This window comes from Streptomyces pacificus (genome assembly GCF_011766325.1).
Lineage (GTDB): Bacteria > Actinomycetota > Actinomycetes > Streptomycetales > Streptomycetaceae > Streptomyces > Streptomyces pacificus.
The window spans coordinates 1-57,256 of record NZ_BLLG01000022.1 but is presented as its reverse complement, the minus strand read 5'-3'; the positions used below and the strand labels follow the sequence as shown (position 1 = coordinate 57,256).

Sequence of the window (57,256 nt, the reverse complement as noted above, 5' to 3'; positions counted from 1 at the left end):
GTGGTCTTGCCGAGGAACTTCGGGCGGAAATCCTCGACGGCGATCGCGTCGTGGTCGCGGACCACGGACGTGGCCCATTTGCGGGCGGTGTCCTGGCGTTGCCGGGCGGCCTTCTTGTGCAGCTTCGCGGTCTGCCGCTGCGCCTGCCGGTAGCCCTTGGAGGCTGCCTGCCCGCGCGCGGGGCGGCGGCGGGCCATCATCCGCTGGTAGTGGGCGAGGCGCTGCGCGGCTTTCTTGCCGTGTTCGGCGTGGGGGAGGTCGTGGGTGTCGGATGTGGTGGTGGCGGTTTCCTTGACGCCCCAGTCCACGCCGAGCACCCGGCCGGTGGCGGGGAGCGGATGGGCCTCGGTCGCGACGACGAACGAGGCGTACCAGTGGCCGACGCTGTCCTGGTAGATCCGCACCGAGGTGGGCGCGGCCGGGAGTTCGCGGGACCACACAGGCGTCAGCACGATCCCGCCCGCGAGGTGCAGGCGGCCGTCCCTCAGCCGGAAGCCCCGGGTGGTGTAGTTCAGCGTCGGCAGCGCCTCGCGCTTGCGCTTGATCCGGGGCATCCCGGCGCGCTGCCGCATCGGCAGCCCGGCCTTGATGTCCTTCATGGCCTTGGCGCGGGACGTGGCGAAGTCGCGGATGGTCTGCTGCTGCGGCACCGAGGCACCCTCACGCAGCCAGGCCATCGCGGTGCGGGCCTCGGTCAGCATCTTGTCGAGCTGGGCCGGGCCGCACGTCGTCTTCTCAGCCGTGTCCCGGTTCGCGGCGTGGACCTTGCGAGACATGGCCACGCACTCGTTCCACACCCACCGGCAGCGCGCCCACTCGGCCATCAGACCAGCGCGGGAGGTCGACGGCACGCGAAGCCGGAAGGTGTGCCGAGCATGCCCGGCATCCCTCTGATGCTTCCCTGGCGTCGTCATGGCATCATCGTAGCATGGAACCTGAGAAGCGGATCTCTCTCCGTCTGCCCGCTGACCTGCATGAACGCCTCGTCGAGAAGGCCCGGACCGACCGGCGGTCCCTCAACTCCGAGATCATCCACCTGCTTGAGGCCGTCCTCGGTCCGGTGGGTGGAGACGACCAATCGCCCTGACGGCGATTGCTCTATTCCGTGCCCCGCTACGCGGGAGCTTCGATTCCTCCCCGGCCTGAAGGCCGGGGCATCCTCGAAGGAGAACCGGTGAACGGCATGCACCGGCACTCCGGCACCGCGGCCCCGGCCGCATTGACCCGCCCCCCGCGCCTCGCCCCCGGCGCCAGGGTGGCCGTCGTGGCGACGAGCGGCCCCGTCCCGGCCGAGGCGCTCGAATCGGGGCTGGACATTCTGCGCGGATGGGACCTGGACCCGGTCGTCATGCCTCATGTGCTCGACGAGCATCCGGCTTTCGGGCATCTGGCGGGTACGGATGAGGACCGCGCCGGGGACCTGCAGCGGGCGTGGTGCGACCCCGCCGTCTCAGCGGTGATCTGCGCCCGCGGCGGCTACGGCGCCCAGCGCATGGTGGACCTCGTCGACTGGGCCGCGATACGCGCGGCCGGACCGAAGGTGTTCGTCGGCTACAGCGATGTGACCGCGCTCCACGAAGCCTTCGCGGTCCGGACCGGGCAGTCCACCCTGCACGGCCCCATGCCCGCCACGGCGGCGTTTCTGAAGGACACCGCCGCTCAGGAGTCCCTGCGCGCCACACTGTTCGCACCCGAGTCGGTGATGACCCTCGGACCAGGTGCGGGGGGCGGCGCGCTGGTCCCGGGGCGGGCGAGCGGCATCACCCTCGGCGGCTGTGTCAGCCTGCTCGCGGCCGACCTCGGCACCCCGCACACACGGCCCTCGGCGCGCGGCGGGCTGCTGCTCATCGAAGACGTGGGGGAGGAGGCGTACCGCCTGGACCGGGTTCTCACCCAGCTGCTGCGCTCCGGATGGCTGGACGGCGTGACGGGCATCGCCCTCGGCTCCTGGGCGGACTGCGGGCCCTACGAGGAGGTCAGGGCGCTGCTCCTGGACCGGCTCTCGGGTCTCGGAGTACCGATCACCGAGGAGCTGGGTTTCGGGCACGGTCCCGGCTGCCTCACGGTGCCGCTCGGGCTTCCAGCGGTACTGGACGCCGAGGCGGGGACCTTGGCGCTGAACGTCCCGGCCCTGAGCTGACGCCGTCCGGCGCCGGCGCAGGGCCGGCGGCGGCCCGTGCGGTGCGTGGCGCCGTCCGGCCCCGTGCCGCACGCACGGACGGCTGCCGGTCCGGGTGCACCGCCGGTGCACCCGGACCGGCAGCCGGGCCGTACGTCCCGCGTCGCGGAGGTCACCGCTGTCAGCCCAGCGCCGCGTACCCCGGTCGGATCACCTCGTCGATGAGGCGGCGGCGCTCCGGGAGCGGCAGAAACGCGGACTCGACTGCCGCGACCGTGAACCGCTCGAAGACCTCGGGCCCGTAGCCGAAGGCGTCGGCCATGTGCTGGAACTCGCGGCTCATGGTCGTGCCGGAGACCAGACGGTTGTCGGTGTTGAGTGTCACCCGGAAGCCCAGGCGGTGCAGCAGGTCGATCGGGTGCGTCGGGTAGTCCTTCGCCGCCCCGGTCTGCAGATTGGACGTCGGGCACACCTCCAGCGCGATGCGGTTGTCGCGAACGTAGGCGGCGAGACGGCCGAGGGTGGCGGTGCCGTCGTCGTGGACCTGGATGTCGTCGGTGATCCGCACACCGTGCCCGATCCGCTCCGCACCGCAGAGCTGGACCGCCTCGTGGACGGACTCCGCTCCGACGGCCTCGCCTGCGTGGATGGTGAAGTGGCAGTTGTGCCGCTTCAGATACTGGAAGGCGGGCAGGTGGTTCGCCGGCGGGTTGCCGATCTCACCGCCCGCGATGTCGAAGCCGGCGACACCGCGGTCCCGGTGCGCGACGGTCAACTCGGCTATCTCCAGCGAACGCCGGGTGTGCCGCATACCGGTGAGCAGGGCCCGCACGGTGATACGGCCTCCGGCCCGTCGCTCGCCCTCGCGGAAACCGTCGTTGACGGCGTCCACGACCTCGTCGAGGCCCAGCCCGTGCTCCTGGTGCTGCTCGGGTGCGTAGCGAACCTCGGCGTATACCACGCCGTCCGCTGCCAGATCCTCGGCGCACTCGGCCGCGACCCGGAAGAGGGCGTCACGGGTCTGCATCACCGCGCAGGTGTGCGCGAAGGTCTCCAGATAGCGTTCCAGCGACCCGGAGTCCGCAGCGTTGCGGAACCACAGGGCGAGGGCGCCGGGGTCCTCTGTGGGCAGTTCACCGTAGCCGCACTCACGGGCAAGTTCGATGATTGTCGCGGGACGCAGACCGCCGTCCAGATGGTCGTGGAGGACGGCCTTCGGCGCCCGGCGGATCCAGTCGTTGACGGGGCCGGCGGCGGCCGTCGACTCTGCGGCAGAGATGTCAGACAAGTGCATGCAGCGTGAGTGTACGCCACACGGCGGCCGGATGCCCCGGCGGCCGCCTCGCGCCGCGGTGGGGCTTCCGCCGGGCCCGGTCCGCTGCCCGAGGCCGACCTGGGCCGGGTCCGGTGTCCGGTCCCGGCCCTGCCGCGCCCCGGTCCGTCCGGGGCCGGCTCCTCTCCTGGCCCCGGCCCCCGGCCCTGGGCGGTCTGTGCCGCGGCCCGCAGCGCGGCCACCGGACCCCGCTGCCGGCCGCCGTCAGTTCGACTGGAGGACGGGCAGCGCGGGGGCGCCCGTCGGAAGCATGTGCTTCGCGGCCAGCACCGGGACGCCACCGGACCGCACGACCTGGGTGAGCAGGACCGCGGGTGTGTCGGCGGGGCGGTGCAACTGGGCTCCGCGTCGGCTCCCGAGCAGCGTCGCGGTGATGCCCGAGTGCGCCGTCAGCGGCACGCCGCGGGACGCCCCGGTCAGCACGGCCAGCATCGATGTCCCGGTGTCGCCCCGCGTCTCCCGCAGAGCCTGCGCGAACGGCGGATGCGCCCGCTCCAGGACGTCGTCGGCCGCAGCCCACTCCTGGCTGAGCGCCGCCGCGGTGCCCTCTCCGGACAGCAGCGACTCCCAGAACCGCAGCTCTGCTCGGGCGGGGGCGAGCAGATGCTGGGTGGTGAAGTCCGTCGGCTCCTCGACCGTCCGCAGCAGCGCCTTCACCCGCAGCGGCGGTGTGCCGGCCGAGAGCTGCTCCTCCAGGGGGCCGACGTGCTCGAAGCCGCGGCGAGGGGGGCTGTCGTTGACGGTTCTGCCCACCCCGCGCCGCACCGTCAGCAGCCCGTCCTCCTGCAGCAGCAGCAGCGCCTCGCGCAGTGCGGGCCGGCTCACCCCCAGATCGGCCGCCAGCCGGGGCTCCGACGGCAGGGTGGATCCCGGCGGATAGGTGCCGTCGTGGATGGCGTCCGCGATGCGCCCGTACAGGATGACGACCGGTCTCCGCTGCTGTCCGCTGACTGCCACGAACCCTCCTCGGCTCACTTGTCAGGCCTCGCGTCCGGGTACTCGTCCGTCCGTCACCCCGGCACACGGCCTCTGCCGACGGCGGTGCCGGAGAGGGGCGCGCCGGACCGGGGCACCGCCCGGCCGGTTCCCGAACCAGCTCTTCGTCCGGCACACGGTGACCGTGGCGCCCTCGCGTCCTGCCGCACACCGTAGTTCACACCCGGCGGATTGCGAGGCTCCACTCAGCCCGACTCCCTGCGGGCACGCACGACCTGTCTGACAAGAATGCCCGAGAACCCCGCGCAACCGCCATCGCGACGACACACGCTTCGGCGGATCTCCACGACCGGCACGACGGCCCGGCCCCGGCCCGGCCCTGGCTCTTCCCGCCCCGGACCGGCGCCGCGTACACCGCCTGCGCCCGCGGACTCCTCGAGGACCCGACCAGGACCGGCTTTCTCCTCTGCGACCGTACGGACGGGCGGATCACCAACATCACCAACATCACCAACATCACCAACATGGTCCAGGGTGCCTTCCTCAACGGCGCACCCGGTTACGGTGCGTTCGCGCCCACGCCGCGGGTCGTGGATTGACGACCGAGGGGCTCGGACTCGTCGTCCGCCATGCCCTCGGGCCGCTCGGTCTGCACCGGCTCGAAGCCGGCATCCAGCCCGGCAACATGCCGTCCGTCGCTCTGGTGCGACGGACGGGCTTCCGGCTGGAGGGCTTCTCCCCGGCCTTCCTCTTCATCGACGGTGCCTGGCGCGACCATGGGCGCTGGGCCATCACCGCGGAGAGGGAACCCCGCGCACCGCAGCCGGATCCCGGCGCCGCAGGGCCGGGCCGACCAGCGGAATCCGGTGTACGGTCCGCCCCGGCGACAAGCTCCACTCTCCGTCGGTCGAGCGCGGCCCGGCCCGCGGCGGGCTTCGGCCGCGCCCCTCGACGAACCCTCCCCAGCCCGCGCGGAGGCGAGCCCGCGCGGAGGAGAGCCTGCCGTTCGTGTGCGCCGTGGTCAGGTCGTGCCGGGGGCGCGCGAGACACGACAGCAGCCCGAACACCGCACGGCTCATCGTCGGACGAACCCGATCCCTCACCTCCGGCCGCGCGGCCGACTCGTGCCGGGACTGACCGCGGCAGGGTGGCCGCCCGGGTACGGCGCCCGGTTGCGATACCCGAGCGCTGGACGACGTCCTGCCGCCCGAAGGGTGCGGGCGCGGCTCGGATCCTTGCCGCGTGCGGGCCCGGTTCAGGCCACCGGAGGCCCGTTGCGGCACGCGGGGGCGGTCCGGGCGTCCGGTCCGCCGGACTTCGGCCGGTGCCGTCAGCTGCCGGGTGTGCTCACGGAGTCGGTGGCGGTGGCTTTCCGGTCGACGTACTCGAACACCGAACCGTCCGGATGGACCGCGATGAGGTTGCGGCCGACCGGCGTCGGCACCGGCCCGGCCACCACCTTGGCGCCGACCTCGGTGAGTGTCGCGAACGCCGTGTCCACGTCCTCGACCGCGATGGTCGCGGAGACCTTGCGGAGTATTTCCAGCTCCGCCTCGGGGCCGCTCATCAGCAGGAAGCAGCCCACCGCCGCCACCGATACACCGCCGCGCTCGAAGCGGAGCGCACGCGTGCCGGTGAGGCGTTCGTAGAAGCCGGACGCGGCTTCGAGGTCGTCGACGCAGATACGCAGCGTGGTTCCGAGGATCTTCATACCGGCGAGGGTAGTTGGCACCGGGGAACCGTGAGATCGGTTCCCGCTGCGAGGCACCGGTCACGGCCGTCGGCGGTCAGTGAAGTGCGGCGAGGTACGGCGAGGTACGGCGAAGTGCCGCGGCGGTACTGGGGCGGCGGCGGGGAGGTGGACGGCGAAGTGCGGAGCGCGGCTGCGGGGGCCGGAACGGGCCGGTTCCCGCCCGTCTTGTCCGGAGGCGAAGCCGTACATGGTGACTCCCGTCGCAAGCGGCCGGCTCTGCCGGCGGCAGGTGGCGTCCGCGGGGGCCGGATGCCGTCTGCGGGGACGGCCGGACCGGACGGGCGGTTCCGGCGCCCTCGGCATCCGCGACCCGTGCCCGCGACCCGCGACCCGCGACCCGCGACCTGTGCCCGTGCCCGCGACCCGTGCCCGGCGACGGGTGGCAGGGGATCGGTATTCGGCAACCGGAACCGGGCATGCCTCAGGGCACCCGGCAGAGCAGTTCCCCGTGCGGGACCATGAACCAGCCGTCGTCCTCCTGCCCCCAGAGGCGCCAGGCCGCGGCGATGCCGTCGAGGTCGTCCGGGCGGGCGTGCCCGCCCTCCAGAGCGAGGGCGGCGTATGTCGAGGCCTTTGTACGGTCCGCCCACAGCTCGCTCCACCAGGCGCGTTCGTCCGGAGTCGTGAAGCACCAGGCGGAGGCGGTCGCCGTGATGTCGGTGAAGCCGGCGGCGCGCGCCCAGGAGCGCAGTCTGCGGCCGGCGTCCGGTTCACCGCCGTTCGCCCGCGCCACACGGCGGTAGAGGTCCCGCCATGTGTCCAGCGCCGGGACCTCCGGGAACCAGGTGAAGGCGCCGTAGTCGCTGTCGCGGACCGCGACGACGCCGCCCGGCCTGCACACCCGCCGCATCTCCCGCAGTGCTCCCACGGGGTCGCCGACGTGCTGGAGCACCTGGTGCGCGTGGACGACGTCGAACGAGCCGTCCGGGAAGTCCAGGGCCTGGACGTCGGCGACCGCGAAACGGACGTTGTGCACTCCGCGGGCTGCGGCGGCCTCCCGCGCCTCCGCCAGGATGCCCGCGACGGCGTCGACCGCCGTGACCGTGCCTTCGGGGACCAGGGACGCCAGGTCGGCGGTGATCGTGCCGGGTCCGCATCCAATGTCCAGTACGTCCGCCCCAGGCCGCAGTTCGGGCAGCAGGTGGGCGGCGGAGTTGCCGGCTGTGCGCCAGCGGTGCGAGCGCAGCACCGCCTCGTGGTGGCCGTGGGTGTAAACGGCGGGCTTCCTCGTCATGCGGCTGGACCCCTCTCGAGACGTGATGGGGCCACCGTACTCCCATCCCTCCACATCATGAGATAGCCGTCTTGCTATCTGGACACCGCAGGCCTCCGTCCGGCGGGCACCGCCCCGTGCGCCGGACTCGTCAGAGCGGCGGTGCGGTCATTGACGGGCGGTAGACGACCAGTGCCTCCGAGAGCTTGTCCACCGTCAGGTCCGACGGCGCTTGGGCGATCTCCCCGTCGTACGCGAGCAGTGTCCCCGGCGCCAGGCCGGAGAGGCGCAGGCTCCGCAGCCGTCCGGCCGCATGGAACGGGGATCGGCTCACTGGACCGGAGAGAGCCGCGGCGAGCAGCCGCACACCCGGAAGGCGGCCGCCGTGCACCACGCGTACGTCGAGCAGTCCGTCGGCGAGGTCGTGGCGCCGCCCGGGAGTGGGGCCCAGGCGCTGGTAGCTGCCGTTCCCGGCGAACAGCAGCCACAGCGGCCTCCTCCGCCCCGCGATCTCCGCCTCCAGCGGGTGCCGGCCGCGCAGCGTCCGCAGTGCGGCCAGCACGCCGGCGGGCCAGCCGCCGACCCGGGGTGACCACCGCTCCCGGATGCGCACCATCTCCGGGTACACGCCGAGAGAGAAGGTGTTGACGAAGTGGCCCTCGCGTGCGCCGTCCGGACCCGGGGCGAACCGGCCCAGGTCGACCCGTACGGCTTCGCCGGACGCCACTGCCCGGCAGGTGTCCCGGACCGTCTCAAGCCCGAGGTCGTAGGCAAAGTGGTTCAGGGTCCCCCCGGGAAACACGGCGAGCGGCAGCCCGTGCCGGACCGCGGTGGAAGCGGCGAGGTTCACCGTGCCGTCGCCGCCGAGCACTCCGAGGGCGCGGCAGCCGCCGGCGGCCGCCTCCTCGAGGGCGCTCGCGACGTCCCCCGGCGCGCACTCGACGATCCGCGCCTGTGGCAGCGCGTCGCGTAGCGGCGCCGTCGCGTCGTCCGCTGCTGCGGACGCGAGCCCACCGAGCCCACCGAGCGGGCCGTTGCCCGGACCGGAGGACCGGTTGACGACCACGACGAGGCCCTTGCCTGCCGGCAGGCGGGGCGCCCTGGTGTGCGGCCGGCCGGCCGGCGGCAGCTGGCCGCGTGTGGGCACCAGCCCGCGCACCGCGAACGCCGCACCGACCCCGAGAGCCGCGCCCACGAGCACATCGCTCGGATAGTGGACCCCCGTGTACACCCGCGACAGCGCGACCGCGCCGGCGACGGGCGCGACCACCGCGCCCCAGCTCTTCGACTCCATCGCCACACCTGTGGCGAAGGCCGCCGCGGACGCCGCGTGGCCCGAGGGGAAGGACGTGGTGAACGGCTGCCGCTTGAGCCGCCGGACGAGTGGTACGGCGTCGAGTACCGGGCGCGCCCGGCGCACCGACCGCTTGGCCACGGTGTTGATCGTCGCCGAGGCGAGCGCCAGCGAGGCCGCACCGCGGACGGCGGCCCTCCGCGACCGTGCGCCATGTCCGAAGACGGCCATCCCGGCCGCCGTGCCCAACCACAGGAGGCCGTGGTCGGCGGCCCTGCTGAGCCTCGGCAGCACGGGGTCGGCGCCCGGCCAGTGACGACTCGCGACCGCGTGGAGGACTACCCGGTCCCACCTCGCGAGGGCCGAGGCGATACGCCTGGCGCGCGGCGAACGCGGCGACCGCCCCTCGGGAACCGTCACACGGCGGGCCGCGGCACGGGAGAAGGACTGCGGAAGCGGGTGCGCGGCGGAACGTGTCGCGCTGTCTCGGTGGAAGGCCGGCATGGAACGCCGGTACCCCACCTCTTTGCGATCCAAGCGGCCCCGCGTGCTCGCCACCCCGCTGCGCGGATCCACCCCCGGCCTCCCGGCTCCCGGGTGGGGGCGGGGCCGGGGACGCGGAAAGCAGGCACGGCCAACAGGCACGGCCAACAGGCACGGCCAAGGGCCGCGGGCAGCGGCAGTCCGCAGGTGCAGGTGCAGGTGCAGGGACGCGGGCGGCGTACGCACCGGTCGCGGCGGACCCGGGTGCCCTCTGTCAGTCCACGCGGAAGTGCACCCTCCGGCCGCGGCGTTCCAGGACGCCGCCCCCCGCCCGGCCGTCGGCGCGGGTGCTTGCGAGTTGGCAACACGGGACGGCCGGAGCACAGTGGACCCCATGGATAGTCGCTTGCTGGACCGGCATGCCGAGGCGTTGGCGCTTTTCACGGACCGGGTGCACGCCGTCCGCCCGGAGCAGTGGGAGTCACCGACGCCATGCACCGACTGGTCCGTCCGGGACCTGGTCAACCATGTGACCGCCGAGCAGCTCTGGGTGCCGTCCCTGGTGGGCGAGGGCCGTTCGCTCGCCGACGTCGGAGATTCCTTCGACGGCGACGTGCTGGGCGGGCACCCCGCCGTCAGCTGGGACCGGGCCGCGTCCGCCGCCAAGGCGGCGTTCCACGAGCCGGGCGCCCTGGACCGTACTGTAGGGCTGTCGTACGGCGAGAGCACCGCCGCCGCCTACTGCTCGCAGATGACGACCGACATGATCGTGCATGCATGGGACCTCTCGCGGGGCATCGGCGCCTCCGACGACCTTCCCGACGTGCTGGTCGAGTTCGCCGAGAGGGAGGTGGCGCCGTACGCCGGAGAGTTGCCGGAGACCGGCCTGTTCGGGTCCCCGGTGGAGCCGCCGGAGGGGGCTGACCCGCAGACGCGGCTGCTCTGCTTGCTGGGGCGCCGTTCCTGAGCCGCTTCCGGCGGCTGGCGGCTGGCGGCGGCTGGTACGGAAGCGGCACCGCCGCATCCGGCCGCTTGTGCCGCGCCGGGCGGTCGGCCGGGTCGGTGGATGCCCACGCCCCGGCGACCGGTGCGGCGCGGCGATCCGCGGGCTCCCCAAGGCCCGTCGTCCCGCCGGTCGGGCCCGGGCATGACGGCGGCACGGTGCCACGGCCCGGAGGCGACGACCCGTACAGTGCACCGGGCCGCGGCACCCGGCTGCCGCACCGGCCCCGCCCGAGGCGCCCCGCCCGAGGCGCCGCACCCGTGGGCCGGGCCGGCGCCTGCGCCGGGCGCCCTTCGGTGACCGCCGGCCGGGCCGTCGCCGGTGGCCGCGAACCGGCCCGGTCGTGGTGGTGCGCGCTGGCCCCGGCTGTGCTGCGCGGTGGCCCGGGGGACTGCCGAACGGCCCGCCCGGAGCGGCGGGCGGGCCCGAACCTCCGTATAAAGGCCTCGTGGGCCGGACCGGGTTCGCCGGCCCGGGACTACCGGAGGTGGACGCATGCGGCAGTCGGAGCCGGAAGGCCATGGCCCGGTCCGCTACGGCCCGCCCGCCCCCGACCCCGGTCTGCCCGTGCTGCCCGAACTCGCCGACGTGCTCGCGTCCGCCGCCGGGCGCACTTCCGCCGAACCGCCGGGCGGGGGGCCGGTGCTGCGCGAGGCCGCTGCGGGCTACTGGTGGCGGCGCGGGCTGCGCAGCCGTCCGGAGGACGTCGCCACCGCCCCCGGTGCCCAGCCGCTGCTGCTGGCGCTGCTCGCCGCGCACGGCGGTGACGTCCTCATGCCGCGGCCCTGCCCCGCGTGGTGGACACCGCAGGCCAGGCTCCTCGGTCGGCCTGCGTTCCATGTGCCCACATCCGCCGAGAGCGGCGGTGTCCCCGACCCGTACGCCCTGCTGGAGACGGTGCGCAGGATCCGGGCGGAGGGCGGCAGCCCGCATGTCGTACTGCTGTCGGTCGCGGACGATCCCACAGCCACGGTCGCCCCGCCCGAACTCGTGCGGGAGGCCTGCGAGGCGGCGGTCGGCGAAGGGCTGCACATCGTCAGCGACGAGACCTGGCGCGACACGGTGCACGAGCCGCTCGACCGCCCCCTGCTCAGCCCCGCCGAGATGTGCCCGGACGACGCGACCGTCATCAGCGATCTGTCGGGCGCCCTGCTGCCGGCAGCGTGGCCGGTCGCCGTGGCCCGGTTCCCGACGACGGGGCCCGGTGCCGGTCGCAGGGCGCGGGTACTCGACATCCTCACCGCCCTCGGGGGTTTCGTCGCCGGTCCGGTGGCCGCGGCCGCTGCGCACGCCCTCGACGAGCCGGGCCCGGTCGCTGCCCGGCGGGACCGGGCCAACACCCTGCATGCCGCGGTCGCGCACGCGGTCCGCGCCCTGGTCCTCGACTCCGGAGCCCTCGCCGGGCCGACCCAGGCGGGCCGCCATCTCTACGCGGACCTGGGCCCGTTGCGCGCCCGCCTCGCCGGTCTCGGCGTCACCGACTCGATGGAGCTGGAGGACTACCTCGGCAGGCGCCTGGGCACGCCGGTGCCCGGCGGACACCGCTTCGGCGACGAACTGGGTGCTCTGCGCGTCCGCATCGACACCGGCCCCTTCCTCGGCGCGAGCCCGGAGGAGCGCCTTGAGGCCCTCGAGTCCGCAGCGCCCCTGGCACTGCCGCATGTCACCGAGGCGCTGAAGTCCTTCGGCTCGGCCTTCAGGGAGCTGCGATGACCAGGCCCCCGAGATCCCGGCCCGCGAGATCCCGGCCCGCGAGACCCCACCGCGATGAACGGAGCCGCAGATGACGGAACAGACGGAGCAGCCGCCTCCCGCCTCCCCGGCGGCTCCCACCCGCCGCACCACGGGAGACGCCCCGGCCCTGGCACCCGCGCCGGCTGTGACGCCCGCGCCCGACTCGGCGGACCGGCCCGCGAAGGCCGACCACGGTGCGCGGCCTGGTGCGCTGTCCGGCGGGACGTCCGACGCGGTCCGCGCGAAGGGACCGGCGAGCCCGAAGGGACCGGCGAGCCCGTGCGCGTCGGCGCCGCCCCCGCCGGCGCCGTCCCCACCGGCCGGGGCGGCCCCTGGTGGCGAGGCGTTCCCAGGGGCCGGCCCGGGAATGCCGGCGCACGTCGACCGCGACGCCCCGCCCCGCCCCGACGCCCTGCCCCGCTGTGGCGAAGCCGAAGCCGAAGCCGAAGCCGAAGCCGAAGCCGACGCCGACGCCGACGCCGACGCCGGCACGGCCGCACCGCCGGAGCCCGAGCGGGGTCCCGCGCCGGTGACCGGGCTGCGGCCGCTGGGGCTCACCCGGCGGTGGCCGCGGTCCTTCGCCGACCGGCTCACCGCGCCGCTGCCCGGTGTACGGGCCATGGCGCGGCTGGCGCGCGAGGGCGCGCTCCGGCCCGCGGCCGCCGGACTCAGGGACATCCCCCGTCTGCCCTTCGCCCCGGGCACCCTGCCGGACGCGGAACCGGGCACCGTCGCCGTGACCTGGGCGGGCCACGCCAGCTGGGTCGTCGCCATCGGCGAGCTCACGGTGCTCACGGACCCCGTCTGGTCCCGCAGGATCCTGGGCACACCCGCCCGGCTCACTCCCGTGGGCGTCCGATGGGAGGACCTGCCGTCCGTCGACGCCGTCGTCATCAGCCACAACCACTACGACCACCTGGACGCGCCGACGATCGCCCGGCTGCCCCGCCGCACCCCGGTGTTCGTACCCGCGGGACTCGGCGGCTGGTTCCGGCGCCGGCGCTTCACCCGGGTGACCGAACTGGACTGGTGGGAGGCGGCGGAACTGCCCGCCGGAAGCGGGGTCGGCTCGGTCCGTTTCACGTTCGTCCCCGCGCACCACTGGTCCAAGCGGACCCTCACCGACACCTGCCGTTCCCTGTGGGGCGGCTGGATCCTCACCGACCAACGCGGCCGCCAGGTGTACTTCTCGGGGGACACCGGATACGGCCACTGGTTCAAGGAGATCGGCCGACGGCACCCGGACATCGATCTGGCGCTGCTGCCGATCGGCGCGTACGCACCGCGCTGGTGGCTCAGTTCGGTGCACACCGACCCGGAGGAGGCGGTGCAGGCGTTCGAGGACCTCGGCGCCAGGAACCTGGCCCCGATGCACTGGGCCACCTTCGTGCTGTCGTCCGAACCCGTGATGGAGCCGATCCGCAGGCTGCTGGCCGCCTGGGAGCGGACCGGCCTGCCGCGTGAGCGCCTGTGGGACCTGCCGGTCGGCGGCTCACATGTGCTGACCGCCTGACGGCCTCCCTCTTCGGAGCCTGGACCACAGCGCGGGCATCCCGCTCAGCACCAGCGTCAACCCCACGGCCGCCACCACCCCCTGCCACGGCTCGTCGAACAGCGAGCCGCCGAGAATCCCGATCGCCCCGTAGGCGGCTGCCCAGGCGAGGCAGGCGGGTGCGTCGCCGCGCGCGAAGCGCGCCAGCGGCATCCGCGCCATCAGACAGGCCAGCATCACCGGAATCCGTCCGGCCGGAACCAGCCGGGACAGCACGAGCACCGTCCCGCTGTGGTCGGCGAGTCTGCGCTGTGCGCCCGCCAGCCGGTCCGGAGCCGCGCGGGCCCGCAGCGCCTCCAGCCACTTCGAGCCGTTCCTCGACCCGATGCCGCGCCTGCCGAGCCAGTACAGCGTGATGTCACCGAGGAACGCGGCGGTCGCGGCGACCACGAACACCAGGAGCACGGCGAACGGCGCCGTCTGATGGAGCGCCACCACCGCCGCCGTGCTCACCAGTGCACCCGTCGGCACCACCGGTACCAGCGCGCCCAGCGCCACCAGCAAAAACAGGGTCGGATAGCCCACGGCCTGCTGGGTCGACTCCGGCGGGAGCTGAGCGACCACGTCCTGGAGCTTCACCGGAAGACCTCCGGCCGCACGCTCTCGCCGTGCGTCAGCCGGTGTACCGCCACCTTCGGCGCCCGGCGCGCCGCCTTGCGCACGAACTCGTCACCCGGCGAGTGGAACTCGTGCGGCCGGACCGCGTCCATCCCGATCGGCCAGTACGTGCCGTAGTGCACCGGCACCGCCGAGCGGGGCTTGAGCGCCGCGAGAGCGCGGGCCGCGTGCTCCGGGTCGAGATGGCCGTGCCCCAGGAACGGCCCCCAGCCGCCGACCGGCAGCAGTGCCACGTCGACCGGCCCCACCGCTGCCGCCATGCCGTCGAACAGTTCGGTGTCCCCGGCGAAGTAGGTACGAGCGCCGCCGTGGATGACGAAGCCGAGTGCGGGGGAGCGGTGCGGCCCCACCGGCAGCCGCCGCCCGTCGTGTGCCGCCGGTACGGCCCGTACACGTACGTCCGAGACGGCCACCTCGTCGCCCGGTGCCACCTCCACGATCCGCAGCCCGGCCAGCCTGCGGAGCCCGGGGACCGCCCGCCGGGCGCCGCTGGGCACGATCAGCGTGGTGCCGGGGGCGAGCCGGGCCAGCGACGGCAGGTGCAGATGGTCGGAGTGGAGATGGGAGACGACCGCGGCGTCCGCGACGGCGGCCGCGGGCGGCGGCGGATCACCCCGTCGGCGGCGCAGGTGTGCGAGCCTGCCGGCGAACACCGGGTCGGTGAGCACCCGCACCCCAGAGTCCTCGACCGTGCAGGTGGCGTGACCCCACCAGGTGACCTCGATCGCCACGCAATGCCTCCTCGCCGGCGATCCGGCTCCGCCCGGACCCCGGCCGGTCCGTTCGCCGTTGCCGGTACGAGCGTAGGCGTTCGGGGGCCCGGCGGTCGCCCGAGCGCCCCATCGTGCGCCTCCCTCGCGCGGTCCGCGCCCGAGTAGGGTCGGGCCACGACAGCCGACGCGGGGGGACGGTCCATGACAGGCGCCGGGGACGGGGTGCGGGTGGCGGCCATCGCCAGCCTTACCCCGCTGGAGGAACTCGACAGCGATCCCTTCCTCGTCGACACGCGCAGCCAGCACGCGATGTGCGCCCGCTGGGCGGCGGACCGGGGATATGTGGTCGCCCGCGAGCTGCTCTTCTACGGGCTGCGGCCCGACCACTGCGTCCTGTGGACTGATGTAGAGGCGGGCCTGGTGGATCTCTTCGTCGCTCCGAACGAGCGGGTGCTGTCGCGTGCGCTGACGTCCGTCCCGGACTTCTCCGCCGAGTGCGGGCGCCGCGGCGTCCGGCTGGCGACGGCCGGTCTCGACGAGCCCGCGTACGACGCCGCCATGAAGGCCGGCGTGCACCGCCGGCTCTCGATGCCGACGGCGGGCTACGACGGCTGCTGACGGCACGCCGCCCGGAAGCACCGAGCGGGCCCCCGGGACTCCTGCCACGGTCTGCCGTCTGCCGTCTGCCGACCGCGGACATCGGACAGCGGACCGCCGAACCCGCCCTCGGCCGGCGGCGCCCGCCTGCCGATCCCGATCCCGACTGCCGATCCCGATCCCGGCCCAGCTCCGGCGCCGATCCCCGCGCTCGGCCGGGGTCGTGTTGGCAGCGGCAGCGGCAGCGGCAGCGACCTTCGGCCGTGGCCGTGCGGGAGAGTGAGAGTGAGAGCGGGACGCTTGGCGCGGGAGTCGGGGAGGTACCCGAGACCGGACGGCCGGTCCGCGTGACACGCTGGACGCAGGAGAGCCGAGAGAGGTGACGTGCGTGGTCCTGCCGCGGGTGGGTGAGGGGTGGCGCTGGAGGTCCGCCGGGGGAGCGCTGCTGAGAGTGGCCGTGGTGTGGGCGGTGTCCACCCTGACGCTGCTCGCACTCGCGGGGATCCTGCCCGACTTCCGGCTCCGCTCGGACAACAGCGAGAGCATCACCTGGACCGCCGTCACCGCGGCCTGGGGAGCGGGCGCGTTCGGCCTGCTCAGCGCCCTGGTCTGGCCCCTGGTCGTCCGCGCGTTCCTGCTCGTGCCGGCGCTGGTGCTCGGCCTGCTGGTGTTCTTCCTGAACGGCTCCCTGCTGCTGCTCGCCCTCAGACTCATCCCCGACGGGAGCGGTGCTGCCGCGCCCGAGACCGCGGTGGTCGTCGCCGCCGTGATGTCGGCCGTCGCCTCGGCCACCTCCACCGCGCTGGCGGTTCGCGACGACAACGCCTACCGCCGGCGGCTGTCCCGCCTGGCCACCCGCAGGCGCCGCAGAGGCGGCCGGCCGGCGGACGGCGACGCGCCGCCCGCGACGGTGTTCCTGCAACTCGATGGCGTGGGTCACACCGTGCTCGTCCAGGCCGTGAAGGACGGGCTGATGCCGACCGTCGCGGGCTGGCTCGAGGACTCGCACCGCCTCACCCGCTGGCATACCGACTGGTCCAGCCAGACGGGCGCAAGCCAACTCGGCATCCTGCACGGTTCGAACCACGATGTGCCGGCCTTCCGCTGGTACGAGAAGGACAGCGGCCGGATCATGGTCAGCAGCCGGCCCGCGAGCGCCGTCGAGCTCCAGCGCCGCGCCGTTTTGCGGACCGGGGACGCCGGGCTCCTCAGCCTTGACGGGGCCAGCCGGGGGAACCTCTTCACGGGAGGTGCCGAGCAGCTCGCACTGGTCCTGTCCGCTGCCGCCCGCCGCGGTCGCGCCAACCGCTCCAGAGCCGGCTATTTCGCCTACTTCTCCGACCCCGCCAACGCCGTCAGGACCGCGGTGTCGTTCGTCGCGGAGGTCGGCCGAGAGATCGGGCAGTCCGTCCGCTCCCGGGTGCGCGGCGACCGGCCGCGCACCCGCCGCGGTGGGCTGTACCCCTTCATCCGGGCCTTCGCGACCGTCGTCGAGCGGGATGTGGTGGTGGCGGCCGTGATGGGCGACATGCTGGCCGGGCGCACCGCCGTCTACGCCGACCTCGTCGCCTACGACGAGGTGGCGCACCATTCAGGACCGCACAGCCGAGACGCCGCCCAGGTCCTCAAACGGATCGACCGTGCCGTCGCCCTGATCGCGAAGGTCGCCGAGCACGCGCCCCGCACCTACCGGATCGTCCTCCTCTCCGACCACGGCCAGAGCCCTGGTGAGACCTTCGAGGACGCCTACGGGCTGACCCTGAAGGACCTCGTCCGGGCCGGCTGCGGTCTGCCCGTCTCCCGCCGCGCGGGACGTACCAGGAGCGGCGCGGAGGCCCGGGACGCCGCCCGGCACGCGCTGCTCGGCGCACTGCACCGGCCGGTGGGCGAGGACGAGGCCGAGGAACGGCCCTCGCCCGGCCCGGAGCCGATCGTCCTCGCCTCGGGGAACCTCGGCCTCATCTCCTTCCCCGACCTCCCGGGCAGGCTCAGCCGCGAGGAGATCGACGGCCGCCACCCGGCACTTCTGCGGACCCTCGCCGGGCATCCCGGCATCGGCTTCCTCCTGGTGCGCAGTGAGCGGCACGGCTCGGTGGTGCTCGGCCGGGACGGTGACGCGACCGTCGAGCTGCCGCTGGCCGGCCTCGACGGGTCGGGCCCACTCGCGGTGTTCGGGCCGGGCGCGGCCGATGCGGTACGGCGCACCGACGCGTTTCCGCACGCCGCCGACATCATGGTCAACTCGATGTACGACCCGGACACCGGCCGGGTACACGCCTTCGAGGCGCAGATCGGTTCGCACGGCGGGCTCGGCGGAGAGCAGTCCCACGCCTTTCTGCTGTCGCCGCTCGAACTGACGGAGCCCGTCCCCGGGGGCGGGGAGCCCGTGGGCGCCGAACAGGTGCACACCGTGCTGAAGCGCTGGCTGGACGAGTCCCGGTGCAGGGGCGAGCCCTTCGGTCCGCAGGTGCCGCTGCGTCGGGTGGAGAGTCCCGCGTATCCGGGCGGTCGGGACGAAGCCCTCCCGGTCGTGGGGTCCGACCTGCCGGACGGGCGGGACTGATCCGGCAGGGTGCACGACCGTCTTCACCCCGGGGCGTTCCGCTCCTGTCCGCAGGCGCGCCCGCGTACGCGTGGCGCTGCTCGCCCGGCGGCCCGGCGGCCCGGCGGCCCGGCGGGTGGTCGGGTGGTCGGGGTGGGGGAGTGGGTCTTCCGGACGGCGGACAGGGCGGAGGCCGGGTCGCCCGGACGGCGGACAGGGGGAGGAGCCCGGTCGCCTGAGCGTAGTCCGATCGGGCGGATTCCGGGCGCGGGCGGCGCGTCGGCGCCGGAACACGGGCACAGCTGGCATGTCCAGGAGGTTGTGCCCGTGAACCGACCCGTGCGCTGTGCCGACCGCGTCGTGCTCGCCGTCCTGATGGCGCTCGTCGCCGTCCTCGGGGTCCGGGAAGGCACCGCGGCGGCCGGCCCGGCCGGCCCGGAGCGCGCACCGGCCTCCGTACCCGCAGATCCGGCGGGAGAGGCACCGCAGGACACCTCCGTCTCGGACCAGTCCCCGCCCGCCCGGGCGGAGAGACGGCCCGCACGGGCTTGCGCACCGGCCGAGGACGGCACGGCGGGTGGCGAGAGCGTCCGTCCACCCGCCCGCGCCGCCGCCGAATCCGCCGCTCCACCTCCGCCTCCCGCCACGAGGTCCGTGGTCCTGCGCTGCTGACGACCCGTACGTGGACGCGCATCTCGCCGTGTGCAGCCCGCACGGCCGCCCACCCCAGGTGGGTTCGGCCCAGGTGAGTTCGCCTCATATGCGCCCGATCCATGTGAATCCCCCGTCAAGCGCAAGGAGAAGACCATGCCCATCGACCCCCTCGCCGCAGTGAACGCCCTCATCCGTGCCGAGGTCGTCCGCACCGGTCCGGACGATCACCACGCACCCGGAGCGGCCGCACCGGAACCCGAACCCCCCGAGTCCGGTCCCTGTGGCGACAACGGAGCCCAGGACGCCCACTGACCCGGCCCCAGCCGGGCACGGTGGCCGGCCCGCCCCGTGCCCGGCACCCGGGGGCACCGCGGGGTCCATGCCGGTGTCCGCCCCGCGGACCGTTCCGGGGGCACGGCGCCGTACCGCTGGGCCCGTCGCCGCCCACCGTCATGACCTACCGGGTAATCGACCCCCGCGCGGCGCCCGGGCATCGTGGGTGCACCGGGTACCGGGCGGCGCACTCCGCCCGGTACCCGGGCCGGACCCGTGCCCGCGCACACGGTCGGGACGCCGGATCCGTGCCCGCGCACACGGTCGGGACGCCGGACCCGTGCCCGCGCACACGGTCGGGACGCCGGACCCGTGCCCGCGCACACGGTCGGGACGTTGACCGCGGTGCCCGTGCCCGCGGGCTCGCTCACGACGTCGAACTCGCCCGTGTCCCCTGCCCTGTCTGCGCCCTCGACCTCGACGGAGGCTGATCCACCATGTCCCAGGCCCTGCTCGCCGGCCTCGCCCGCACCACCGACCCGCGGGAGGCGCCGCGCTGCACGGCCCGGCTCATGGCGTGAGCGACTGCAGATAGGCCACCGTCGCGGGGTCGGCTGGCAGCAGCGTCTCGATGGCCAGCTCCGCGACGGTCACGTCCATCGGTGTGTTGAATGTGGAGATCGACGAGACGAACGACAACTCCCTGCCGTCGTGCTCGATCCGCAGCGGCAGGGCGAGGTACGCGTGCGGTGCGCCCGCCCAGCCCTCCCCGCCGGGTCGTCCCCTGTCCGGTCCCTCCGCCGGGGTCCCCGCCCCCGCCCCTCGCGGAGAGCACTCCGGCGGATACGCGGCGACCTCGTCGTACAGCTCCCTCAGCTCCCGCGAGCGGACGAGGGCGATCTGGCGCTCCATCCGGGCCAGCAGATGCCCGCGCCACTCGCCCAGATTGCGGATGCGCGGGGCGAGACCCTCCGGGTGCAGGGTGATCCGCATCGCGTTCAGCGGCGGTCTGAGCAGTTGCTCCGGCAGGCCCTCCAGGAGCATCGTGATGCCCCGGTTCGCCGCCATGACCGTGTACGTGCCGTCGACCACGAGCGCCGGATACGGTTCGTAGCCGCCCAGCAGCCGATCCACCCCCGCCCGCAGCGAGTCCATCGCCGGGGCGTCGAGCGGTGTCTGCGCGAACCTGGGAGCGTAACCGGCCGCCAGCAGGAGCGCGTTCCGGTCCCGTACCGGCACGTCCAGCTGTTCGGCGAGCCGCAGGATCATCTCCTCACTCGGCCGCGACCTGCCCGTTTCGACAAAGCTGATGTGCCGGGCGGAGGAGCCGGCGCGCAGCGCCAGTTCGAGCTGACTCAGCCTGCGCCGTTCCCGCCAGCCGCGCAGTAGTGGCCCTATTCCCGTGTCGGACGCGACAGTTGTCATGACGGAACCGTAACGTCACCGGCACACACATCCGGAGGGAGCTCGCCCATGCCCGCAGAGCCACTGCCGCAGAAGGAGATCGAGGACCGGCTGCGCGAACTGCCCGGCTGGTCCCAGGAAGGCGACCGGATCGCCCGTACCTACCGCCTCGGCGGCCACTTCGCGGCCACCGCGCTGGTCGTCCACATCGCCCGGATCCAGGAGGAGCTCGACCACCACTCCGATCTGCTTCTCGGGTACAGCACGGTCGACCTGACGGTGAACACGCACTCAGCGGGTGGCGCGATCACCGAACGCGACTTCGCACTCGCCCACCGGGTCGAAGGCGTCGCCGCGAGCCACGGCGCGAGCTGACCGTGCCGCACCCCGCGTGCCTGCCCATGCCGGAACCACCGGTCCCGGCCGCGGCACCCGGTCCGGCCGCACCCGGGAGGCGGTGGCGCTCCGGTGCGCGGGGACGGACACCGCTTCCCGGGCGGCGGTGCTCTGCGCCGCCCAGCGGCGGCGGCGCGAGCACAGGCGGATGTCCCACCTTGTGCCCGACCTGTCCCGGTCCGGAAGCCGGTGCCGTGCACCGAGCCCGGTACAGCGCCGGAGCCGGTACGCGGCACCGTGCCGGAGCCGGTCCGTGACACGGCGCCCGAGCCGACCGGAGCCGGCGCAGGAACCCGGGCAGCCGGATCGCGCAGGTGTGCTCGCTGTCCCCCGGCCCGGCGGGCCGGGCCGCACGGGGCGTCGATTTGCCGGAACAGCAAGCAGACTTCCCATCGCCCGGCCGCCGCGCGCACCCTGACGCCATGAACTCTCACGAGCACACGACCCCCGCCGACCACCGACCCGCGGACGGCCACGCCCAGCAGTCCGCTCACACCGGCCACGGCCGCCACTCCGGCGACACGGCGCACATCGACTGGGAGGAGTTCGCCGCGCTGCTCGAACGCGAGGCCGCACTCAACCTCCCGCTGTACGGGCAGGTCGCGCACTGGGTGAGGGAGCAACTCCCCGGCGGGGCCGTTCGTCGGGTCCTGGACATCGGCAGCGGCCCCGGAGCGGTCAGCTGCCTGCTGGCCGAGGTCTTCCCACAGGCCGAGGTCGTCGCGGTAGATGCCACCCCCGCCCTGCTCGAGCTGGCCAGGGCGCGCGCCGACCGCGCCGGCCTCGCCGACCGGGTCGCCACCCGCCTCGCCGAACTCCCGCACGGAATCGCCGAACTGGGCCCGGCGGACCTCGTGTGGGCGAGCGGTTCCCTGCACCATGTGGGCGACCAGCGTGCCGCGCTCGCCGGACTCGCCGGGCTGCTCCGCCCCGGCGGGCTGCTCGCACTCCTCGAGGGCGGACTGCCGGCCCGCCACCTGCCGCGCGACTTCGGCATCGGAAGGCCCGGCCTGGAGAGCCGCCTCGAGGCCGCCACGGCCGCCTGGTTCGCCGAGATGCGTGCGGCCCTCCCCGGCGCGCGGGCGGAGGTCGAGGACTGGCGCGCCCTGCTCGCCGCCGCCGGACTCACGCCGACCCTCACCCGCAGCTTCCTCCTCGATCTGCCGGCCCCGGTCACCGGCACCGTGCGCGAGGGGCTGGTCTCCGGCCTCTCCTGGCAGCGAAGGTCCCTGGAAGGACGGCTGGACGCGGACGACGCCGCCGTACTCGACCGGCTGCTGGACCCGGACGACGAGGAGGGCCTGATGCGCCGCCCGGACTGCTTCATGCTGGCGGCCCGCACCGTGCACACGGCACGGCGCGGATAGCGGACAGCAGCCGGTCCGTGCCGGTCCGTGCCGGTCCATGCCGGTGGGCGCCGGTGAGTGCCGGCGGGCGTCGGTGGGTTGACGGTGGGTGCCGGTCGGCGGCTGGCCGGCACGGGTCGGCACGGGTCGGCGCCGTGCCGGGCGGCGGGCATCTCCCCGCGGATCAGGTGGTGAGCAGCACCCCGCCGTACGCCGCCGTCGCGATCAGCACCCAGGCGGTGAGCCCGAGCAGGGCCACCCGCGGGCCGGTACGGGTCAGGGACGGCAGATGGACCGCGCTGCCGAGGCCGAACAGCGCGCCGGCCAGGAGCAGTTCCTGGGCTGTGCCGGCTGCGGCGAGGACCTGGGCGGGCACCAGCCCCGTGCTGCGCAGCACCACCAGCGCGAGGAAGCCCGCGACGAACAGGGGGACGAGCGGAGGCCGCGGGGAGCCCGCCGTGTCGCGGCCGCGGCGCCGGGCCGCCACGACGAGCACGGCGGCCAGCGGTGCCAGCAGCGCCACCCGGAGAAGTTTCACCAGGACGGCCTCGCCGAGCGCCGCTGGTCCGGCAGTCTGGGCGGTGGCCACCACCTGTCCCACGTCGTGGACGCCGGCACCCACCCACCGCCCGAACTCGGCGCCGCTGAGGCCCAGCGGTCCATGCAGCAACGGCAGGACGGCGATGGCGAGGGTGCCGCAGAGCGTCACCAGCGCGACGGACGTGACCACGTCCTCCTCGTCGCTGTTCTGCACCGAGCCCACGGCCCCTATGGCGGAGGCCCCGCAGATGGAGTAGCCAGCGGCGATCAGCAGCGGTTGGTCACCGGGCAGCCCCAGCCGCCGCCCGAGCCACCAGGTGCCGCCGAAGGCGGCGGCGACCACGGCCGGCACCATCACGACCGTCGCCCACCCGAGACCGAGCACGTCCACGAGGCTCAGCTTGAGACCGAGCAGCACGATCCCGGCCCGCATCAGGCGCTTCGCGGCAAGCGACAGGCCGCTGCGGCAGCTGCCGCGTACCCGCTCGGCAAGCCACGGAGTGTGTGCGGCGGCCACACCCAGCACAACGGCGGCGGTGAGCATCGGGAGGCCGGGCACGGCACGGTGTGCCAGCCAGGCCGCCGGCACCCCGGCGGCGGCGAGGATCAGCCCGGGCACGGGCCCGGTGGGGCCCGCGGGCCTCTTGCCGGTGGTGGCGCGCCCGGAGCCGGAGCCCGTGAGGGCCGTCACCGGTCGGCGGGCAGGTCGTAGACGCGCCGGACGCTGGTGCCCAGGCGGGCGATGTCGGCGCCGTAGACGTGCAGGGACACGGCCTCGCCGGTACCGGCGTTGCGGACGAGGTGGATGTCGCCCGGCGGGGCGAACGCTGCGACAGTCCCTGCGGGGTTCACCACGTCCTCCGTGGCGACCAGCCGCGCGGTCATGCCGTGCGGGACCAGTCGGTAGCGCCGCTCGTGCTCCTCGCCCCGGTGCACACCCGTCACGCACCACGACACGTGGTCGTGCACGGGCGTGCTCTGGCCGGGCAGCCAGACCAGGGCCACCAGGGAGAAGCTGCCGTCGTGCTCGGCGTGCAGGACGTGCTGGCGGTAGTGGGCGGAGTCGCCCTCGCACTGCCCTGCGGTGAGCAGATCGGGTCTGCCGAGGTGCGGGAGGAGTTTCTCCGCGACCATGGAGGCCGTGGGCTCGGGAGGGAGGCCGCGGTTCACGGTCTCCCGTATCTCCGCCACCAGGGAGCGGAGCCGCGAGGTCGCGGGGGTGGCGGTGGTGGCGGTGGTCGTAGCGTGGGAGGGGGTTGCGGGGGTCGCGGGGGTGGCCGGGTGCGCAGTCGTCATCTCCGCAGCGTCCGGCCGTCGACCAGGGGCGTAAAGGCACGATCGCTTGCGGGGTCCTCAACGGTCCCTTATGGACGGGGTGATGGCGCCGGCCGCTCCGGCCGGGTCCGGCTCGGACCGAGGGGGCCCGTCCCGGAGCGAGGACGGGAGCCGGTACGTGAGCGAGGACCGGAGGAGGGCCACCCGCGAGGGCCGGACGCCGGAGCCGGACGGCCTCCGGGGCTCAGCAGCCGACGCGGCGCTGGGCCACCGCGACGAGACGGCCGAGCACCAGCGCGACGGCGGGGACGCGCAACTGCTCCCGGAGCACGTAGGCGCCGACCCGGCGGCGGGTGTGCGGTTCCACGATCCGCCCCGTGACCTTGCCGTGGCACAGGAACGACAGCACCAACTGCGGCACCATGGCGATGCCCACCCCCGACGCCACGAGGCTCTGCATCACCAGGTTGTCGTCCGTGGTGCAGGCGATGTCCGGTGCGAACCCCTCCTCGGCACAGGCGTGCACGAAATTGGCCCGGCAGCGCAGGCACCCGGCTATCCAGCGCTCGCCGGCGAGATCCGCCAGCCGCACGGCCCGCCGCCTTGCCAGCGGATGCCCGGAGGGCAGCAACACCGTCAGCGGGTCCTCAAGCAGCGGTTCGGCGGCGAGCTCCTCCGGCACCTCGGCGGCGTGGCCGGGGTAGCTGAAGGACAGGGCGATGTCGCAGTCGCCTCGCGTGACCAGCCTCAGCGACTCGGGTGGTTCACTCTCCGTCAGCTCGATCCGGATGCCCGGATACTCGGCCGCGACGGACGCCATCATCGCCGGGATCAGCGTCGCACAGGCGCTGGGGAACGCGCTCACGCGCACCCTTCCGGCGCGCAGCCGCGCGATGGCGTCGATCTGCTGCTGCGCCGCCGCCAGGCTGTCGAGGATCGTGCCGGCGTGCCGGGTCAGCGCCTCACCGGCCTCGGTGAGCCTGATGCCGCGGCCGATCCGGGTGAACAGGGGAGTGCCCACGTCCCGCTCCAGCGCCTTCATCTGCTGGCTGACGGCAGGCTGCGTATAGCCGAGCGAGCGGGCGGCTGCCGAGTACGAGCCGGTTCTGACCACCTCGTGGAAAGTCCTGATGTACCGGGAATCGAACACGGCAGAAGCATAAGCAGAATTTGGGGAGGCAGAGGTGAACACCGGCCGCCCCGAGCGGGGTTGGGACGACCCACGGGCGGGTCGCGCCCCCGGCCGGAACGCGGTTGAACCGGGCACTGCGGGCGCCGGGCACTCACGGCGATGTCCGGTGCGGCGGTGTCCGGTGCGGCGGTGTGCGGAGGCCGGCGCGGCGGCGCGGCCGCCGTGAAGCGGCCGCGCCCACCGGGTCGGTCCGGATCGCGCGCGGTGCCGGTGCGTCAGGCGCCCATGTGGAACGACGCCGGATCGGGACCCAGACGCCGGCCCTCGTCCAGAGCCGAGAACGCCGCGAGGTCGTCCTCGTCCAGCTCGAAGCCGAAGATGTCGAGGTTCTCCCGGATCCGCGAGGGCGTCACGGACTTGGGGATCACGACGTTGCCGAGCTGCACGTGCCAGCGGAGCACGACCTGCGCCGGGGTCTTTCCGTGCTTCTGCGCGATCGCGACGATCGTCGGAACCTCCAGCAGCCCGCTGCCCGAACCCAACGGCGACCAGGCCTCGGTGGCGATGCCGTGCTTGGCGTGGAAGGCCCGCGACTCCGCCTGCTGCAACTGCGGGTGCAACTCGATCTGGTTCACCGCGGGGACGACCGAGGTCTCCTCGATCAGCCGCTCCAGGTGCTCGGGAAGGAAGTTCGACACGCCGACGGCCCGCGCGCGGCCGTCGGCGTGGACGGCCTCCAGCGCCTTGTAGGTGTCCACGTACGTGTCCCGGGTCGGCATCGGCCAGTGGATCAGGTACAGGTCCACATAGTCCAGGCCGAGCCGCGTGAGGGAGGCGTCGAAGGCGCGGAGTGCAGCGTCGTAGCCCTGGTCGCTGTTCCAGAGCTTGGTGGTGACGAACAACTCCTCGCGGGGGATCCCGGAGGCCGCGAGGGCCTGTCCGGTGCCTCTCTCGTTCTCGTACACGGTCGCCGTGTCGACGCTGCGGTAGCCGGCCTCCAGGGCCGTGCCGACGACCTTCGCCGCCTCGTCGTCCGACACCTGCCACACGCCGAAGCCTATCTGCGGCATGGCGATGCCGTTGTTGAGGGTGATGGAGGGGACCTTGCTCACGAGCGATCGATCCTTACGTCGTCCGGGTGTTGCTTCCATGGTGAACGATCGGCCCGGCGGACGCATTTCCGGTGGCGGAACGGCCCCCCGCTCCGGCCAGCTCCCGCCGCGGGACGGGACGGAACCACTGCCGGGCGGACCTGCCCCGACTGTACTGCACAGGGCTGAACGTGGTAGATGAACGTGAACGCAAGGCGGGCCGGTCCCGCCCCAGGCACCAGGGGACTCGGCCCGGGACACCGGGGTGCCGGCGCCCCGCACGCTTGCCGGACCTCCCACTCCGGCTCCGGGTCGCGCACCGGGTGCTCGGTGGCGGTGGGATGCCGGACGCCGGGTGCTCGGTGCGGGGCGATCGCGGCCGGGGCCGGGTCGGGCAGGGAGGGCTCTCACACCTCCGAGCGGAGGGCGATCCGTTCCTCGCCCGCGTACACGTTCATGTCCGGCCCGCGGAGAAAGCCGACCAGGGTCAGCCCGGTCTCGACCGCGAGGTCGACGGCCAGCGAGGACGGTGCGGAGACCGCGGCCAGTACCGGAATCCCCGCCATCACCGCCTTCTGCGCCAGCTCGAACGACGCCCGCCCCGACACCAGCAGGATCACCCGCGACAGCGGCAGCAGGTCCTCGCGCACCGCGCGGCCGATCAGCTTGTCCACGGCGTTGTGCCGGCCGACGTCCTCGCACACGTCGAGCAGCTCGCCCTCCTCCGAGAACAGTGCCGCGGCGTGCAGGCCGCCCGTGCGGTCGAAGACCCGCTGCGCGGCGCGGAGCCGGTCGGGGAGGCAGGAGAGCAAATCGGGGCCGATCCGGACGGGGGGAGTGTCGGCGACGGCGAAGCGGGTGCCGGTGCGTACCGCGTCGAGACTGGCCTTGCCGCACAGTCCGCACGATGACGTGGTGTACACGTTGCGCTCGAGCGTGATGTCGGGGACGGGGACACCGGGCGCGAGACGCACGTCGACGACGTTGTACGTGTTGGTGCCGTCGTCCCGGGCGCCGGAGCAGTACACGATCGACCGCAGTTCCGACGCCGAGCCGATGACCCCTTCGCTGACCAGGAAGCCCGCCGCGAGTGCGAAGTCGTCGCCCGGCGTGCGCATGGTGATCGCCAGCGGACGACCGTTCAGCCGGATCTCCAGCGGCTCCTCGGCGACCAGCGTGTCCGGCCGGGCGGTGGCCGCTCCGTCCCTGATCCGGAGGGTGCGGCGGCGTTCGGTGACGCGTCCCATGGTGATCAGCCCCGACTCTGTGCGTGGGAACGTGCGCGGGTACGGCACACGGCCTCGGGCGGGTGCGGCGAGGCGTGCTCGACGATGTCATGTCCAGCATGTTCCACCGCGTGCGGTGCGTGTGGTGCGTGTGGTATGGGCGCTGGCTCCTGTGCCGTCCGGGCGCCTGTGCTGTCCGGGCGCCGCGGTCCCGTCCGGACGCGGCCCCGGCCATGGGACGTTCTTCGTTCTCCGGGGGGTGAGCGTGGACCGGGGCGCCGACTGGGTGGAGCCTCCAACACGAGCGGGTGAATCCTGTCGGTTCGGCCGCCCTCCTACCGGCCGGTCGCTGACGAGACTGGAGGGCTCCTGATCTCGAAACGAAGGGGGTGCCCGGGCAATGACCGGCACTCGTATCGCCGCGCTCGGGCACCACCGGCCCGCCCGGGTACTCACCAACGACGACCTGGCGCGGATCGTCGACACCAGCGACGAGTGGATCACCAGCAGGGTGGGCATCCGGACGCGCCATATCGCGGGCCCCGACGAACCGGTCGACGAACTGGCCGCCCACGCCGCCGGCAAGGCGCTGGCCGCGGCGGGGCTCATCCCCGGCGACATCGATCTCGTCCTCGTGGCCACCTCGACGGCGACCGACCGCTCCCCGAACACCGCGGCCCGAGTGGCCGCCAGGCTCCAGATGGCCTCCCCGGCGGTCATGGACCTCAACGTCGTCTGCGCGGGCTTTACCCACGCTCTTGCCACGGCCGACCACGCGATCCGGGCCGGTTCCTCCGTCCGCGCCCTCGTCATCGGCGCCGACAAGATGTCCGCCGTCGCCGACTGGACCGACCGCACCACCTGCGTCCTGGTCGGCGACGGGGCCGGGGCCGCGATCGTCGAGGCGTGCGACGAGCGCGATGCGGGAATCGGCCCGGTGCTGTGGGGGTCGGTCCCGGAGATGGGACAGGCGGTGAGGATCGAGGGCACCCCGCCCCGGTTCGCCCAGGAGGGCCAGTCCGTCTACCGCTGGGCGACCACCCGGCTCCCGTCCATCGCACGCGGGGTCTGCGAACGGGCGTCGGTCGCGCCCGAGGACCTCGCGGCCGTGGTGCTGCACCAGGCGAACCTGCGGATCATCGAGCCCGTCGCGGAGCGGATCGGTGCGGTGAACGCCGTCGTGGCCCGTGACGTCGTGGAGTCCGGGAACACATCGGCCGCCTCGATTCCCATGGCCCTGTCCCGGCTCGTCGAACGCGGCGACGTCACGTCCGGGGCGCCGGTGCTCCTCTTCGGGTTCGGCGGCAACCTCTCGTACGCCGGGCAGGTCGTCCGCTGCCCGTGAGCGGACGCCCGCGTCTGTTGCGGGCCCCGGCCGATCCCGGGTGGGGTGCGGCCGGGTCCCGGGAGAGGCGGCGTACCGGGTGCGGTGGCCCCTGTCCCGCTGGTTTGGTGTCCCGGTGTGCCGCGTCCGCGTCTGCGCCCGGGCACGCTGCGCCCGACTGTGCGTCGCGTCCTGTCCGGGCACCCTGCCGGTCCCTCCCGTCCCTCCCATCCGTCCTTTCCGTCCTGTCTGCCCGCCCCGCCCCGTCCCGTCCTGCCCCCACGCCACCGCTCGTCTCGCGCGCCCCTGCCGCCGCCGATGAGCGCAGCCCCGCCACCGCGCGGCCGGAGGTGCGCATCCCCGCGTCCCTGTCGCATCCTTGTGTATGTGACCTGGTACGGCGCGGCCAGGCCCGGCACGCGCACGGAGCGCGGGTCGCAGCGCGAGACGAGCGGTGGCGCGGTCCACCCCCTGGACGAACTCGGACTGGTGCTCGCCGAGGCCGCGGTTCACTCGATCGGCGCGGTAGGGGGCCATGCCGGCGGGGTCTATCTGCGGTCGGAGACGCCGGGGCTGCTGCGCCTCGCCGTGGCCGTCGGGCTCCCCGCCGAACTGCTGCGCCCATGGTGGCGGATGCACATCAACAGGCCCTTCCCCGTGGCGGAGTGCTACCGCCGCTCCCAGGCGATCCACCTGGCCGACGGCGAGGAGGCCATGCAGCGCTTCCCGCAGCTGATGGCGGGTCTGCCGTTCTCACTGAGCTCCCTGTACGCACCGGTCACCAGCGGTGACGAGCGCTTCGGTGTCCTCGCGACGCTGCGCCCCGCCACCTCCGGAGGGCCGGTCGCCGAAGTCGACCGGCGGCGATTCAGCCACGAGGGAAGTCGGCTCGCCGCCGCCCTCGGCGAACTCCACCACGACGGCACTCCCGTCCGCTGGGACAAGGAGCCCCTCGCCGTCCAGGTGCCCGAGGCAGACGCCCGCCCCGTGCGTGTCGGCACCTTCGACTGGGATCTGGGGAGCGGAGCGCTGAGTGCCGACGTGGAACTCTGCGCCATCCTCGGTGTCGAGGCCGCCGCCTTCCCCGGCACCATCGAAACGCTCACCGCCCATGTCGCGCCCGAGGACGCCTACCAGCTGCACGCCGTGGCCAGGGAGGCGGGCCGGACCGGCCGCGCCGTGGTGCGCCGGATCCGGATGCGCCGGGACGGTGAACCGCCGTGCCTGGTGGAGCTGACCGGCCGTCCGGTCCGTTCGTCCCCCGGCACGGCGGCGCGCCGCGTCACCGGGTCCGTCATGGACCTCGGCTCCGGAGCGGTCTTCGGGGAGGCCGGTGACCGGCTACCCCAGGGGCTCTTCTCCCTCGACCTGTCCTGCCGCATCACTGACGTCAACCGCAGCGCGGCGGAACTGATCGGGACGCCCCGCGACCTGCTCGTCGGCCGGGTGCTGTGGGAGGCAGTGCCCTGGCTCGACCGCGCCGGCTACGGGGACCAGTACCGTGCGGCGCTGCTGGCACGCGCCCCCGTCCGGTTCCGGGCCGACCGCGGGCAGGACGGCGGGGTCACTGTCTCCCTCTTCCCGGGCCGGAAAGGGGTGACGGGGACGGTCGCGTCGGCTGAACGCACCGACCACACAACCGGTGCGATCGGCTTCCCCGGGGCCGCATCGGGCACCTTCGCCTCGGCCGCCGACCGGTCCAGCGCCCTGTACCGGCCGGTCGCCCTCGCCATCGCCCTCACCGAGGCCGTCACCGCCCGCCAGGTCTCGGAGGTCGTCACCGAGGAACTGCTGCCGGCGTTCGGCGGCCGGCAGCTGGCCATCTACGTCCTCCGCGAGCGCCATCTCCACCTCGCCTGGGAGACCGGCTTCCCGGCGGGTTTCCTCGCGCCCTTCGAGGGGGTCGGGCTCGATGCCCGGATCCCCGGCGTGGAAACCCTGACCAGCGGCCGCCCCATCTTCTTCGAGTCGATGGACATGCTCGCATCCGCCTATCCCGGGCTCGCGATCGACGCATCCGTCGGCGCTCGCGCCTTCCTGCCGCTGATCGCCTCCGGCCGGCCCGTGGGCTCCTGCATCCTCGGCTTCGACCACCCGCGCGGATTCGCACCCGAGGAGCGCACCGCCCTCACCGCCCTCGCCGGGCTCATCGCCCAGGCCCTCGAACGCGCCCAGCGCTACGACAGCGAGTTCGCGCTCGCCAGGGGCCTCCAGGACGCGCTGCTGCCGCACCGGCTGCCCGTGGTCGCAGCCGTGGAGACCGTCGGCCGCTATCTGCCCGGCACCCAGGGCCTGGACGTGGGCGGCGACTGGTACGACGTCATCGAGACCGATCGCGGCCTCGCCCTGGTCATCGGCGACGTCCAGGGGCACGGGGTGCCCGCCGCCGCCATCATGGGCCAGCTGCGCAGCGCGGTACGGGCCTTCGCCCTCGACGACCGGGAGCCCGAAGAGGTGATGAGCGGCACCAACCGGCTTCTGATCGACCTCGACCCGGCACAGCTCGCCACCTGCTGCTACGTACTCCTCGACCCGGACGGCGGCACCGCCCAGGCCGTGCGGGCCGGCCATCCCCAGCCGCTGCTGCGCAGGCCCGACGGTGCGACCGAAGTGCTCGACCTGCCCGGCGGGCTGATGCTCGGCGTCGCCTCGCAGGAAAGGTACCCGGTATCCGAACTCACCCTGGAGCCCGGTGCGGTGCTGGCGCTCTTCACCGACGGGCTGATCGAGGAAGCCGGTGCCGACATCGACGCCGGTGTCGAACGGCTGCGTACCACCCTCGGTGGGGTCGGCGGCATCACGATCGCCGAGACCGCCGACCGGCTGATCCGGGAGGCGCGCCAGGCCACGGACCGGCCGGACGACATCGCGCTGCTCCTCACCGCCCGCTGGCCGGGCCGGGAGGCCGACCGCATCCTGGCGGGCCCCGGCCGGTGGTGACGGGGTCCCGCGGCTCCCCGGCCTGCGTTGCCACGGGGGCGGGGGTCCCCACCCGGCCGGGGACCCCGCCCGGCCACTGCGCCGGCCTGCGCCCCGGCCACCGTCCTGGCCCCACCCCGGCCCACTCGGGGCCCCGCCCCTGCCCGCATGCCCGGGTCCGCATGCCCGGGCCCCCGGGGTGGGGCGCGGGGTGGGCGCGGTCGTCGGAGGCGAGACCGGGCGGGCCGTGGCGTGCGGGCGGGCGGAGGAGGGGGCAGCCTGGTCCTGGGGCTGCCGACCGCCCGGCCACGGCCGCGGAGGAAGGGAAGCTGCGATGTTTGCGAGACTGAGCAGGTACGAGGGGTCGCCGGTGCCGCCCGAGGGTGATCTGTCCGCGCACGCGGAGACGGCCGTCCAGCAGGTCCGGGGACTTCCCGGCTTCCTCGGGGTGTACTGGCTCGTCGACCGGGCCACGGGGAACGCCGTCTCGCTGACCTTGTGGGAGGACGAGGAGGCCATGAAGGCGAGCGAGCAGAAGGCCGACCGGATCCGCGTGGAAACGGCCCGCAGGGAGGGCCAGCAGATCGTCTCCGTCGATCGCTACGAAGTCGGCTTCGGCCACGTGGAGACCTGACGGCAGCACCACCCGCCAGCGTCCGTCAGACGCGACCGCTCGGGCTGTTGCACGGTGGCGGCCCCCACTCCCGTGCCCGGCTCAACGGCCAGGCGGACGGGCCCAGCTCCAGGGTCGCGGTCGATGACAACCGGCTGTCCGGGGCGGGAGCCGCGCCGGTCAGCCGATGCCCTGGCGGTCGGGCCGCAGCGCGAACGCGCGCTCGGCCGCCTCGGGCAGTGCCCGCTCCACGGCCTGCACCAGCAGCTCCCGGTGCCGTACCAGTGGTGTGCGCCGCTCGTCCGGCACCAGCCGCAGCAGGTCGTCGATGCCCGCCAGCATGCGCCGGGACACCTGCGGGCTCGCCGGGGCGCACCTGCGGATCTCGGTGAGGCCGAGGTCGACCAGGTCGGTCCAGCCGGGGACGTCCTGCACCAGTCGAACCACGCCCTTGCGGTCCCGGTGGTGCACCGCGCCCAGAGGGCGTGCGGCGACCGCGGCGAGGAACTCGACGATCCGGTCGAGGCACTGCACGGCGGTGGTCGGGTCGTTGACGGCGGGGGAGAGCGCACGCAGCGCGATGTCGGACAGCTGCCGCAGCCCGAACCCCAGGTCCTGGTGGAAGGTGCGCTCGATCCCGATCGACACGCTGTACCGCAGCGCCGACCGTGCGGGCACGCGCGATCCGTGCACCGCGAGCACGGGTGTCCCGGGCACCACATGATCCCCGATCCGGGGGATGAGCCGCAGCACCACACCGTTCCGCCGCGCGACGCGCACCAGCCGCGGGATATACACGTCCCGGAGGACTCCGGCGTCTCCCTGGTGGCTGATGCGGGCGATCTCGGGGGCGAGCGGCACCGCGTCGGGCGCCTGGTCCGGCATCCTCGCCAGACCCCCGAGGGACTCCTTGTTGATCCGCTCGACGACCGGCCCGATCTTCATCAGCTGCAGGGTCTGCGTGACGTAGGCGATGAACAGCACCAGGCTGAGCCCGACCATGGCAACGGTCAGCGCGCTCTGCACGAGCGGTACGGTCATCACCTCGCGCGGGTCCGCCTCACTGTCGTACGAGGTGAGGACCAGCAGTGACAGCAGGAACGTCGCCAGGAACACCGAGAAGGTGAGCTTGCTGATCCTGCTCCGGATGAAGATCCGGACGATACGGGGGGTGAGGTTCCCCGCGGCCATCTGCACGGCGACCAGCGAGATGCTGAAGACGACACCGATGAAGGTCATCATCGCCGCGCTGACAGTGGTGATGATGGTGCGGGTGTCCTCGGCGATGCCCATGAGGTCGGTGACGCCCTGGACGTCCCCGTTCTGCCGCATTGTCTCCACGATCGCGGTGTCGACGCTGTCGGCGGCGAGCCAGAGCAGGCAGACGAGCACCAGGGACGCGGTGGGCGCGAACCAGAAGGTGTCGCGCAGATGCTCCCGCAGCGGCGAGAGCGCGCGCGGCCTGCGATGGCGAAGTTCACGGCGCACGCCGCGAGGCTAGCCGACCGGCGACCCTCAGCACTCATACGGTCACTTTCCGTGTTCCAGGTCTGGGCGGGCCGTGCGAGTCGCCCGCGGGGGGTCCGCCCCCGCCGGGGACCGCACTGACCATGGGAAACGTGGTTCTGGGGACCTTCGATCCCCTGGTAGAGTGGTCCATGTCGCCGCGGGGAACACGCCGGGGCCGACACAGCACCTGGTCCGGGTGGCGGAATGGCAGACGCGCTAGCTTGAGGTGCTAGTGCCCTTTATCGGGCGTGGGGGTTCAAGTCCCCCCTCGGACACCAGCTGAGACCCCACTTCACGTGGGGTTTTCTGCTTTCCAGGGCTGTGGCGTGACCAACCACGTGACCAACAGCCTGGAGATTCCCCAGGTCAGACCGGGGATGACAGGCCGAGTCGGCCAGCACCGGAGGCGGCCAGTCGGCGCGCTCCGTCCTTACGAGAGTGGCCGTACCTGGCCATGGTGTAGCCCGGCGAGTGGTGCCGGACGTTGGCAGAGACCTCTACGGGGTTCTCTCCTGCCTCCAGGTCGTTCGTGACCTTGCTGTGCCTCCAGTCGTGAATCCGGAAGTCCTCCGGGCCCTCCCGGTCAGTCTGTGGTGAGACACCCGGCATACCGGGTGTCTCACCACAGACTGACCGGGAGGGGGTTCTCCCGTATATGGGAGCGACCGCAGCGGAGGTCAAGGCACTGCCCGGAATCGTCGTGACCGAAGAGCGGCAGGGGGTCGGCCGTCCGGCCGTTGTGTTCTCGCTCGCCCACGACGGTGACCGTGACGCAGAGTGCATGAAACCGCAGGTGGCTGCGGCCGGCCAGCGGGCAGAAACGGACGGGAATGGAGCCAAGGTGGTTTCGATGGACGCCTACCGCCCGGAGCCGAAGCAGGTCCCGGAGCCTGCGCCCGAACCGAAGCGCTCGGAACCGCTCGCCGACTCCAACCCCTTCCGCGCACTGCTCTAAGCTTGAGATGAAACCTGTGGCCTCACTCAGGGGGTCGTTCGAGTACCCCACATGAGGAAACGCCGGACACGGCGACGGCCGCGCCGTGATCCTCGGGTTGTGAGACCAACGAAGACCGGCGCGACCGCCGTTCCCAGTCTGCCCGATCGTGACGCCCGCGACGCGGCCTTGCGTGAACTCAAGGAGTTCCGTGTCGACTTCCGTGCCTGCCTCACCCGCTGGGGCGACGAGCTCTTCGAGGCGGTCGATGCCGTGCTGTGCGCCGACGGCCCGGTGCGCGACCTCGCCGGGCTCAGCCTCGTGCCCGAGCATTCCCGCTCCCACGGATCCGTGCAGCGTACCGTCAACGATGGGAAGATCGACCTCGACCGCCTGAACTGGTCCTTCGCCCTGCGTGACCTCCCGCGTGGTCCCGGCGGCGGCATCGTCCTGGCCGTCGACGTGACCCTGTGGCCGCGCCCCGACGCGAACACCAGCGACCAACGCACCTTCTGTCACACCTACGGACGCGCCGAGGGCACCCACGAAATGATCCCCGGCTGGGCCTACTCGATCGTCGCCGCCCTGACCGGCGGACCCACCTCCTGGACCGCCCCGCTCGACGCCTACCGCCTGCGCCCCGGCGACCACGTCCAGCAACGTACCGCCCACCAGCTGCGCGAGGTCGTCACGAAGATCGTGGCCCTGGGACGCTGGCGCGAGGGCGACGAGCCGATCCGGATCGTCGCCGACCGCGGATACGACGGCCCCTACCTCGCCCACCAACTCGCCGATCTGCCCGTTGAGGTGTGTGTCCGCATGCGCGGCGACCGCGTTCTCTACCGCGACCCACCCGCGCAAGGCGGCGTGGGCCCCAAGGGCGGCCGGCCCCGACGCCACGGCAGCAGATTCGAGTTCCACACCCCGGACACCTGGGGACGTCCCCTGCACGAGAGGACACACGAACTCGACACCTACGGCCATGTGCGGGTCCGATGCTTTGAGCGGCTGCACGTCAAGCTCAATCGGCAGACGGTCTGGGAGCATCACCCCGAACCCGAACGGGTGCGGCTCGGTTTGAGGGACGGTGATCGTGAGGAGTTTGGCGTCCCGGTGGTCCGGTAAGTCGCTGGGTGGTGCGGAGGTTGGGCCCGGCGTGGTTGTGTCGGCGGCATCGCCGGGAGGGGCGCGTGGAGCAGGATCTGCTGGCGCTGCTGAAGCAGCACGAGGAGGCGGCCCGGCAGCGGGTGGAAGAGCTGCGATCCGAGCTGAACGAGCAGATCGCTGCCGCCGAGGAGTCGCTGTCCGATCTGATGGTCACCCAGGTGGCCCTCGCCCGTGTGCTCGCCGAACGCGACGCGGACGAAGGGGAGTTCGAACGGGTGCCCGCACAGGATGCGGATTCGGACGATCTGTCCGGCTCCCTGCCGCCGGTCGTGCGTATCACGACCGGCGAGATGCCCGCGGAGGGCGACTGGCCTGTTCTGGCCCTGCTGGCCAGCGCGGATACGCCGCTGCGGGCGAAGGAGATCTGTGAGCGGCTGGAGGAGGCGGCCGATCACCGGCACGTCGAGACGCTGCGGATGCGGCTGAAGCGCATGGTGCGCCGCGGGTGGCCGGCCGAGCCGTCCAGGGGCCTGTTCACGCTGGCCGACGGCGTTCGCGCACCCGATCGACCCTGACAAGGCGGGCTCTTCCCCGCGTCGTGCCTGGTGACAAGCCCGCACCGACGATAGGGAAGAGCCCGATGCCAGCCTATGGCCCCGCCGTGCCCGCCGGGGCGTTTCCCGCCGCCCGCGCCGCCTTCGAGCAGCTGCTCGCCGGCCTGTCCGACCGCGAGGACGCCTCTCACGCCGAGGTGGAGGAGTTCATCACCACGCGCGGCCGCGAGGCGCACCGCCCGATGCTGCAGGAGTGGCCGGAGCAGCGCGCGCAGCGCGAGGAGCGCCTGCCGCAGGTCGCCGGATCCGACCAGGTGGTGCGGCGCGCCGCCGAGGCGGGCCACAAGCGGCTGCTGTCCACGCAGTTCGGCACCGTGGAGGTGGAACGGATCGCCTACCGCGCCAGGGGAGCGGCCAACCCATACCCCACCGACGCGGATCTGGACCGATCTGGACCTGCCCGCCGCACTGCACTCCCACGTTCTGAAGAAGCTCGCCGCCGTCGAGGCGGTGCGCGGCTCGTTCGAGGCGGCGGTCGCCGCGATCGAGCGGACCACCGGTACGCACATGGGCAAGCGGCAGGTCGAGCAGCTGGTCCAGCGCGCCGCGGCGGACGTGGACGACTTCTACGCATACGCACGCAGCTCCGGCTCCGGCTCCGGCTCCGAGGAGATGCTGCTGGTGCTCTCGGCGGACAGCAAGGGGATTGTCATGCGCCCGGAGGCGCTGCGCGAGGAGACCAGGCGGGCCGCCGCGAAGAAGGCCGCATCCGGGGGCGGGCCGTTCGCCACCCGCCTGGCCGGCGGGGAGAAGAACGGGCGCAAACGGATGGCGACCGTCGGCGCGGTCTACGACCTCGCGCCGATGCCGCGTGAACCCGGCGATGTGATCAGAGGTGGCGACAACACCGATCGCACGGATCGCCCCGAACGCTCCAGGGCGCGGGCGAAGTGGCTGACCGCCTCTGTCGAGCGCGACGCCGAGCAGGTCATCGGCACGGTGTTCGACGAGGCCGAGCGCCGCGGTCCTGACCGGGAGCGGGAGTGGGTGATGCTGGTCGACGGCGCCCGCCACCAGCTGGACCTGATCCATGATCAGTGCGACGTCCGGGGCACGGAGGTGCGCATCCTCATCGACTTCGTCCATGTGATCGAGTACCTCTGGGGCGCGGCCTGGTGCTTCTTCGCCAGGACCGACCCGGCTGCGGAGGCATGGGTTGGCCAGACTGCGCTCCGCGTGCTGGGCGGCGAGGCCGCTCAGGTCACCGACGCGCTCGAAGCACAGGCGGATGCGGAGGAACTGGACGACCAGCGCCGTTCCGGAGTGGACAAGGCGGTCGGCTACCTGCGCGCGAAACTGCCCTACCTCGGCTGCGACATCGCTCTCGCCGAGGGCTGGCCGATCGCGACAGGCGTGATCGAGGGGGCGTGCCGGCACCTGATCAAGGACCGGATGGACATCACCGGCGCCCGCTGGGGCCTGGCCGGGGCCGAGGCCGTCCTCAAGCTCCGCGCGGTGATCAGCAACGGCGACTTCGAGGAGTACTGGGAGTATCACACGCAGCGCGAGCACCTGCGGGTTCACGCGATCCGCTACCGCGACGGCCTCACTCTCGCGGCGTGATCACCGTCCTTCAAACCGAGCCGCACCCATCCCTGATCCACGGGCTTCGCATATAGAAGGGCTCAAGGAGGCAAACACCGCTCTCAAGTCCCCGCTGGATCAACGTGATGCCGAGTTGGGGGTGCTCAAAGACTTCAGGCGACGTGACCTCTCTCAGATTGCCGCCCAGCACCTGGAGATCGAGCGCCTGCGGGAACGAGCCGCTGCCGTCGGCAACGTCGCCGCCCGCGTCCCGGCGAACGGTGACTTCGACGACCCCGGAGACCCCGGAGCCGTGATCGCGGCCGGCGGCGGACTCGGCGTGATCCGCAGGCTCCCATCAGCCAGATCGGGAACGGCGCCGTACGAGTCATGCAGTTGAAGCCCTGCCCACACGAGAGCTTCCCGTACCAGAGCCCGGGCTCGGTCGCCCTGAGCCGGACGATGCGCGTGGGGGCGAACGGCAGCAGCAGCCGATGACGGGTCCGCTCGCGCCTCTCGCGGGGAAGGCGTCGGGTGGCCCGAGGGATCGCATCCTCGGGCCACTCGACACCGGGAAGGCACGTGACGGGCTGATCGCGCCCCAGCAGAGCCCCCACCTCTGCCTGCGTCGGCGTCCGGTGCCCACTCCGGGCCCACCCAAGTCCCCGCAGCGCCCGAGCCAGCCGACTGCCGCATCGTTCGGCACGCCGGACCGTCCAACACCCGTCAGATCGGCTCCAGCCAGAGGTCAAGCCCAGGCGCAGGCCCGCCCCGGGCATAGGCCGCCTCTCCCGGGCTGCCCCACCGCTCAACACAGACCACCCATCCAGCCACCCCTGTGAGGTGTCCAAATTCGCATCCCCGCCCCAGGCGATAAGCCCCGACGGCGCCCCCACCTTCGCCAGCTCAGTCGTCGCTCCGCCGCTCAGAGAGGTGCTGGTACTACAGCCTCAGGTCTTGTGACTGCTGATCGGTGATGTCGTTGTCTGGTCATGCTGGTCGATGTGGCGCCGGAGCACGTGGAGGGGTGGGCGGAGGAACTGGCCTCGCTCACCGCGGGGTTGGGGCATTTGTTCGCGCGGCCGGAGCCGCGGGAGGTGTTCGCCGACCTGGTCGAGGGCCTGCTGTCGGACCTGGGCCGCAAGAACGGCTGGACGATGGCGGTGCGGGCCGGGCACGCCACCCCGCACCGGATCCAGAAGTTCCTCGGTGAGGCGTCCTGGGACGCGGACGCGCTGCTGGCCGAGGTCCAGGGCTACATCGCCGCCCATCTCGGGGATGCGGGAGCCACGCTGGTGCTGGACGACACCCAGGTGATCAAGAAGGGGACGCAGTCGGTCGGGGTGGCCCACCAGCACTGCGGGGTGACCGGGGACGTGCGCAACTGCCAGGTGATGGTGATGCTTACCTACGCAGCCAGGGCCGGGCACACCTTCTACGACCGGCGCCTGTACCTGCCCGCCGTCCGGGCCCAGGACACGTCGCGCCGCCGGAACGCGGGGGTGCCCGAGGAGATCGCCTTCGCCACCGAGCCCGAGCTGGGCGTCGAGATGCTGCGCGGCGCCATCGACGGCGGCCTGCCCTTTGCCTGGGTGGCCGCCGACGCCGACTACGGCAAGGACCCCGCCCTGCGCGCCTTCCTGCACGAGAATGCCCTGCCCTACGTGCTGGGGGTCCCGGTCACGCTGCCGGTGGCCGGCCCGCCCGGAAAGCCGTACCAGCCCGCCGTCCAGAAGGCCGGTGACCTGCTGCACTACGCGATCGCCCGCGACCGGTGGGAGCGCAGCAGCCAGGGTGAGGGCTCCAAGGGCCAGCGGTACTACGACTGGGCCTGGTTCGAGGTGACCCTGCCCGGCCAGCAGCCCGCCGGCGGCTTCGCCCACCACCTGCTCATCCGCCGCTCCACCGACAAGAAGCAACTCGCAGGCAGGCGCGTGGACTTCGAGTACGCCTACTTCCTCGTGCACCACCGCCGCGACGCCGCCCCGCCGGAGGCGGTCTGCCGGACCGGAGTGCGCTGGAAGATCGAGGAGAACAACGAGCAGGCGAAACAGACCACCGGGCTGGGCCAGTACCAGGTCCGCCGCTGGAACTCCTGGCACCGCCACGTCACCTGCGCAATGCTCGCCCTGGCCTTCCTGACCGTCCAACGCGCCCAGCACCCCGACCCCGGGCAGACACCCGCGCCCGGGGACCACACAGCCTCCGGCAACGCCCCCGAACAGGGCGATGATCAGGGAAAAGGCAGACGGACGGAGGAGATGACCGCCTACCGCTGATCCGCTTGACCGTTCCGGCACTCGCCGGCGTGCTCGCCGCCACCGCCCTCGTCGCCCACCACGAGCCCGCCTACCACCTGCAGCAGCACCACTGGCGAACCCTCCACCAGACCCGGGCCACCGCCAGCCACTACACCCGGCGCGGCGACCCGCTGCCCGCCCGCCTCCGCCCCTGGCGAGCACCACCCGACCACGCCCGATCACATCACGAAGATCTGAGGCTGTAGTACTGGCCTCCGAGCACGGCGCCGTTTACGCCAGGGGGCGAAAGCGACAAAACTGTCGTAAGTGTGCACAGCCTCCACGCGGAACTGACCACAAGATCTCGATGGTGAATATTCGGCCGTCAACTACCCGCCCACTCAAAACACCTCATTCACGGCGATACATCGTGAAGCTCGCGTCGCATCGCGGCTTGCCGGTCAATGAATCTCCAGTTAACACTGGGACGATACCGGACAAAGTAAGTAGAAAGCGCCCATGAGACATGATGGCCTGACCCCCTTCCCCCCCTTGCCAATCCCATTGACCAGTCAGATTTCACTACTTAGCTTTACTTCGGTCCGTGACACGTAGGCTGCAATGTGGATGCCGGTAGGGTGAATCCGGCACCACCAGAGGACGAGCGCCACCTTCTAGCTAGGCGTTACTCGACGGATACCGCAGGTACCACGAGCCAGTACCGGGGTCCGGCCGATACCCCATGACGATGGCCCGTATTCGACACGGACCTGCTTACGTCCTTTACGGCATCTTTCAGTCACGCCTGCCAGAAGAACACGTGCTATTGCGAGTCGTTCACGCAAGTGCGAAGGGATGTGAAAGACCGTGGACTGGTCCCGTAGTGTAGTGGTGGTTGTGAGCCCGGACTCCTTCATTCGCGGCGTGGGGCGCCGCGTTGTGGACGAAGTACTGTTATCCGGCTGCGAAGAAATCGCGGCCCGGGTCGTGCAACCCGGAAGTTTGCTGCTGGACGCAATATATGACGATCTCGCCCGGAAGCGAATACATTTCGGCACGTACCGGTACCGCGCCATCGACGCACTCTACGGTCTCGGCCCCTCGCTAGCGCTCCTCCTGCGGGGCTCGCCCGGCATTCATCAGCACTTCACCGAGCTCAAGGGTTCCGGTCCGCTGGAGAATGCCTCGCGTACCTCCCTCCGACTCCGGTTCGGCGCGGTCAACACGATCTTGGGGCTACTGCACGTCTCGGACAGCCCTGAAGAGGCCGAACTCGACTGGCACACCTTCTTCGTCAGGGACTGGAACAACCCGGGTCCCAGCGAACTGCCCGACTCTCCCACCCGCCTGGGCGCTCCCGGGGCGCGCCTGCTTGCCGGCCTCCTCGACAGCCCACCTGGTGCCGGGGAGCGCCGGGGCTTCTTCCAGGTGCGCGACCAGCTCAGACGCGGCCTCGTGGCGCACCTGTGGGAGCTCCTGCCACGAGCGGAGGCCGCCACCATGGCCCGGCACCTGGGCGCGCTCGACGGAGTCCCCCTGAGCGGCGAATTCGTCACCCGGATGGCGAAGAGTCTGGAGGGGACCGCCGATCTCCTGCTCCGACGGGCGCTCACCGCGTCCTTCACCCCCGACGAACCGCCGGTGGACACGGGCCGACTCTGGCGGACCCTGGAGGGCCACGGCATCACGGTCGACCCCTGGGCTCGCGCCGTACTGACGACCTGCCAGTACTTCCCACCCCTCACCCACGCCGAGGACCGGCCGGAGCCCGCGCGCCCCGCGGATGCTCCACGACTCAACGACACCGGCGCGGAGCCCGCCGCTCATGGCTGAGGCGGCGACAGCACGGCTTTGGGCCGGTGGGGAGGGCGCGGCCCCGCACGGCACCCCGCAATGGGCCATTGAAGAACGGCGACGGGTGCGCGGAACCCTGCTCGGCGCCCACCCCGCCCCGTACCCCTGCCACTTCGGGTCCATCGGTGAGAACAAGGGGACCAACCACTACACCTACTGGGATCTGCGTCAGAATTCCGCGAGCGAGGCGAAGGCGGTGGCGCGCGGCCTCAGGGCGTTCGTTGGGATGCAGCGCGCTCTGACGGCAGAGCGTCTTTCCCTACTCATTATGGCAGGACCGCCTCAGGCCGACAGGGATTTCGCCTGGTACCGGGACCTGTTCTGGAACATGCTTTCCGCCCTGCACGAACACGACCGGGATCCGTGGCCGGCCGGTGTGCCGGACGACCTGGAAGACCCGAAGTGGGAATTCGCCTTCGCGGGGGAACCGCTCTTCACTTTCGGCACCTGTCCCGCATACGGTCCGCGCCGCAGCCGAACGCTCGGCGAATGCCTGGTGATCGGCGTGCAGTGCAGGAGCGTCTTCACATCCATCAGCGGTTCCACGGCAGCGGGACGCGCGGCAAAGAGCCGAATCCGCAGGAGCCTTGCCGAATACGAGGACGTGCCCCTGCTCGCGGACGCCGGGGACGGTCAGGGTTCCACGGCAGAGAAATGGAAGCAGTACTTTCCCGAGGTCGACGGCCAACCACTGAGCGGAAAGTGCCCTGCCCATTGGGAGAAACGGTGAAACAACAGGAGATCGCAGCCGTTCGCACCCAGTCGCGGGTTTTTGTAGTCGACGAGAATCTTCCGGACCAGTGGCCCGACCACACTTTCCTCACCTCGCCCACCTGGCTGAAGATGATGGGAGACCGGCCGCCCGGCCGCGGGTATTTCTTCCGGCTGGTACAAGACGGCATCACCGTCGCCGCGACCACCGGCTACCTCATCGATGACCCCGACTCCTACGAGTCGTTCAACATCCACGACCTGCTGTGGCGGGACCCTCCCGTCTTCCCCGACCAGGAGAGGCCGCTCTCCCGAGGGCCGGAGCGGGCCACTGTGTTCCCCTTCCTCGCCTTCGTGCAGCCCGGCTACGACTGCGAGGTAGCCGTGCGGGCGCCGTTCGCGGAGGAAGCAGTCCGTGCCCTCCTCGCCGAGGTCACCCGGTGGGCGCACCGGGCAGGAGCGGTCTGCGCGGCCGTACTGTACGCGGCCGGATCGGCGCTGCCAGCGACCCTGGACGCCGACGCTGCCTGGCACCGGCGGCGCGGCACCGTACGGTCCATGCTCGACGTCCCCGCGGGCGGCTTCGACGACTACGTCTCCGGGCTGCCGAAGACCAGCCGTCAGAAGGTCCGTTGGGACCTGAGGGACCTGGCTCGTGCGGGGGTCCGTACCGTGCGCGCCGACACGGCCGGACTCGGTGCCACGGAGGTACGGCTGCGTATGAACCTCATCGCCAAGTACGGGGGTTACAGCACCTGGGACGTGGAGCGGTCCAGGCTGGAGCGTCTGGTCTCGCTGTTCCCCGCGGACAGCCTCCGGCTGTTCCACTGCGTCACGGGCGCCGGAGATGTGGTGGGCTTCAGCCTCTTCATCGCGTACGCAGACCAATGGCACGTGTTCTGGTGCGGGTTCGACTACGAGAACTCCGCGTCGCGCAGAACTTACTTCGACGCGATGTTCTATTCCCCGGTTCGTGTCGCGCAGACCGAGGAGGTCCGGGTGATCGACTACGGCCTCGGCTACGAGAAGAGCAAGAAGTGGCGGGGATGCCACGGCGTACGACGCGACATCTGGGTCAGCGACCTCGGCGGGGACCTCGCCCCCTGGTGGCAGCCGACCGAAGCCATCGCCGGCCGACGGGAGACGCGGTTGTGAACGTGAGTGCCACGCATCGGGCGACGGAGAACTCGGTGTTGATCCATGAGGTCTTCGCAGCGGGATACGACTTCATCACGGGCGTACCGGACTCCCATCTGGCCGGATTCCTGGAAGCGTTGGCTGCGCACGAGCGGGCCGACGAGTGCTTTTCACCCGGGACGCGCGAGGACAACTGCGTCGCGCTCGCGGTGGGGGCGTACCTCGCCGGTGCGATGCCTCTGGTGTTCATGAAGAGCGCGGGGCTCGGGACCTGCGTCGACGCCCTGACCAGCCTGGCGCTGGTCTACAGGGTCCCGATGGTGCTGCTGGTCTCCTGGGCAGGACACGACGGCCGCGACGTGCCCCACCACAACGTGATCGGCCGGCCGGCCCCCGCCATGCTCCAGGCCCTGGGTATTCCGGCCCTGCGCTGCCGGTTCGGCGACACCGCGGACATCGCGGAACAGCTGCGCGCGGCGCAGCGGCAAGCGGTCGTTGCCCGTGGCCCCATCGCGGTCCTTTGCGCCCCCGAAGGAGAGTGAGAAAGGATGCTGACCAGAGACGATGTGCTCGCCCGGATCGCCCGTACGGCCGAGGCTGAGAACGCGGCGGTGTTCATCGGCAACGGGCTCAACCCCCGGGCCCTGCACTCCCTCGCCGACCGCGACGAGAACTTCTACATGATGGGAAGCATGGGCCTCGCGCTGCCCCTGGCCATCGGGTTCTCGCAGCGGTCGGGCAGGACGGCGCTCGCGGTCGAGGGCGACGGCAACACCCTCATGGGCATGTCCGCCATGGCGCTTGCTCCCACCGCGCGCGGGCCGCTCGTACACATCGTGCTCGACAACCAGGCCTACGAGAGCACTGGTGGGCAGCGGTCGCCCGCGCCCGGGTTCTCCTTCGTCGGCATCGCCCGGGCCGCCCGGTACACGACGGCGGTGTCCGTAACGGATCCTGAGGAGTTCTCCGCAGCACTGTCCGAGGCGGTCGGCGCGAAACAGACCGGATTCATCCACGTACGCACGGCAGCCGACTCCGGGCCGCCACCGCCACGGGTCCCGTACCACCCGGCGGACATCACTGCCCGGTTCACCGCCCGCTTCCGCCCGTGCGACACCTGACGAAACGAGGTGACCCCATGAGCGACCTGCGCATGGGCATAGGTGTACACAGCCCCATCACCGCGCTGCTGGCGGAGGAGGCCGGCGCCGAGGTCCTCTGGCTGGGCAGCCTGGAGATGTCGACCAGTCGCGGAGTACCGGACCGGGAGGTCCTGGAGCCGCACGAGGTCGCCGAGATCATCCGCTCGGTGCGGGCCGTGACCGCACTGCCGATCTACGTCGACGCCGACACCGGCCGGGGGAGCGACGAACTGGCCGTCCTGGCGACCAAGCTGTACGAGGAGGCGGGCGCCGACGCGATCTGCGTGGAGGACAACCTCTTCCCCAAACGGAACTCGCTCGACGACCGCTTCGGCGGCCGGGAGCTGCTCGACCCGGAGGCCTTCGCCGGCCGGATCTCCGCCATGGTGGACGCCCGCCGCTCCCTGAGGATCATCGCCAGGACCGAGGCCCTCGTGGCCGGCCACGAGGCGGACGCGGCCGTCGAGCGGTTACGCCGTTACGCGGCCGCCGGCGCGGACGCCCTGTTCGCGCAGGCGAACCGGGCGAGCGCGGACCAGCTGCTCCCGGTGGTGAAGGAGATCGCACCGCTGCGCCCCATGGTGCTGGCGCCCACAGTGCTGCCCGACACCGACGCCCGGGCGTTCGCCGAGTACGGCCCGGTGACGGTCCTCTTCGCCAACGTCGTCATGCGGAGCCTGGTGGCGCAGACCTCCCGGGTGCTGCGAGAGGTGATGAGCTCCCGGCGGCTGACCTCGGTCTCGTCGGAACTCGTCGGCGTGGAGCGACTGTTCGAGCTGACCGAGCAGGGCCGGGTGCCGGGGCGCGGCCCGGGCTCCGGGGCGCGGGCATCGCACGGGCAAGAGAACGGGGCCGCTACGGCGGCGGACGAGCCGGCGCCCCTGGGCGCCTCCACGGCGGACGCGGGCGCCGAGCGCGGTACCCGAGCCGTGGCGGAGACGCCGACCGACCGTGAGTGGGCCCGGTCCCTGATGACCGAGTCGGCCTTCGACTATTGCGCGGGCGGCGCGGGGGACGAATCGGGGATGCGGCGCAACGTGGAACGCCTGGACGCCATCAGGCTCACCCCGCGGGCCCTGCGTGACGTCTCCGAACGGAGCACCACGACCGAGCTGTTCGGTCGGCCGTTGGCCGCGCCGATCCTGGTGACGCCCATGGGGCTCCAGGCCCTGTGCCACCCGGATGCCGAGGTCGCCACCGCGGCGGCCGCCCACTCGCTCGGCCTCGGCTTCACCCTGTCGATGTTCAGCTCCCGGCCCGTCGAGGACGTGGCACCGGCCGCCCCCGGCCTGTGGCAGCAGCTCTACCTGCTCCGGGAACGCGAGGTCAGCTGGTCGATGCTGCGCAGGGCCGAGGAGGCCGGGGCGAGCGCGGTGGTCTGCACCGTGGACGTACCGGTCGTGGGCCGTCGCAGCCGGGACGCGCGCAACAGGTTCAGCCGGTTCGACGCGGCACCGCCCGCCATCGTGCGGGACCCGTCCTTCCTCGGTCTCCTTGAGCACCGCAGGAGGCGCACGCCCTCGCTCACCGCGGCCGACTTCCTGTCGGACGTGTTTCCCGACCCCGCCGTGGACTGGGCGGACCTGGCGAACCTGCGGTCGCGTACCAGTCTCCCGCTGGTAGTCAAGGGGATCCTGCACCCGGCGGACGCCAAACGGGCCGTGGACGCGGGGGTCGACGCGATACAGGTGTCCACCCACGGCGGCCGGCAGTCCGACCGCCACGTGGCGTCGGTGGACGCGCTGCCCGCCGTGCTGTCGGCGGTGGGCGACCGGGTGCCCGTCCTGTTCGACTCCGGCGTACGCAGCGGGGCGCACATCGCGTCCGTGCTCAGCCTCGGCGCGAGCGCCGTCCTCGTCGGCAGGCCGGTGCTGTGGGGCCTCGCGTCGGGCGGCCGGGACGGTGCCGCGAACGCGCTCACGTCCCTGCTGACAGAGCTGGACCACACCATGGCCCTCCTCGGGGCCTCCAACGTCACCGACCTCGGCGCCGAACTGATCGGTTCATGGGAGCAGACATGACCACACCGAACACGAGCAACAGCACCACGGCGCACCGCCATTGGGACGAGGTCTGGAAGACCGGCGGTGGCCGCGCCGACTGGTCCACAGTCGCTCCCTGGGTCGCGGAGACCCTTGGCCTGCTGCGCGAGCGGAAGGTACGGGACGTGCTGGACCTGGCCTGCGGGGTGGGACGACACGCCGTCTTCTTCGCCCGGTCCGGCTTCACCTGCTGGGCGGTCGACGCGAGCGACACCGCGATCGAGCAGAGCCGTGCGGCGGCCGAAGCGGCGGGCGTGCCCGTCGATCTGCGGATCGGGCCGATGAGCCACCTGCCCTATCCGGACGACCACTTCGACTACGTGCTGGCCTACAACGCGATCTACCACGGCGACCGGGACGCGGCGCGGAGCCATGTACGCGAGATCCACCGCGTGCTGCGGACCGGGGGGCTGTACCAGCTGACCATGCTCTCGCGCCGAAACCACGAGCACGGCAAGGGGATCGAGGTCGGGCCGGGAGCCTTCGTACAGCCGGACGCGACCGACGACAAGGTGCATCCGCACTTCTACTGCGACGCCGCGGAGTTGATCGCTATGAACGAGCCCGCGGAGCTTCTCCAGGCGTACGACCAAGAGCACTCGGCACCGGGGTCGTTCCACTGGCACTGCCTGTTCGAGCTGCCCGGGGAGGCAGGGGGGCCGGAGTGACGCGAACGCGCCGGTCGGCGCTGCCGGCCTGGATCGGGCGCCCGGCGCAGCTCCAGCCGTTCAGGCAGAAGAACTTCCGCTACCTGTGGGCCGGATTCGCCGTCTCGCTCCTCGGCGACGGCATGATGTTCGTCGCCCTGCCGTGGCTGGTGCTGTCGTTGAGCGACACCACCACGGCGCTTGCCGCGACCGGCGTGGTGATGGCGGTGACCGCACTGCCCGCCGCCCTCCTCGCCGGTACCTGGGTGAACACGTACGGTGCCCGCCGGGTGATGCTGGCCGCGGACCTGCTCCGCGCGGCCATGCTGGCGGCGATCGGGCTGCTGAGCCTGGCCGACCTGCTCACCACCTGGTACCTGTACGTGGGGCTGGCCGTCTTCGCCGCCGCGGAGGCCGCCTTCGTACCGGCGTTCAACACCATGGTGCAGGCGCTGGTACCGGCCGAGCATCTGGTCGGCGCCAACTCGGTCGACCAGGTCATCCGCCCCCTGATGTGGCGGCTGATCGGGCCGGCCCTCGGCGGCGCGCTGGTCGCCAGGTCCGGCGCCGACTGGGTATTCGTGGCGGACGCGCTGACCTTCATCGCGTCGTTCGTCTTCCTGTACAGGGTGAGCGCCGAGCGTGAGCCACTGGCGCAGAACGAGCGCCCGAGCCTGCTGGAGGATAGCCTCGACGGCTTCCGGTACGTGTGGAAGCACAAGTGGTTGCTCTACGCGTTCGCGGCCGGAGCGGTGACCGTGATCTGTGTCATGGGGCCGTGGAACGTCCTCGTGCCCTTCATCCTCCACGGCGACGCAGCACACGGCGCGCAGACCTACGGGCTGGTGCTGGCCGTCGGCGGGGTCGGCCAGATCACCGGCGCGCTCCTGGTCGGCGGAAGGTCACTGGACAGGCGCACGCTGCTCTGGCTCTACCTGGCGTGGGGCGGCATGGCGGGCGGGCTCGTGGGGTTCGCCTTCGATGCCTCGCTCGTGCCAGCGCTGATCGGAAGCTTCGTGATCAACGCCGCGCTGGCCGTCTCGGCGGTTCTTTGGGGGGCGCTCCTCCAGAGCGCCGTGCCACGCGCCTACGTGGCACGCATGTTTGGGATCGACTGGGCGCTGTCGCAGGTCCTGGTGCCGATCTCCTACTCGCTGACCGGCGCGTTCGCCGGGATCACCTCCACTGGCACCACGCTGCTCGTGGCCGCCGTCGGCGGGCTGATCTGTGTCCCCGCCGTGCTGATCGTCCGGCAGGCACGGCACATACCGGAGATGAGGAACTTTTGAACGACGCCACCGACAAAACCACGGACGCCGGAGACGACGGCGCCGTCCACGACGCCACCGCGCTGCTCGGGCGCTTCCGCTGGCCACAGGGGAGCGGCGTCCTGCTGGCCGGGTCCACCGCCGAGGGCGTGGCCATGCGCGGCTCCAACGTAAATGTGCTGGTGCTCGACGCGCCGGACGACTGGACCCCCGACCACGAGGGCACTGGATCGGTGCTGCGGCCCATGAGCCTGGCCCACAACCACCTCTTCTCCGACGACCCCCCGGTCAACATGGACGTCCTGCGTCCACGCCCCTTGCACGACCTGGCCGAGCTCGCCGCCGGTATGGCCCGGATCCAGGACCCGGGCACTCCCGACCTGGAACTCCCCGTGCTCGACGTGCTGGAGATCCGATTCCTCTCCAGGCTCCGCGGCGGCCAGGTGCTCCATGGAGCCGAGACGGTGGAGCGCTGGCGGCAGCGTACCGGGGTGCGGTGGCTGCCCGCCTTCCACTGCGCCACCACCTATCTCACAGCCGACCACTTCCGCCACAAGGCGATGACGGCCCATGCCGACGGGCTACCGCTCGACGCCTCGGTGCTGTTCCGGCTGGCCGTTGAGCACCTCCTCGTCAGCGCGCTGGCCGCCGAGGGCCGCGTCCTGCACGAGGTGAAGAACCTCGGCCGCACGATCGGCGCCGTCCTCGCGACCGGGGCTCGGCCGTCACCGCTGTTCAAGGAGGCCGGAAGCCTGCTCGACCACGGCAAGGAGCCCGGTCCAGCGCTCTTCGCACGGTTCGACACGTTCTCCGCCGAACTGCTGCGCGGGCTCGGCGCCGCGCCGCACGGCCGCACGGCCGCCGACTACCTCGCCGGACAGGGCCACACCCAGGAGGCGCAGACATGACCACGGCCGCTCTCAAGGCCCCCGACCTTCCCCCGGCGGTCCGCGACGTCGTCGACGGCCTGGCCGCGCTCCCCACGGTGCGGTCGGTCCGGGTCGCCGGCTCACGCGCACGGGGCAAACCCACCAGCCCCGACAGCGACTGGGACATCCTCGCCTACGCGGACGCGCTCCCGGCCCCCGAGGAGCTGCGCCGGCTGCTCCCGCCCGGTGCCGGGTTCGGAGACCCGTTCGAGGTGCACACCGCCAACCCCGGGCACCCGTTCCAGGAGTCGGAGTTCACGGTCCCGGTCTCCCCCAGGATCGACGTCTGCCTCAGGCCGCTCGCCCATGTGCGGCACGAGGAGGCCAGGGCCGCGCGGGGGGCGTTCACCATGTACGCGTACCCCAAGACAGCAGGTGGCGTGCCCTCGTACATCCTGCTGAGCGAGGCCGCGCTCTCGGCCCCCGTCCACGGCGACGTGGGCACCCCGCTCTGCCCCGAGGCGCTCGTCGCCGCAGCGAGGCCGTGGTGGCGCGGGCGCGCCTCCTGCGCCCTGCTGCTGGCGATCGACCATGTCGCGGCGGGCGAACCGCTGGGTGCCCTGGACCACGTGCTCGCCGCGGCCACCTCGGTCGCGCACTCCAGGCTGATCTCGCGGGGCCGCTGGTACCCCATCACGAAGCGCCTGCTCGACGAGGCCGGCGCCATCGACGACAGGGCGCGCGAGCGCCTGACCGAGCTGTCCGCAGGCCGGCTGACCGAGGCCGTGGTGCGGCAGGTCGCGGACGATCTGGGGGTCGACATGGACTGCGACGGACTCGACTGGCTCGCCAAGGGCGAGCACATGGGCCCCGGCGGCCAAGGCCAGGACTCCGCGCGCATCGACAACCGCTAGAACGAGAAGGAAGGCGTCAACCATGCCGGACATCCAGCTCTTCGACTGCGACACACACTTCACCGACCATCTGCCCGAGCTCTGGGCGGAGATCGGCCTCTCCCGGGAGGAGGCACCGGAGGTGGTCACCGAGGCGGGCACCACCCGACTCAGGCTCGGCGACCGGCTGTTCCCCCGACCGAGCGGCCCGGGGCACGGCAACCCCAAGGGCCTCGGCCACCTCATCGGCCCCGGTGAGAACGGAGACCGCGCCGTCTTCATGGCCAAGCACGACATCGCGGCCGCTGTCCTCCAGCCCGGCTTCGTCGGCCTGTCGGTGCAGGCCGTCGACGACGAGGCGACCAGGCTCCAGCTGTTCGACGGCTACAACCGCCTGACCTCGCGTTCCTGCGCCCGGTCCCCGCTCTCCCTGAAGTGGGCCTTCCTCGCCTCGGTCGAAGACCCGCAGTGGAGCGAGGAGGCCCTGCTCAGGTACGCCGAGGGCGAGCGCGACGAGAACCTGGTGGGCGTGGTGGTCCGGCCGACCGGCCGCACGCCGTCGGTCCGTCTCAACTCACCCGCGGTGACGCCGTTGCTCCGCACACTGGCGCGGCTGGGGCTGCCGCTGTTCGTCCACGGGGGCACCGGCTGCTTCCAGTGGTCCCCGCTGGCCGACGCTTACGAGGACTACGCCATGACGCACGCCTTCGGGCACATGGGCGAGCACATGATCGCCCTGGCCGATCTGGTCACCCGGCCCGAGGGACTCCCCGACGACCTGCGCGTGGTCATGCTGGAGTCCGGAATCGCCTGGATACCCAGTATGCTGGGGCGGTTGACCAGCCACACCCGGCGGCTCACCGGCACCGCGACCACCCCGACCGAGATCTTCCGCCGGCACTTCGCCGTGGTGCCCGACCCCGGCGAGGAACACGTGGCCTGGGCCGTGCGGCAACTGGGCGCCGACTCTGTGCTGTTCGGCTCCGACTACCCCCACTGGGACACCGTGGAGCCCGCCGACTGGCTGGCGGGCTTCTCCGAGCTCTGCCCGCCGGAGAAACTGGCCGCGAACACCGCCCGGTTCGTCCCCGCTCTCCTGTCCGGAGCGACGTCGTGAGCCCGACGCCGCCGGTAGGCTCCGACGACCGCGTACGGCGGGACCGGGACCGTCCCGTCCGCATCCTCGTCGTAGGCTGCGGCGACCTGTCCGTGCGGGTGCTGCACGGGCTGACCGCCACCTCGCACCCTCGGCACCTGGCACTCCTCGGGCGCGACGGGGAGGCGGTGGTCCGCACCGCGAACATGATGTCGCTCGCCGCGACACAGCTGGGCCGGAACTGCCCGGTCGACCCCCTCGTACGGGACCTCGCCGACGTGTCGGGCACCGCGGAGGACATTGCGCGGTTCGCCCCCGACGTCATCTTCTCGGCGGCCAGCCGGCAGCCCTGGTACGCCATCTCCGATCTACCCGCCGACCGCTTCGCGCGCGTCAGCGCCGCCCATTTCGGGCCCTGGCTGCCCATGCACCTGGACCCGGCGCTCAAGCTCATGAAGGCGGTGCGCGCCTCAGGCACCGGCGCGATCGTGGTCAACGCCGCCTATCCGGACGCGGTGCACCCCGCCCTCGCGGGGGCGGGCCTGAGCCCCGCGCTCGGCATCGGCAACGTGGCGAACTCCGTGCCCGCGCTGAGGACCATCGCGGCCCGGCGGCTCGGGTGCGCGCCCGCCGAGGTGCAGCCGCGTTTCGTGGCGCACCATTTCGTCAGCCATCGGATCTCCCGTACCGGCGACAGCGGTGGAGCGGCCTACGACCTGACCTTCTGGCAGGGTGGGACGGAGGTCACCGACCGGCTGCCGGTGGACACCGCGTTCCACTCGATGCGCACCGAGTACCGCAGGACCGGCGGCCGTCAGGGACAGCTGATGACAGCGGCTTCCGCGCTCGGCGTGCTGGAGCCGCTGTTGACCGGCTCCGAGGCCACGGTGCACGTACCCGGCTGGCACGGCCTGCCCGGCGGCTATCCCGTACGGATCTCCCAGGAAGGAACCACCCTCGACCTGCCACCACAGCTCGGCGAGCGGGACGCCGTGGAGATCAATCGTGACGGCCAGCGCCACGACGGGATCGCCCGGATCGCGGAGGACGGCCTCGTGGAGTTCACCGACGAGTCCGTGGAGATCATGCGGGAGGAACTCGGGTACACCTGCAAACAACTGGCCCTCGCCGACGTGGAGGAAGCGGCCGACGAGCTGGCCGCGCGCTACGCGGAGTGCGGCCCGCTATGAGCGGCCGGCCGAGGCACGTACTGGTGATCGACCACATCGGTTACCACTACTACCAGGACACCGACGGCCGGAAGTTCCTGCCGTCGGACGAGAACCGCGTCCACCTCGTCACCGACATCCGCAAACTAGACCAGGCGCGCGGTGACGAGCTGGCCACGGTCGTCGGAATCCCTCGCGGTGACGAAGGGCTACTGGAGGCCGCCGCGTTCTTCCACCACGGCGCCTCCGGGCACCCCGTGGAGCGCGTTGTGGCCATCAGCGAGGGCCTGCTGCTGGCCGCCGCGAGGCTTCGGGACAAGCTGGGGGTGCCCGGGCCCACGGAACAGCAGGTCCTGGGCTACCGGGACAAGGTCACGATGAAGGACCGGCTGAGGGAACACGGCATCCGCGTCCCCGATTACGCACCCTTCACCGAGAGCGCCGCCCAGCACCTCCTCGCCCGGCACGGCCGGGTAGTGGCGAAGCCACGCCGCGGCGAGAGCTCCGCCGGGATCACCTTCCTGGACGGCCCCGATGACCTGCGCCTGTTCATCGGCGGAACGGCCAGCGCCGGCATCACCCCCGACACCCATGAGGTGGAGGAGCGCATCGACGGCACGCTCTTCCACATCGACAGCGTCGTCCTGGACGGCGTACCGCTCGCCGCGACCGCCGGCCGGAGCATCGAGGAGACGACGTCGTACCGGCACCTCGGCGCCTTCCGGGACGTTGCCGTCGGCCCCGGGGAGACGCTCGACCGGCTCCTGCGCTTCAACCGCGACGTGCTGGCCTGCTATCCGCACTTCAGCGGTGTCACCCACCATGAGGTGTTCCTGAACGAAGACGAGGTGGTCTTCTGCGAGATCGGCGGCCGTCCGGGCGGCGGGGGCATCATCCCCGGTTTCCAGTCACGCACCGGCGTCAGCCTCGACGAGATGGCCGTCCGGGCTCACCTGGGCGAGGAGATCGCCCGGCCCGCGCCCCCGGCCGACCACCTCACCGGTTACGCGCTGGTGTACGCGCCGCCCGGTCGCCTTGAGACCGACCTGACTCCGCCCGCCACCGACTGGATCATCGACACCCAGCTGCGTTTCCAGGTCGGGGACTTCATGCCGAGGCCCAGCGCCTGGAACCAGGCCGCGGCCACCGTCACCGTGCAGGGGCAGTCCGAGGGCGAGGTCACGGCCTGTCTCAACCAGGTGATCGACATCGTTCAGGACCGGCTGCGCGGCGGGATCGGGGAGCGGGGGTGAGGTGACCGTGGCGGAGATCGAACGTTTCGCGATCACCATGGCGCAGCGCGCGGCGACGGAGATCCGCGCCACGGCCCGCCGGACATACCGCGTGAGCCGGAAGACCGGCCCGGAGGACTTGCTGACCGAGGCGGACCTCAGAGCGGAGTCGGTCATCACGGACCTGCTGAGCAGGACGCGGCCCGCTGACGCGGTCCTTGCCGAGGAGTCCGGATACCGGCCCGGCCACAGCGGGGTGACCTGGGTCGTCGATCCGCTCGACGGCACGGCGAACTTTGTCCGCGCCTCGCCGCACTACGCGGTGAGCATCGCCGCGGTGTCCGCAGCGGGGTGCCTGGCCGCCGCGATCGTCCGGCCGGCCGACGGACAGTGGCTGGCCCTACTCGACGGCGCGCTCAACGGCGACTTCACCCGGGACCCACCCGCCGCGCCCAACAGTGCTCGAGTGTCCGTCGCGCTTCCGCACGGTGCAGCCGAGCTCGTCGAGGCCCGGGCGATCCTCGGTCTGGTGGGAGAGCGGTACGAGGTGGAGCGCACCGGCTCGGCGGCGTGCGACCTGCTGCGGGCGGCCACCGGTGCCCTGGATGCCCACGTCTCGGTGGCGCTCCCGTGGTGGGACACTGCCGCAGGCCACGCCCTGGTTCACGCCGGCGGCCGGACCGTGATGCACAGGCGGTCGCCGAGGCGTACCCGGATCGACATCTCGGGGAGGCCGGAGGTGGTGCACTCGCTGGCACGGCTGCTGGCGGAGCACTCCCATGTGAGCGAGGGCGCCCCATGAGCGCACCCGGCTCTCGCGCAGGGCGTCCCGCGCTGCTGCTGGTGGTCAGTCGGCGCCGGCGCTTCACCCGGCACGTGCTGGACCGGCCGGACATCGACACGGTCCTGCTGCGTCCCGAGACGTCCACGGTCGAAGTGCCTGACGGTAGGCCGGCGTTCCACCTGCGTGCCGGTGCCCCAGCGGAAGACGAGGCCGCGCGATACCGGCGGTGGCTCTCCGGCCTGGGCCTGCCGCGTCCTACGTTCTTCTGCAATCCCGACGAGGCGGCGCAGCCCCTGGCGCACCGGTTCGCGGCCGCAGCCGGGCTTCCGCACCTGGCCCCCCGGCAGGTGCGGCTGGCCACCGACAAGCTCGCCATGAAAGAACTGTTCGCCGCCGCGGGTCTGCCAGCAGCACGGTTCCGCGCGGTCAACTCGGCCACCGAGGTGAAGGAGTTCGCCGAACGGTACGGATGGCCTGTCGTCGTCAAGCCGACCGTCTCCGGTTCGGCGGTGGACACCTGGAAGGTGGACGCCGACCGGCTGGCCACGGTCGACCTGACGCTGAGGAGCTGCCCGGACCGGCGGTGGATCGCCGAGGAGTACGTACGGGGCACCGAGCACCAGCTGTGCGCGCTGGTGCACGACAGCCAGGTGCTGGATGCTTACATCGCGGTCAACCCGGCACCCGTGCTGGACACCCTGGACGGGGCGATGAACGCCGACATCACGCTGGCCCCGTCGGAGCCGGAACCGGTTGACGGGCGCGCGGTGGCCCAGCGCATTGCCGACGCGCTCAATTTCCGCGCCGGTTATCTGCACGCCGAGTTCTTCATCGACCAGGACGGATCGTTCGTCATGGGAGAAATAGCGGCGCGTCTCGGTGGTGCCGAATTACCCACCAGCCACGGACTTTCCCGCGGATTCGACATGCTGGCCGCGGCGGCGGACGTGTATGTAGGCCGCCGTCCAACGCTGACGTACACCCGCGACCGTTCGGTGGGCCATCTGCTGCTGCCGGCCCGCCGTGGCGTCGTCTCGGGCATCTCATCCCCGGCGGAACTGACGGCCCTGCCTGGCGTGATCTCCGCCGTGCTCACCGCCGCCATAGGCGACCGCCTTGACCCGCCACGGGCCTCCAACGCCTCCAGCGGCCATGTACACATCGAGGGAGAGAATTCGGGCGTCGTGCGGGAACGTATGGCTGAAGTGCTGTCCCGTTTCCGGCTGGAGGTGACGGAGGCGCACGACTAAACTCTCCGCATTCGGCCCGGGCGAATGGCCTGCGGCAGCCCGAATGCCCGATGTCTTCGAAAGGTCACCCGATGGTCGCAAGTGTCGCTGTTCTGTCCGATATCCACGGTGTGCTGCCGGCATTGGAGGCGGTACTTGACGAGCCCGATGTCATGGCAGCTGACCTGATCGTCGTCACCGGTGACCACGCGGCAGGTCCGCAGCCGGTCGAGGTATTGGACCGGCTGCGCGCGCTCGGCGACAAGGCGGTCCTGGTCCGCGGCAACGCCGACCGGGAGCTCGCGGAGATGGCGCGAGGTCAGTTCCCGGCCGACCAAGCGTGGGAGATCGACCTCTGGGCCGCCGCGCAGCTGCGGGAGGAGGACGTGAAATTCCTGGCAGAGCTCCCCCACCCGGTAACTATGGAGGTCGACGGCTTCGGCAAGGTGGTCTTCTGCCACGGGACGCCACGCGATGACGACGAAGTCGTCCTCGTCGACACACGCCTGGACCGATGGGCGGAGGTCTTCGCCGACCTGCGCGACGACGTACGGACCATCGTGTGCGGGCACACCCACATGCCGTTCATGCGACTCGTGGACAAGCGCCTTGTCGTCAACTCCGGCAGCATCGGCATGCCGTACGGCAGGGCCGGCAGCTCCTGGGCCCTGCTGCGCGGCGGGCAGGTGCAGCTGCGGCACACCCTGTTCGATGTCGACGGCGCAGTGGATCGGGTGACCAAGGAGTCGGGCTACCGTGATTGCCGGGCTTGGGCCGAGCATTATGTACGGGCGGTCACCACGGACGCCGAAGCGGTCCGAACGTTTGCCCCCCGGGACGGCCGAGCCGCCTCCTGACCTGACGTCACCGACTGGGTGGGGGGCCTGTCCATCGATTGCGCCTTCCTTTACGGGCAGTCGACCTCCTGATCCGTGGCGATCGAAGGTGGCGACCTGGCGGGACGTCATCGTTGCGGATGTCCGAGGCGCTCCTGACTGATCGTCATCGCTCATACGGGTGCGCATCCGCTGCGGCCCGGTATGCGCTAGGGCCTGTTCCAGGTTCGGATCATGTCGGTCGGAGGCTGCGGATCCAGATCATGGCACCGCGTAGGTGGAGTCCGGCAAGGTAGCTGGTGGCGGTCTTGTCGTAGCGGGTTGCCAGGCCCCGCC

51 protein-coding genes, 1 tRNA gene and 2 pseudogenes (1 of these 54 cut by a window edge) are annotated in these 57,256 nt (G+C 72.3%); 39 read left to right on the top strand and 15 right to left on the bottom strand.

The features are described 5' to 3' along the window. A protein-coding gene (locus tag SCWH03_RS25320) for an RNA-guided endonuclease InsQ/TnpB family protein (protein ID WP_254077018.1) crosses the window boundary here: on the bottom strand, positions 1–824 show its 5' portion. Its footprint begins 331 nt before the window's first position; only the first 824 of its 1,155 coding nucleotides appear in the window; it begins with the start codon at positions 822–824; its stop codon lies off the left edge, out of view. Positions 825–928: 104 nt separating this feature from the next. Between SCWH03_RS25320 and SCWH03_RS25315 the strand changes: the two genes are divergently transcribed. Both SCWH03_RS25315 and SCWH03_RS25310 read left to right on the top strand, forming a co-directional pair. Further along, on the top strand, positions 929–1,087 hold the full coding sequence (locus SCWH03_RS25315) for an Arc family DNA-binding protein (RefSeq protein ID WP_116428417.1): 159 nt from the start codon (positions 929–931) through the stop codon (positions 1,085–1,087). 96 nt (positions 1,088–1,183) lie between these two features. After that, positions 1,184–2,140, top strand: coding sequence for a S66 peptidase family protein (locus SCWH03_RS25310; protein WP_173266827.1), 957 nt, complete (start codon positions 1,184–1,186; stop codon positions 2,138–2,140). 160 nt (positions 2,141–2,300) lie between these two features. On the opposite strand, the gene SCWH03_RS25305 is transcribed toward SCWH03_RS25310, so the two are convergent. Both SCWH03_RS25305 and SCWH03_RS25300 read right to left on the bottom strand, forming a co-directional pair. Then, on the bottom strand, positions 2,301–3,413 hold the full coding sequence (locus SCWH03_RS25305; RefSeq protein WP_173266757.1) for an adenosine deaminase: 1,113 nt from the start codon (positions 3,411–3,413) through the stop codon (positions 2,301–2,303). A gap of 243 nt (positions 3,414–3,656) precedes the next feature. Beyond that, positions 3,657–4,409, bottom strand: coding sequence for a GntR family transcriptional regulator (locus tag SCWH03_RS25300; protein WP_173266755.1), 753 nt, complete (start codon positions 4,407–4,409; stop codon positions 3,657–3,659). Between the two features lie 293 nt (positions 4,410–4,702). Between SCWH03_RS25300 and SCWH03_RS29420 the strand changes: the two are divergent. Further along, a pseudogene (locus SCWH03_RS29420) lies at positions 4,703–5,196 on the top strand (GNAT family N-acetyltransferase); the annotation flags it as partial. Between the two features lie 522 nt (positions 5,197–5,718). Here SCWH03_RS29420 and SCWH03_RS25295 read toward each other — a convergent pair. The 3 genes from SCWH03_RS25295 to SCWH03_RS25285 form a co-directional block, all read right to left on the bottom strand. Continuing rightward, positions 5,719–6,099 carry a VOC family protein gene (locus SCWH03_RS25295; RefSeq protein ID WP_173266754.1) on the bottom strand — a complete coding sequence of 127 codons (381 nt, stop codon included), beginning with the start codon at positions 6,097–6,099 and terminating at the stop codon, positions 5,719–5,721. A gap of 463 nt (positions 6,100–6,562) precedes the next feature. Continuing rightward, positions 6,563–7,375: a methyltransferase domain-containing protein gene (locus SCWH03_RS25290; protein WP_173266752.1), complete on the bottom strand. Its 813-nt coding sequence runs from the start codon at positions 7,373–7,375 to the stop codon at positions 6,563–6,565. Positions 7,376–7,505: 130 nt separating this feature from the next. Further along, positions 7,506–9,152, bottom strand: a complete 1,647-nt coding sequence (locus SCWH03_RS25285) for a bifunctional phosphatase PAP2/diacylglycerol kinase family protein (protein ID WP_173266750.1) — start codon at positions 9,150–9,152, stop codon at positions 7,506–7,508. A gap of 373 nt (positions 9,153–9,525) precedes the next feature. Between SCWH03_RS25285 and SCWH03_RS25280 the strand changes: the two genes are divergently transcribed. The 3 genes from SCWH03_RS25280 to SCWH03_RS25270 all read left to right on the top strand — a co-directional run bounded on the left by SCWH03_RS25280 (position 9,526) and on the right by SCWH03_RS25270 (position 13,381). After that, positions 9,526–10,098 carry a TIGR03086 family metal-binding protein gene (locus SCWH03_RS25280; RefSeq protein WP_173266748.1) on the top strand — a complete coding sequence of 191 codons (573 nt, stop codon included), beginning with the start codon at positions 9,526–9,528 and terminating at the stop codon, positions 10,096–10,098. Positions 10,099–10,629: 531 nt separating this feature from the next. After that, the gene (locus SCWH03_RS25275) at positions 10,630–11,847 is read left to right on the top strand and encodes an aminotransferase class I/II-fold pyridoxal phosphate-dependent enzyme (protein WP_173266747.1); all 1,218 of its coding nucleotides are present in this window, start codon (positions 10,630–10,632) and stop codon (positions 11,845–11,847) included. A 388-nt stretch (positions 11,848–12,235) separates the two neighbouring features. After that, positions 12,236–13,381 (top strand): MBL fold metallo-hydrolase, encoded by a 1,146-nt coding sequence (locus tag SCWH03_RS25270; RefSeq protein WP_173266745.1) that lies wholly within the window; start codon positions 12,236–12,238, stop codon positions 13,379–13,381. Here SCWH03_RS25270 and SCWH03_RS25265 read toward each other — a convergent pair. Both SCWH03_RS25265 and SCWH03_RS25260 read right to left on the bottom strand, forming a co-directional pair. Continuing rightward, complete coding sequence (locus SCWH03_RS25265) at positions 13,361–13,999, bottom strand: DedA family protein (protein WP_173266744.1); 639 nt, start codon at positions 13,997–13,999, stop codon at positions 13,361–13,363. The two genes, SCWH03_RS25270 and SCWH03_RS25265, sit on opposite strands and share 21 nt — an antisense overlap. Continuing rightward, positions 13,996–14,769 carry an MBL fold metallo-hydrolase gene (locus tag SCWH03_RS25260; protein WP_173266742.1) on the bottom strand — a complete coding sequence of 258 codons (774 nt, stop codon included), beginning with the start codon at positions 14,767–14,769 and terminating at the stop codon, positions 13,996–13,998. The genes SCWH03_RS25265 and SCWH03_RS25260 overlap by 4 nt, the downstream gene beginning before the upstream one ends. 183 nt (positions 14,770–14,952) lie before the next feature. Here SCWH03_RS25260 and SCWH03_RS25255 point away from each other — a divergent pair, with 183 nt between their 5' ends. The 4 genes from SCWH03_RS25255 to SCWH03_RS25240 all read left to right on the top strand — a co-directional run bounded on the left by SCWH03_RS25255 (position 14,953) and on the right by SCWH03_RS25240 (position 18,856). Beyond that, positions 14,953–15,369, top strand: a complete 417-nt coding sequence (locus SCWH03_RS25255) for a recombinase family protein (protein ID WP_173266741.1) — start codon at positions 14,953–14,955, stop codon at positions 15,367–15,369. A gap of 382 nt (positions 15,370–15,751) precedes the next feature. Next, entirely contained in the window at positions 15,752–17,911 is a 2,160-nt protein-coding gene (locus tag SCWH03_RS25250; protein ID WP_173266825.1) for a phage holin family protein, read from the top strand. A 306-nt stretch (positions 17,912–18,217) separates the two neighbouring features. Beyond that, positions 18,218–18,562, top strand: coding sequence for a hypothetical protein (locus tag SCWH03_RS25245; protein WP_173266739.1), 345 nt, complete (start codon positions 18,218–18,220; stop codon positions 18,560–18,562). Positions 18,563–18,697: 135 nt separating this feature from the next. Next, positions 18,698–18,856 carry a hypothetical protein gene (locus SCWH03_RS25240; protein ID WP_173266737.1) on the top strand — a complete coding sequence of 53 codons (159 nt, stop codon included), beginning with the start codon at positions 18,698–18,700 and terminating at the stop codon, positions 18,854–18,856. Between the two features lie 531 nt (positions 18,857–19,387). On the opposite strand, the gene SCWH03_RS25235 is transcribed toward SCWH03_RS25240, so the two are convergent. Next, positions 19,388–20,242 (bottom strand): helix-turn-helix domain-containing protein, encoded by an 855-nt coding sequence (locus SCWH03_RS25235; protein WP_173266735.1) that lies wholly within the window; start codon positions 20,240–20,242, stop codon positions 19,388–19,390. 48 nt (positions 20,243–20,290) lie between these two features. On the opposite strand from SCWH03_RS25235, the gene SCWH03_RS25230 reads away from it, so the two are divergent. Next, complete coding sequence (locus SCWH03_RS25230) at positions 20,291–20,596, top strand: 4a-hydroxytetrahydrobiopterin dehydratase (RefSeq protein ID WP_173266733.1); 306 nt, start codon at positions 20,291–20,293, stop codon at positions 20,594–20,596. A gap of 443 nt (positions 20,597–21,039) precedes the next feature. Then, a complete protein-coding gene (locus SCWH03_RS25225) occupies positions 21,040–21,984 on the top strand; it encodes a class I SAM-dependent methyltransferase (protein ID WP_173266731.1) in 945 nt (314 codons plus the stop codon). Between the two features lie 163 nt (positions 21,985–22,147). On the opposite strand, the gene SCWH03_RS25220 is transcribed toward SCWH03_RS25225, so the two are convergent. The 5 genes from SCWH03_RS25220 to fdhD form a co-directional block, all read right to left on the bottom strand. Further along, positions 22,148–23,194, bottom strand: a complete 1,047-nt coding sequence (locus SCWH03_RS25220) for a YeiH family protein (RefSeq protein WP_173266729.1) — start codon at positions 23,192–23,194, stop codon at positions 22,148–22,150. Then, positions 23,191–23,799, bottom strand: a complete 609-nt coding sequence (locus SCWH03_RS25215; RefSeq protein WP_173266728.1) for a cysteine dioxygenase family protein — start codon at positions 23,797–23,799, stop codon at positions 23,191–23,193. The genes SCWH03_RS25220 and SCWH03_RS25215 overlap by 4 nt, the downstream gene beginning before the upstream one ends. A 223-nt stretch (positions 23,800–24,022) precedes the next feature. Then, positions 24,023–24,928: a LysR family transcriptional regulator gene (locus SCWH03_RS25210; protein WP_173266726.1), complete on the bottom strand. Its 906-nt coding sequence runs from the start codon at positions 24,926–24,928 to the stop codon at positions 24,023–24,025. A gap of 257 nt (positions 24,929–25,185) precedes the next feature. Continuing rightward, positions 25,186–26,022 (bottom strand): aldo/keto reductase, encoded by an 837-nt coding sequence (locus SCWH03_RS25205; RefSeq protein WP_173266724.1) that lies wholly within the window; start codon positions 26,020–26,022, stop codon positions 25,186–25,188. Between the two features lie 386 nt (positions 26,023–26,408). Beyond that, complete coding sequence (gene fdhD, locus SCWH03_RS25200) at positions 26,409–27,248, bottom strand: formate dehydrogenase accessory sulfurtransferase FdhD (RefSeq protein ID WP_173266722.1); 840 nt, start codon at positions 27,246–27,248, stop codon at positions 26,409–26,411. Between the two features lie 379 nt (positions 27,249–27,627). On the opposite strand from fdhD, the gene SCWH03_RS25195 reads away from it, so the two are divergent. The 3 genes from SCWH03_RS25195 to SCWH03_RS25185 all read left to right on the top strand — a co-directional run bounded on the left by SCWH03_RS25195 (position 27,628) and on the right by SCWH03_RS25185 (position 32,104). Then, a complete protein-coding gene (locus SCWH03_RS25195; protein ID WP_173266720.1) occupies positions 27,628–28,572 on the top strand; it encodes a beta-ketoacyl-ACP synthase III in 945 nt (314 codons plus the stop codon). A gap of 366 nt (positions 28,573–28,938) precedes the next feature. Beyond that, positions 28,939–31,491 carry a SpoIIE family protein phosphatase gene (locus tag SCWH03_RS25190; protein ID WP_308788886.1) on the top strand — a complete coding sequence of 851 codons (2,553 nt, stop codon included), beginning with the start codon at positions 28,939–28,941 and terminating at the stop codon, positions 31,489–31,491. Positions 31,492–31,804: 313 nt separating this feature from the next. Beyond that, positions 31,805–32,104, top strand: coding sequence for an antibiotic biosynthesis monooxygenase (locus SCWH03_RS25185; protein WP_173266717.1), 300 nt, complete (start codon positions 31,805–31,807; stop codon positions 32,102–32,104). 159 nt (positions 32,105–32,263) lie between these two features. On the opposite strand, the gene SCWH03_RS25180 is transcribed toward SCWH03_RS25185, so the two are convergent. Next, on the bottom strand, positions 32,264–33,571 hold the full coding sequence (locus tag SCWH03_RS25180; RefSeq protein WP_173266715.1) for a DUF2254 domain-containing protein: 1,308 nt from the start codon (positions 33,569–33,571) through the stop codon (positions 32,264–32,266). A gap of 211 nt (positions 33,572–33,782) precedes the next feature. On the opposite strand from SCWH03_RS25180, the gene SCWH03_RS25175 reads away from it, so the two are divergent. The 24 genes and pseudogenes from SCWH03_RS25175 to SCWH03_RS25060 all read left to right on the top strand — a co-directional run bounded on the left by SCWH03_RS25175 (position 33,783) and on the right by SCWH03_RS25060 (position 56,941). Then, positions 33,783–33,870: transfer RNA gene (locus SCWH03_RS25175), tRNA-Leu, on the top strand. A gap of 377 nt (positions 33,871–34,247) precedes the next feature. After that, entirely contained in the window at positions 34,248–34,547 is a 300-nt protein-coding gene (locus tag SCWH03_RS25170) for a hypothetical protein (protein ID WP_173266713.1), read from the top strand. Between the two features lie 99 nt (positions 34,548–34,646). After that, positions 34,647–35,651 carry a transposase gene (locus SCWH03_RS25165; protein ID WP_173266711.1) on the top strand — a complete coding sequence of 335 codons (1,005 nt, stop codon included), beginning with the start codon at positions 34,647–34,649 and terminating at the stop codon, positions 35,649–35,651. 65 nt (positions 35,652–35,716) lie between these two features. Beyond that, on the top strand, positions 35,717–36,208 hold the full coding sequence (locus SCWH03_RS25160) for a winged-helix domain-containing protein (RefSeq protein WP_173266709.1): 492 nt from the start codon (positions 35,717–35,719) through the stop codon (positions 36,206–36,208). A gap of 65 nt (positions 36,209–36,273) precedes the next feature. Then, positions 36,274–37,810, top strand: a pseudogene (locus SCWH03_RS25155) (ISKra4 family transposase). A 115-nt stretch (positions 37,811–37,925) separates the two neighbouring features. Then, positions 37,926–38,171, top strand: a complete 246-nt coding sequence (locus SCWH03_RS25150; RefSeq protein WP_173266708.1) for a hypothetical protein — start codon at positions 37,926–37,928, stop codon at positions 38,169–38,171. 592 nt (positions 38,172–38,763) lie between these two features. Continuing rightward, positions 38,764–40,050, top strand: a complete 1,287-nt coding sequence (locus SCWH03_RS25145; protein ID WP_216854799.1) for an IS701 family transposase — start codon at positions 38,764–38,766, stop codon at positions 40,048–40,050. A gap of 5 nt (positions 40,051–40,055) precedes the next feature. Further along, positions 40,056–40,277 carry a hypothetical protein gene (locus tag SCWH03_RS25140; protein WP_173266706.1) on the top strand — a complete coding sequence of 74 codons (222 nt, stop codon included), beginning with the start codon at positions 40,056–40,058 and terminating at the stop codon, positions 40,275–40,277. Between the two features lie 721 nt (positions 40,278–40,998). Further along, positions 40,999–41,844 carry a hypothetical protein gene (locus tag SCWH03_RS25135; protein ID WP_371872774.1) on the top strand — a complete coding sequence of 282 codons (846 nt, stop codon included), beginning with the start codon at positions 40,999–41,001 and terminating at the stop codon, positions 41,842–41,844. Beyond that, entirely contained in the window at positions 41,837–42,595 is a 759-nt protein-coding gene (locus tag SCWH03_RS25130) for a YqcI/YcgG family protein (RefSeq protein WP_173266702.1), read from the top strand. The genes SCWH03_RS25135 and SCWH03_RS25130 overlap by 8 nt, the downstream gene beginning before the upstream one ends. Continuing rightward, a complete protein-coding gene (locus tag SCWH03_RS25125; protein ID WP_173266700.1) occupies positions 42,592–43,731 on the top strand; it encodes a GNAT family N-acetyltransferase in 1,140 nt (379 codons plus the stop codon). The genes SCWH03_RS25130 and SCWH03_RS25125 overlap by 4 nt, the downstream gene beginning before the upstream one ends. A 35-nt stretch (positions 43,732–43,766) precedes the next feature. Continuing rightward, positions 43,767–44,255, top strand: coding sequence for a thiamine pyrophosphate-binding protein (locus SCWH03_RS25120; protein ID WP_173266698.1), 489 nt, complete (start codon positions 43,767–43,769; stop codon positions 44,253–44,255). Between the two features lie 6 nt (positions 44,256–44,261). After that, positions 44,262–44,834, top strand: coding sequence for a thiamine pyrophosphate-dependent enzyme (locus SCWH03_RS25115; protein WP_173266696.1), 573 nt, complete (start codon positions 44,262–44,264; stop codon positions 44,832–44,834). Between the two features lie 17 nt (positions 44,835–44,851). Further along, a complete protein-coding gene (locus tag SCWH03_RS25110) occupies positions 44,852–46,876 on the top strand; it encodes an alpha-hydroxy-acid oxidizing protein (protein WP_173266694.1) in 2,025 nt (674 codons plus the stop codon). Next, positions 46,873–47,565: a class I SAM-dependent methyltransferase gene (locus tag SCWH03_RS25105; protein WP_173266692.1), complete on the top strand. Its 693-nt coding sequence runs from the start codon at positions 46,873–46,875 to the stop codon at positions 47,563–47,565. The genes SCWH03_RS25110 and SCWH03_RS25105 overlap by 4 nt, the downstream gene beginning before the upstream one ends. Next, positions 47,562–48,833 carry an MFS transporter gene (locus tag SCWH03_RS25100; RefSeq protein WP_173266690.1) on the top strand — a complete coding sequence of 424 codons (1,272 nt, stop codon included), beginning with the start codon at positions 47,562–47,564 and terminating at the stop codon, positions 48,831–48,833. The genes SCWH03_RS25105 and SCWH03_RS25100 overlap by 4 nt, the downstream gene beginning before the upstream one ends. After that, complete coding sequence (locus SCWH03_RS25095) at positions 48,830–49,720, top strand: hypothetical protein (protein ID WP_173266688.1); 891 nt, start codon at positions 48,830–48,832, stop codon at positions 49,718–49,720. Before SCWH03_RS25100 ends, SCWH03_RS25095 begins: the two co-directional genes overlap by 4 nt. Beyond that, positions 49,717–50,595: a nucleotidyltransferase domain-containing protein gene (locus SCWH03_RS25090; protein ID WP_173266686.1), complete on the top strand. Its 879-nt coding sequence runs from the start codon at positions 49,717–49,719 to the stop codon at positions 50,593–50,595. Before SCWH03_RS25095 ends, SCWH03_RS25090 begins: the two co-directional genes overlap by 4 nt. A 22-nt stretch (positions 50,596–50,617) precedes the next feature. Next, on the top strand, positions 50,618–51,691 hold the full coding sequence (locus SCWH03_RS25085) for an amidohydrolase family protein (protein ID WP_173266684.1): 1,074 nt from the start codon (positions 50,618–50,620) through the stop codon (positions 51,689–51,691). Continuing rightward, complete coding sequence (locus tag SCWH03_RS25080; RefSeq protein ID WP_173266682.1) at positions 51,688–52,860, top strand: hypothetical protein; 1,173 nt, start codon at positions 51,688–51,690, stop codon at positions 52,858–52,860. The genes SCWH03_RS25085 and SCWH03_RS25080 overlap by 4 nt, the downstream gene beginning before the upstream one ends. Next, positions 52,857–54,092 (top strand): ATP-grasp domain-containing protein, encoded by a 1,236-nt coding sequence (locus SCWH03_RS25075; protein ID WP_173266680.1) that lies wholly within the window; start codon positions 52,857–52,859, stop codon positions 54,090–54,092. Before SCWH03_RS25080 ends, SCWH03_RS25075 begins: the two co-directional genes overlap by 4 nt. A 7-nt stretch (positions 54,093–54,099) precedes the next feature. Continuing rightward, positions 54,100–54,873, top strand: a complete 774-nt coding sequence (locus SCWH03_RS25070) for an inositol monophosphatase family protein (RefSeq protein WP_173266679.1) — start codon at positions 54,100–54,102, stop codon at positions 54,871–54,873. Then, a complete protein-coding gene (locus SCWH03_RS25065) occupies positions 54,870–56,105 on the top strand; it encodes an ATP-grasp domain-containing protein (protein WP_173266677.1) in 1,236 nt (411 codons plus the stop codon). Before SCWH03_RS25070 ends, SCWH03_RS25065 begins: the two co-directional genes overlap by 4 nt. A gap of 71 nt (positions 56,106–56,176) precedes the next feature. Further along, positions 56,177–56,941: a metallophosphoesterase family protein gene (locus SCWH03_RS25060; RefSeq protein ID WP_173266675.1), complete on the top strand. Its 765-nt coding sequence runs from the start codon at positions 56,177–56,179 to the stop codon at positions 56,939–56,941. Positions 56,942–57,256: the final 315 nt, after the last annotated feature.

Excerpts from the sequence above, each read along its gene's own strand:
- SCWH03_RS25315 (WP_116428417.1), top strand. The coding sequence starts at position 929 with ATGGAACCTGAGAAGCGGATCTCTCTCCGTCTGCCCGCTGACCTGCAT.
- SCWH03_RS25310 (WP_173266827.1), top strand. The coding sequence starts at position 1,184 with ATGCACCGGCACTCCGGCACCGCGGCCCCGGCCGCATTGACCCGCCCC.
- SCWH03_RS25305 (WP_173266757.1), bottom strand. The coding sequence starts at position 3,413 with ATGCACTTGTCTGACATCTCTGCCGCAGAGTCGACGGCCGCCGCCGGC.
- SCWH03_RS25295 (WP_173266754.1), bottom strand. The coding sequence starts at position 6,099 with ATGAAGATCCTCGGAACCACGCTGCGTATCTGCGTCGACGACCTCGAA.
- SCWH03_RS25290 (WP_173266752.1), bottom strand. The coding sequence starts at position 7,375 with ATGACGAGGAAGCCCGCCGTTTACACCCACGGCCACCACGAGGCGGTG.
- SCWH03_RS25285 (WP_173266750.1), bottom strand. The coding sequence starts at position 9,152 with ATGCCGGCCTTCCACCGAGACAGCGCGACACGTTCCGCCGCGCACCCG.
- SCWH03_RS25280 (WP_173266748.1), top strand. The coding sequence starts at position 9,526 with ATGGATAGTCGCTTGCTGGACCGGCATGCCGAGGCGTTGGCGCTTTTC.
- SCWH03_RS25275 (WP_173266747.1), top strand. The coding sequence starts at position 10,630 with ATGCGGCAGTCGGAGCCGGAAGGCCATGGCCCGGTCCGCTACGGCCCG.
- SCWH03_RS25270 (WP_173266745.1), top strand. The coding sequence starts at position 12,236 with ATGCCGGCGCACGTCGACCGCGACGCCCCGCCCCGCCCCGACGCCCTG.
- SCWH03_RS25255 (WP_173266741.1), top strand. The coding sequence starts at position 14,953 with ATGACAGGCGCCGGGGACGGGGTGCGGGTGGCGGCCATCGCCAGCCTT.
- SCWH03_RS25240 (WP_173266737.1), top strand. The coding sequence starts at position 18,698 with ATGCCCATCGACCCCCTCGCCGCAGTGAACGCCCTCATCCGTGCCGAG.
- SCWH03_RS25235 (WP_173266735.1), bottom strand. The coding sequence starts at position 20,242 with ATGACAACTGTCGCGTCCGACACGGGAATAGGGCCACTACTGCGCGGC.
- SCWH03_RS25230 (WP_173266733.1), top strand. The coding sequence starts at position 20,291 with ATGCCCGCAGAGCCACTGCCGCAGAAGGAGATCGAGGACCGGCTGCGC.
- SCWH03_RS25225 (WP_173266731.1), top strand. The coding sequence starts at position 21,040 with ATGAACTCTCACGAGCACACGACCCCCGCCGACCACCGACCCGCGGAC.
- SCWH03_RS25215 (WP_173266728.1), bottom strand. The coding sequence starts at position 23,799 with ATGACGACTGCGCACCCGGCCACCCCCGCGACCCCCGCAACCCCCTCC.
- fdhD (WP_173266722.1), bottom strand. The coding sequence starts at position 27,248 with ATGGGACGCGTCACCGAACGCCGCCGCACCCTCCGGATCAGGGACGGA.
- SCWH03_RS25195 (WP_173266720.1), top strand. The coding sequence starts at position 27,628 with ATGACCGGCACTCGTATCGCCGCGCTCGGGCACCACCGGCCCGCCCGG.
- SCWH03_RS25185 (WP_173266717.1), top strand. The coding sequence starts at position 31,805 with ATGTTTGCGAGACTGAGCAGGTACGAGGGGTCGCCGGTGCCGCCCGAG.
- SCWH03_RS25170 (WP_173266713.1), top strand. The coding sequence starts at position 34,248 with ATGGGAGCGACCGCAGCGGAGGTCAAGGCACTGCCCGGAATCGTCGTG.
- SCWH03_RS25145 (WP_216854799.1), top strand. The coding sequence starts at position 38,764 with ATGCTGGTCGATGTGGCGCCGGAGCACGTGGAGGGGTGGGCGGAGGAA.
- SCWH03_RS25130 (WP_173266702.1), top strand. The coding sequence starts at position 41,837 with ATGGCTGAGGCGGCGACAGCACGGCTTTGGGCCGGTGGGGAGGGCGCG.
- SCWH03_RS25115 (WP_173266696.1), top strand. The coding sequence starts at position 44,262 with ATGCTGACCAGAGACGATGTGCTCGCCCGGATCGCCCGTACGGCCGAG.
- SCWH03_RS25110 (WP_173266694.1), top strand. The coding sequence starts at position 44,852 with ATGAGCGACCTGCGCATGGGCATAGGTGTACACAGCCCCATCACCGCG.
- SCWH03_RS25105 (WP_173266692.1), top strand. The coding sequence starts at position 46,873 with ATGACCACACCGAACACGAGCAACAGCACCACGGCGCACCGCCATTGG.
- SCWH03_RS25090 (WP_173266686.1), top strand. The coding sequence starts at position 49,717 with ATGACCACGGCCGCTCTCAAGGCCCCCGACCTTCCCCCGGCGGTCCGC.
- SCWH03_RS25085 (WP_173266684.1), top strand. The coding sequence starts at position 50,618 with ATGCCGGACATCCAGCTCTTCGACTGCGACACACACTTCACCGACCAT.
- SCWH03_RS25075 (WP_173266680.1), top strand. The coding sequence starts at position 52,857 with ATGAGCGGCCGGCCGAGGCACGTACTGGTGATCGACCACATCGGTTAC.
- SCWH03_RS25065 (WP_173266677.1), top strand. The coding sequence starts at position 54,870 with ATGAGCGCACCCGGCTCTCGCGCAGGGCGTCCCGCGCTGCTGCTGGTG.
- SCWH03_RS25060 (WP_173266675.1), top strand. The coding sequence starts at position 56,177 with ATGGTCGCAAGTGTCGCTGTTCTGTCCGATATCCACGGTGTGCTGCCG.